The 57,671-nt window shown below is 39.6% G+C and carries 46 protein-coding genes and 2 tRNA genes (1 of these 48 cut by a window edge); 18 read left to right on the forward strand and 30 right to left on the reverse strand.

What is annotated here, in order from left to right:
• The 5 genes from RM539_RS01265 to RM539_RS01285 form a co-directional block, all read right to left on the reverse strand.
• Positions 1-237 carry the 5' portion of a DUF1660 family phage protein gene (locus RM539_RS01265; protein WP_311501662.1) on the reverse strand. Its footprint begins 18 nt before the window's first position, so 237 of the gene's 255 nt are visible here — the first part of the coding sequence; its start codon is at positions 235-237; the stop codon falls past the left edge of the window.
• A gap of 70 nt (positions 238-307) precedes the next feature.
• Positions 308-1,078: an alpha/beta fold hydrolase gene (locus RM539_RS01270; RefSeq protein WP_311501663.1), complete on the reverse strand. Its 771-nt coding sequence runs from the start codon at positions 1,076-1,078 to the stop codon at positions 308-310.
• Between the two features lie 76 nt (positions 1,079-1,154).
• Complete coding sequence (locus RM539_RS01275; RefSeq protein ID WP_311501664.1) at positions 1,155-2,447, reverse strand: aminopeptidase P family protein; 1,293 nt, start codon at positions 2,445-2,447, stop codon at positions 1,155-1,157.
• Between the two features lie 192 nt (positions 2,448-2,639).
• Complete coding sequence (locus tag RM539_RS01280; RefSeq protein WP_311501665.1) at positions 2,640-2,930, reverse strand: chaperone modulator CbpM; 291 nt, start codon at positions 2,928-2,930, stop codon at positions 2,640-2,642.
• A complete protein-coding gene (locus RM539_RS01285) occupies positions 2,927-3,856 on the reverse strand; it encodes a DnaJ C-terminal domain-containing protein (protein ID WP_311501666.1) in 930 nt (309 codons plus the stop codon). Before RM539_RS01285 ends, RM539_RS01280 begins: the two co-directional genes overlap by 4 nt.
• A 265-nt stretch (positions 3,857-4,121) precedes the next feature.
• On the opposite strand from RM539_RS01285, the gene RM539_RS01290 reads away from it, so the two are divergent.
• From RM539_RS01290 to RM539_RS01315, 6 genes are all read left to right on the forward strand, one after another.
• Positions 4,122-4,784 (forward strand): succinate dehydrogenase cytochrome b subunit, encoded by a 663-nt coding sequence (locus RM539_RS01290; RefSeq protein WP_311501667.1) that lies wholly within the window; start codon positions 4,122-4,124, stop codon positions 4,782-4,784.
• A gap of 12 nt (positions 4,785-4,796) precedes the next feature.
• Entirely contained in the window at positions 4,797-6,800 is a 2,004-nt protein-coding gene (locus tag RM539_RS01295; protein ID WP_311501668.1) for a fumarate reductase/succinate dehydrogenase flavoprotein subunit, read from the forward strand.
• Between the two features lie 79 nt (positions 6,801-6,879).
• Positions 6,880-7,626, forward strand: coding sequence for a succinate dehydrogenase/fumarate reductase iron-sulfur subunit (locus RM539_RS01300; RefSeq protein ID WP_311501669.1), 747 nt, complete (start codon positions 6,880-6,882; stop codon positions 7,624-7,626).
• Positions 7,627-7,707: 81 nt separating this feature from the next.
• Complete coding sequence (locus tag RM539_RS01305; RefSeq protein WP_311501670.1) at positions 7,708-8,862, forward strand: methionine aminotransferase; 1,155 nt, start codon at positions 7,708-7,710, stop codon at positions 8,860-8,862.
• 81 nt (positions 8,863-8,943) lie between these two features.
• Complete coding sequence (gene pdeM / locus RM539_RS01310; protein ID WP_311501671.1) at positions 8,944-9,573, forward strand: ligase-associated DNA damage response endonuclease PdeM; 630 nt, start codon at positions 8,944-8,946, stop codon at positions 9,571-9,573.
• A gap of 12 nt (positions 9,574-9,585) precedes the next feature.
• Positions 9,586-10,374, forward strand: a complete 789-nt coding sequence (locus RM539_RS01315; RefSeq protein ID WP_311501672.1) for a TspO-related membrane protein — start codon at positions 9,586-9,588, stop codon at positions 10,372-10,374.
• A gap of 26 nt (positions 10,375-10,400) precedes the next feature.
• Here the strand turns inward: RM539_RS01315 and RM539_RS01320 are convergent, their stop codons facing one another.
• Genes RM539_RS01320 through RM539_RS01330 form a run of 3 tightly spaced genes read right to left on the reverse strand, consistent with a single transcriptional unit; the run spans position 10,401 to position 12,937 of the window.
• The gene (locus RM539_RS01320) at positions 10,401-11,753 is read right to left on the reverse strand and encodes a dihydrolipoyl dehydrogenase family protein (protein ID WP_311501673.1); all 1,353 of its coding nucleotides are present in this window, start codon (positions 11,751-11,753) and stop codon (positions 10,401-10,403) included.
• A 4-nt stretch (positions 11,754-11,757) separates the two neighbouring features.
• The gene (locus RM539_RS01325) at positions 11,758-12,534 is read right to left on the reverse strand and encodes an SDR family NAD(P)-dependent oxidoreductase (RefSeq protein ID WP_311501674.1); all 777 of its coding nucleotides are present in this window, start codon (positions 12,532-12,534) and stop codon (positions 11,758-11,760) included.
• A 7-nt stretch (positions 12,535-12,541) separates the two neighbouring features.
• Complete coding sequence (locus RM539_RS01330) at positions 12,542-12,937, reverse strand: DoxX family membrane protein (protein WP_311501675.1); 396 nt, start codon at positions 12,935-12,937, stop codon at positions 12,542-12,544.
• 139 nt (positions 12,938-13,076) lie between these two features.
• Between RM539_RS01330 and mfd the strand changes: the two genes are divergently transcribed.
• Both mfd and RM539_RS01340 read left to right on the forward strand, forming a co-directional pair.
• On the forward strand, positions 13,077-16,517 hold the full coding sequence (mfd, locus tag RM539_RS01335; protein ID WP_311501676.1) for a transcription-repair coupling factor: 3,441 nt from the start codon (positions 13,077-13,079) through the stop codon (positions 16,515-16,517).
• A gap of 160 nt (positions 16,518-16,677) precedes the next feature.
• Positions 16,678-17,937: a DUF389 domain-containing protein gene (locus RM539_RS01340; protein WP_311501677.1), complete on the forward strand. Its 1,260-nt coding sequence runs from the start codon at positions 16,678-16,680 to the stop codon at positions 17,935-17,937.
• Here RM539_RS01340 and RM539_RS01345 read toward each other — a convergent pair.
• On the reverse strand, positions 17,934-19,325 hold the full coding sequence (locus RM539_RS01345; RefSeq protein WP_311501678.1) for a DUF5689 domain-containing protein: 1,392 nt from the start codon (positions 19,323-19,325) through the stop codon (positions 17,934-17,936). The genes RM539_RS01340 and RM539_RS01345 overlap by 4 nt on opposite strands.
• Before the next feature lie 67 nt (positions 19,326-19,392).
• Complete coding sequence (locus RM539_RS01350) at positions 19,393-22,218, reverse strand: TonB-dependent receptor (protein ID WP_311501679.1); 2,826 nt, start codon at positions 22,216-22,218, stop codon at positions 19,393-19,395.
• An 89-nt stretch (positions 22,219-22,307) separates the two neighbouring features.
• Here RM539_RS01350 and RM539_RS01355 point away from each other — a divergent pair, with 89 nt between their 5' ends.
• Entirely contained in the window at positions 22,308-23,378 is a 1,071-nt protein-coding gene (locus RM539_RS01355) for an endonuclease/exonuclease/phosphatase family protein (RefSeq protein WP_311501680.1), read from the forward strand.
• Positions 23,379-23,472: 94 nt separating this feature from the next.
• On the opposite strand, the gene RM539_RS01360 is transcribed toward RM539_RS01355, so the two are convergent.
• From RM539_RS01360 to uvrC, 10 genes are all read right to left on the reverse strand, one after another.
• Positions 23,473-23,910 (reverse strand): hypothetical protein, encoded by a 438-nt coding sequence (locus RM539_RS01360; protein ID WP_311501681.1) that lies wholly within the window; start codon positions 23,908-23,910, stop codon positions 23,473-23,475.
• 81 nt (positions 23,911-23,991) lie between these two features.
• Complete coding sequence (locus RM539_RS01365; RefSeq protein ID WP_311501682.1) at positions 23,992-26,757, reverse strand: TonB-dependent receptor; 2,766 nt, start codon at positions 26,755-26,757, stop codon at positions 23,992-23,994.
• Between the two features lie 189 nt (positions 26,758-26,946).
• Positions 26,947-28,578, reverse strand: coding sequence for a glucose-6-phosphate isomerase (gene pgi, locus RM539_RS01370; RefSeq protein WP_311501683.1), 1,632 nt, complete (start codon positions 28,576-28,578; stop codon positions 26,947-26,949).
• Positions 28,579-28,653: 75 nt separating this feature from the next.
• Positions 28,654-29,886 carry a M23 family metallopeptidase gene (locus RM539_RS01375; protein WP_311501684.1) on the reverse strand — a complete coding sequence of 411 codons (1,233 nt, stop codon included), beginning with the start codon at positions 29,884-29,886 and terminating at the stop codon, positions 28,654-28,656.
• Positions 29,887-29,888: 2 nt separating this feature from the next.
• On the reverse strand, positions 29,889-30,857 hold the full coding sequence (locus tag RM539_RS01380; protein WP_311501685.1) for a tryptophan 2,3-dioxygenase family protein: 969 nt from the start codon (positions 30,855-30,857) through the stop codon (positions 29,889-29,891).
• Between the two features lie 7 nt (positions 30,858-30,864).
• Positions 30,865-31,641 carry a DUF3108 domain-containing protein gene (locus tag RM539_RS01385; protein WP_311501686.1) on the reverse strand — a complete coding sequence of 259 codons (777 nt, stop codon included), beginning with the start codon at positions 31,639-31,641 and terminating at the stop codon, positions 30,865-30,867.
• A 297-nt stretch (positions 31,642-31,938) separates the two neighbouring features.
• Positions 31,939-33,081 carry a 4-hydroxyphenylpyruvate dioxygenase gene (gene hppD / locus RM539_RS01390; protein ID WP_311501687.1) on the reverse strand — a complete coding sequence of 381 codons (1,143 nt, stop codon included), beginning with the start codon at positions 33,079-33,081 and terminating at the stop codon, positions 31,939-31,941.
• Positions 33,082-33,149: 68 nt separating this feature from the next.
• Positions 33,150-34,316, reverse strand: a complete 1,167-nt coding sequence (locus RM539_RS01395; RefSeq protein ID WP_311501688.1) for a homogentisate 1,2-dioxygenase — start codon at positions 34,314-34,316, stop codon at positions 33,150-33,152.
• A gap of 142 nt (positions 34,317-34,458) precedes the next feature.
• Positions 34,459-36,678 (reverse strand): patatin-like phospholipase family protein, encoded by a 2,220-nt coding sequence (locus tag RM539_RS01400; protein WP_311501689.1) that lies wholly within the window; start codon positions 36,676-36,678, stop codon positions 34,459-34,461.
• Positions 36,675-38,471 carry an excinuclease ABC subunit UvrC gene (gene uvrC / locus RM539_RS01405; protein WP_311501690.1) on the reverse strand — a complete coding sequence of 599 codons (1,797 nt, stop codon included), beginning with the start codon at positions 38,469-38,471 and terminating at the stop codon, positions 36,675-36,677. Before uvrC ends, RM539_RS01400 begins: the two co-directional genes overlap by 4 nt.
• Before the next feature lie 251 nt (positions 38,472-38,722).
• On the opposite strand from uvrC, the gene RM539_RS01410 reads away from it, so the two are divergent.
• From RM539_RS01410 to RM539_RS01435, 6 genes are read left to right on the forward strand one after another with little or no spacing between them, the layout of a single operon-like run.
• The gene (locus RM539_RS01410; protein ID WP_311501691.1) at positions 38,723-39,172 is read left to right on the forward strand and encodes an ATP-dependent zinc protease family protein; all 450 of its coding nucleotides are present in this window, start codon (positions 38,723-38,725) and stop codon (positions 39,170-39,172) included.
• Positions 39,144-40,016, forward strand: a complete 873-nt coding sequence (rimK, locus tag RM539_RS01415) for a 30S ribosomal protein S6--L-glutamate ligase (RefSeq protein ID WP_311501692.1) — start codon at positions 39,144-39,146, stop codon at positions 40,014-40,016. Before RM539_RS01410 ends, rimK begins: the two co-directional genes overlap by 29 nt.
• Positions 40,017-40,019: 3 nt before the next feature.
• On the forward strand, positions 40,020-41,027 hold the full coding sequence (locus RM539_RS01420) for a succinylglutamate desuccinylase/aspartoacylase family protein (protein ID WP_311501693.1): 1,008 nt from the start codon (positions 40,020-40,022) through the stop codon (positions 41,025-41,027).
• On the forward strand, positions 40,996-41,565 hold the full coding sequence (locus RM539_RS01425; protein ID WP_311501694.1) for a 5-formyltetrahydrofolate cyclo-ligase: 570 nt from the start codon (positions 40,996-40,998) through the stop codon (positions 41,563-41,565). The genes RM539_RS01420 and RM539_RS01425 overlap by 32 nt, the downstream gene beginning before the upstream one ends.
• Before the next feature lie 57 nt (positions 41,566-41,622).
• Positions 41,623-43,071, forward strand: a complete 1,449-nt coding sequence (locus RM539_RS01430) for a PAS domain-containing sensor histidine kinase (protein WP_311501695.1) — start codon at positions 41,623-41,625, stop codon at positions 43,069-43,071.
• Positions 43,072-43,073: 2 nt separating this feature from the next.
• On the forward strand, positions 43,074-43,490 hold the full coding sequence (locus RM539_RS01435) for a response regulator (protein ID WP_311501696.1): 417 nt from the start codon (positions 43,074-43,076) through the stop codon (positions 43,488-43,490).
• Here the strand turns inward: RM539_RS01435 and RM539_RS01440 are convergent.
• From RM539_RS01440 to gdhA, 7 genes are all read right to left on the reverse strand, one after another.
• On the reverse strand, positions 43,487-44,095 hold the full coding sequence (locus RM539_RS01440; RefSeq protein ID WP_311501697.1) for a lipoprotein signal peptidase: 609 nt from the start codon (positions 44,093-44,095) through the stop codon (positions 43,487-43,489). The genes RM539_RS01435 and RM539_RS01440 overlap by 4 nt on opposite strands.
• 39 nt (positions 44,096-44,134) lie before the next feature.
• Positions 44,135-44,758, reverse strand: coding sequence for a DUF4097 family beta strand repeat-containing protein (locus RM539_RS01445; protein ID WP_311501698.1), 624 nt, complete (start codon positions 44,756-44,758; stop codon positions 44,135-44,137).
• Positions 44,759-44,827: 69 nt separating this feature from the next.
• The gene (locus RM539_RS01450; RefSeq protein ID WP_311501699.1) at positions 44,828-45,211 is read right to left on the reverse strand and encodes a TraR/DksA family transcriptional regulator; all 384 of its coding nucleotides are present in this window, start codon (positions 45,209-45,211) and stop codon (positions 44,828-44,830) included.
• Positions 45,212-45,214: 3 nt separating this feature from the next.
• Entirely contained in the window at positions 45,215-48,616 is a 3,402-nt protein-coding gene (gene ileS / locus RM539_RS01455) for an isoleucine--tRNA ligase (RefSeq protein ID WP_311501700.1), read from the reverse strand.
• Positions 48,617-48,795: 179 nt separating this feature from the next.
• On the reverse strand, positions 48,796-51,198 hold the full coding sequence (locus RM539_RS01460; RefSeq protein WP_311501701.1) for a TonB-dependent receptor: 2,403 nt from the start codon (positions 51,196-51,198) through the stop codon (positions 48,796-48,798).
• Entirely contained in the window at positions 51,198-51,917 is a 720-nt protein-coding gene (gene recO / locus RM539_RS01465) for a DNA repair protein RecO (RefSeq protein ID WP_311501702.1), read from the reverse strand. The genes RM539_RS01460 and recO overlap by 1 nt, the downstream gene beginning before the upstream one ends.
• A gap of 82 nt (positions 51,918-51,999) precedes the next feature.
• Entirely contained in the window at positions 52,000-53,343 is a 1,344-nt protein-coding gene (gene gdhA, locus RM539_RS01470; RefSeq protein WP_311501703.1) for an NADP-specific glutamate dehydrogenase, read from the reverse strand.
• A 205-nt stretch (positions 53,344-53,548) separates the two neighbouring features.
• On the opposite strand from gdhA, the gene RM539_RS01475 reads away from it, so the two are divergent.
• Positions 53,549-54,319, forward strand: a complete 771-nt coding sequence (locus RM539_RS01475; protein WP_432264603.1) for a THC0290_0291 family protein — start codon at positions 53,549-53,551, stop codon at positions 54,317-54,319.
• On the opposite strand, the gene pncA is transcribed toward RM539_RS01475, so the two are convergent.
• Genes pncA through RM539_RS01490 form a run of 3 tightly spaced genes read right to left on the reverse strand, consistent with a single transcriptional unit; the run spans position 54,316 to position 56,889 of the window.
• Positions 54,316-54,927 carry a bifunctional nicotinamidase/pyrazinamidase gene (pncA, locus tag RM539_RS01480; protein ID WP_311501705.1) on the reverse strand — a complete coding sequence of 204 codons (612 nt, stop codon included), beginning with the start codon at positions 54,925-54,927 and terminating at the stop codon, positions 54,316-54,318. The two genes, RM539_RS01475 and pncA, sit on opposite strands and share 4 nt — an antisense overlap.
• The gene (locus tag RM539_RS01485; RefSeq protein ID WP_311501706.1) at positions 54,924-56,333 is read right to left on the reverse strand and encodes a nicotinate phosphoribosyltransferase; all 1,410 of its coding nucleotides are present in this window, start codon (positions 56,331-56,333) and stop codon (positions 54,924-54,926) included. The genes pncA and RM539_RS01485 overlap by 4 nt, the downstream gene beginning before the upstream one ends.
• A gap of 25 nt (positions 56,334-56,358) precedes the next feature.
• Positions 56,359-56,889 carry a macro domain-containing protein gene (locus RM539_RS01490; protein WP_311501707.1) on the reverse strand — a complete coding sequence of 177 codons (531 nt, stop codon included), beginning with the start codon at positions 56,887-56,889 and terminating at the stop codon, positions 56,359-56,361.
• Between the two features lie 231 nt (positions 56,890-57,120).
• Between RM539_RS01490 and RM539_RS01495 the strand changes: the two genes are divergently transcribed.
• Both RM539_RS01495 and RM539_RS01500 read left to right on the forward strand, forming a co-directional pair.
• Positions 57,121-57,194, forward strand: a tRNA-Asn gene (locus RM539_RS01495).
• Between the two features lie 47 nt (positions 57,195-57,241).
• Positions 57,242-57,315: transfer RNA gene (locus RM539_RS01500), tRNA-Asn, on the forward strand.
• The last annotated feature ends 356 nt before the right edge of the window (positions 57,316-57,671 follow it).

Below are 57,671 nucleotides of genomic sequence, written 5' to 3' on the forward strand. Positions count from 1 at the left end.
AAGCTGTCGGCGATTTCTTCTTCTTTGGTGGATTTTAGCCAAATAATCGTTAGTTTCTTTAAATTTTGGAGTTAGCCGGGCCAGGAAACCATTGGCAGTATCTGTCATTTCCATCCCGCACTTAGTACACTTATATTCATGAACATGTTCGGTAACATTTTTTGATACTCTTAATTTGTGGCCAAAAATGCTACAATACACCTTTGAGAATGAAAATAACTTCGGATTTCTTTTCATAAAGGATTGATTTCTTGTTTCTGAAATTAAAATTATAAAAAAAAGTTAATTAATAGATAAAAAGTATTAATTATTCGATAAAGTGCAATAATTTCAATAAAGCTTTTTCATCTTCGATATAAGATAAATGACCTCCCGAAAATTCTAAAAGCTCTGCTCCCGTTGAATTCGCCACATCTCTTAAGCGATCAAAGGCCAGAACAGAATCATCTTTCCCCGCCACAATATATTTCGGCAGATTCATCCTGGCAAAAGCCTGTACATTATCTGTACGAATTTTCATTCCTCTAATGGCTGCCGTAATTTCCTGTACTTCCATCTTCATAGCTTCAGCTATCAAATCCTGAATCCCTGACCGAAACCTTTCAGAATTTTCCGGCATCATAAGGTTTGAAATTGCCATTTTTACAAATGCTTTTTTGTTCTTCTGCACCAATTTCACAGCTCGTTCCCGGTTAATTTTGCGCTCCCTGCTATCTGCTTCAGGGGTAGAATTTACCAGTACCAAACTTGTTAATAGTGTAGGGAAAATTTTGTACAATTCCAAACAAACATAGCCTCCCATGGAGTGTCCTGCTATAGCCGCATTTCTTATTTCCAGGTGACGTAATACTTCTTTTACTGCCTTAGCCATATCTTCCATGCTATGGATCTCATTGAAGCTCCCCGATTCCCCGTGTCCCGGCAAGTCTATGCATACCACCTGCCTTTGCTCTGAAAGTGTGGGTATAAAATTCCCCCATATTTTAGAAGACTCCATAAAGCCATGCAAAAGGATTATTGGATTCCCCTCCCCGGCAGAGGTAAAATGTATATTTGCCCCTTTATATTTTACATTCATATCTTAATAATAAAAGCCACGAAATCACTCAGCAGTGTTCGTGGCCGTTAAAAAATTTTCCCTCTAGAACCAATAGTTACGCATTCATCAATTCTTCAATCTCTTCGGCTTCAATAGGAATATTCTTCATCAGGTTGAAAGGCTCTCCTTTTTCCCGAATTACCACGTCGTCTTCCAGCCGAATTCCAAAACCTTCATCAGGAACATAAATTCCCGGCTCTACGGTATACACCTGGTTTGCTATCATAGGTTCGGTTAAAATTCCGTAGTCGTGAGTATCCAGGCCTATATTATGCGAAGTGCCATGCATAAAATATTTTTTATAAGCCGGCCAGTCCTTGTTTTCGTTTTGCACGTCGGCTTTATCCAGTAATCCCAAAGCGAGCAATTCTGAAGTCATCAATTTTCCTACTTCTTGATGATATTCCGCCCAAATTGTGCCGGGAACCAACATTTGAGTTGCTTCTTTCTTCACCCTGTTTACCGCATTATAAACTTCTTTTTGTCTTTTTGAATATTTACCTGAAACAGGAATGGTCCTGGATAAATCACTGGAATAATTAGCGTATTCTGCACCGGTATCAAGCAGAATTAACTCCCCTTCCTTACATTGCTGGTTGTTTTCAATATAATGCAGCACAGTGGCATTTTTTCCACTGGCGATAATTGGTGTATAGGCAAAGCCCCTTGATCGGTTCCTGATCATTTCATGATAATATTCCGCCTCAATTTCATATTCCCATACACCCGGCTTAACAAAACCTAAAGTTCTGCGGAAGGCTTTTTCGGTTATGTCACAGGCTTTTTGCATTAAGTCCAGCTCAATTGCATCTTTTACAGACCGTAAACGTTGAAGAATAGGATTACTTTTTGCCACCTGGTGCGCCGGATATTTATCTTTGCACCATTTGATGAAGCGCATGTCCCTGGTTTCGGTTTTATGGGCAGAACGATAATGCTCATTCGTATTAAAATAAACCGTATCACACTGCGTCATCACTTCAAAGAAGATCTTTTCAAAATCTTTCATCCAGTACACTATTTTTATCCCGCTCACTTCAAAAGCCTTTTCTTTAGTGAGCTTTTCTCCCTCCCAAACAGCAATATGCTCATTGGTTTCAGTCAAAAACAGGATCTCACGGTGCTCTTCCTTTGGAGCATCAGGAAAAAGAACTAGAATACTCTCTTCCTGGTCTACTCCACTCAAATAAAAAAGGTCACGATTTTGTTCAAAAGGCAAGGTACTGTCTGCACCAATGGGGTATATATCGTTAGAATTAAAAACCGCAAGACTGCCCGATTTCATTTTTGACATGAAGCTTTTACGGTTTTTTATAAAGAGTTTAGAATCGATTTGATCGTATTTCATGGTTTATTTTTTCAATTTCTTCAAAATTAAAAGTTTTACAGGCAAATGCTGTTAACGGTGCTTAAAATTTGAAATTTAATCTTCCACTACAACCGCAAACGGCTTGTATGTTTTAAAACTAATAAAGTGAAGGAGGAATTGATGAAATCATCAGAAAGAAATTCAGCAAGACAAAATGCCAACATTCAGCATCTATTCATACAAACCTAACCTGTTTTTAAGCTGTATATTTTGTTTCTTTAGTTTGCTTATCTGGTTCAGAAGATGCTCCACCGCCTGCAAACCCTCAACATTAATATGAAGATCCCTATGCAATCGCATCATTTTTTCGAGGTTCCGCAAGTGTTTGCAGTGTACATACTGTTTTTCTTCCACAGAAATTATTTCAATTAAACCATTTTCACCTAGGGAATGAATAAATGTTCTTTCCACCTGGTACTGTAAACAAATTTTATCTGCCGGGATAAGTTCTTCTAAATTCATGAGCGTAATTTTTGCAGCTGTCTGAACAATTCCTTTTCCTTTTCAGTTAAGTTGGCTGGTATCTTTACATTATAGGTAATAAAGAGATCGCCATACTGGCCTTCTTTTTTATATTTAGGAAAGCCTTTTCCTTTTAATTTAACCTTGGTGCCAGTTTGGGTTCCGGGCTTTATCTTTAATTTTACCTTTCCTCCAAAAACATTAACTGTAACCTCCCCTCCTAAAAGGGCGGTATAAAGATCAATTTCTTCAGTACTGTAAAGATTGGCTTTCTCCCTTCTAAACTTCGTATTGTTTATGATATTAAATGTAAGAAACAGGTCACCATTAGGCCCACCTTGAATTCCCGGTGCCCCATGGCCGCTTATTTTGATAGTCTGCCCGTTTTCCACTCCCGCAGGGATGGTTAGCCTGATGTTTTTACCATTTATGGTAAGGGTATGCTTTTGGGAGGTGTAAATGTCACTCAAATTTAGCTGAAGTTCGGCATTGAAGTCCTGGCCTTTAAACTGCGGCCTCCTTCCCGCTCCCCTACTTCTTGCTCCTCCACCAAACATTTGTTCAAAAAAATCTGAAAAGGTATCATCCTCAAAATTTCCGGAATAAGCGTATCCCTCACCTCCGCCAAAGTCGCCAAAGCTACCAAATCCCGTAGCGCCCGAGTTTTGTTGCTGCCTTTTTGCTTCTTCAAATTGATTGGCATGCTCCCAGTCTTTCCCGTATTCATCATACTTTTTACGCTTTTCAGGATCGCTTAGAACCTCATGCGCCTCATTTATTTGCTGAAATCTCACCTGTGCTTCCTTGCTATCAGGATTAAGGTCGGGGTGATATTTTCTGGCAAGTTTCCTGTATGCTTTCTTTATATCGGCCTGAGTTGCCAATCTATCCAGCTCCAAAACTTTGTAGTAGTCTATAAAATCCATCGAATAATCTATTTTATCCTGAATTTACTTCGCAACTATGAAAATACTCATTTTCTAAAATATCGTCCAGTTAAGGTTTTGTAAAAATGTTGAGTTCTGTATTTATGTAGCACAAAAAGCTATAAGTGTAATGCGTTGCACTAAATGTTTGAACTGACAGCAATCTCTTTAAACTGGTTCTAAATAAGGTTTAATATAAGTATTAATATTTGCCCAAAATAAGAATGAGACTTACTTTTGCGGGTAAATTTCTTAAAAATTCAAAATGGGTGGTTTTCTCAATTCTACAATAGCAAGAAAGTTTGCTATGGCCTTATCCGGACTTTTCCTGGTTTTATTTTTAGCTCAACATCTGGTAATTAACTTCACTTCGGTATTTGGCCCGGAAGCATTTAACCAGTTTTCCCATTTTATGGGGACTAATTTTTATGTGCAGTTTCTTCTGCAACCGGTTTTGATAACAGGCGTATTTTTTCATTTTATATTAGGTCTTGTTCTTGAGTACAACAACAGGAGGGCAAGAGATATTAAATATGTAAGTTTCAAGCCCAGTACCAACACTAGCTGGATGTCCAGGAACATGCTGCTTACAGGGCTTGTGGTTTTGGCTTTTCTCGGGCTACACCTTTATGATTTCTGGTTCCCGGAAATAGCTCACAAATATTTTGAAACTCATTCTGACGATCCTACGAGATATTACCCGGAATTAATTGCAAAATTTCATAGCCCGGTGAGAACAGGTTTATACATTCTTTCTTTTGTTTTCCTGGCACTCCACCTATGGCATGGGTTTTCATCCTCTTTTCAATCGGTGGGATGGCATAACAAATATTCTAAAGGCTTAAGAGGTTTTACTGTGGCTTTTTCGATTATCGTTCCATTAGGATTCATTTTCATAGCCCTTTTTCACTATATTAATAACGTTTAATACGTACGATTTATGGCAGTTTTAGATTCAAAAATCCCGGAAGGACCTCTTGAGGAAAAATGGGAGAAACATAAAAATAACATTAATCTTGTTAATCCTGCTAACAAGCGTAATATCGATATTATTGTAGTAGGAACAGGACTGGCCGGGGGTAGTGCCGCGGCTACTTTGGCAGAACTGGGCTATAATGTAAAAACCTTTTGCTACCAGGATTCTCCAAGACGTGCGCATTCTATAGCGGCACAGGGGGGAATAAACGCTTCAAAAAATTATCAGGGAGACGGCGATTCAGATTACCGGCTTTTTTACGATACGGTAAAAGGTGGAGACTATCGTTCGCGAGAAGCAAACGTATATCGTCTTGCCCAGGTTTCAGGTAATATTATTGACCAGTGTGTTGCACAGGGTGTTCCTTTTGCCCGCGAATACGGAGGACTATTAGATAACCGCTCTTTTGGGGGAGTATTGGTTTCCCGTACTTTTTATGCCAAAGGACAGACCGGGCAGCAATTATTGCTGGGAGCATATTCTGCCATGAATCGGCAGATTAACCGTGGAAAAATCCTTTCCTACAACCGTCATGAGATGATGGATCTTGTACTTGTTGATGGCAAGGCAAGAGGGATTATTGCCCGTAACATGCTTACCGGGGAGATTGAAAGACATTCAGCACATGCAGTAGTACTGGCTTCAGGAGGATATGGAAATGTATTTTTCCTATCTACCAATGCAATGGGAAGTAATGTGATGGCGGCATGGAGGGCACACAGAAGAGGTGCTTTTTTCGCCAATCCATGCTATACACAAATTCACCCTACCTGTATTCCGGTTACGGGAGAACATCAGTCTAAATTAACACTGATGTCGGAATCTCTTCGAAATGACGGAAGGATCTGGGTTCCGAAGAAAAAAGAAGACGCACAGGCCATAAGAGAAGGCAAAAAGAAACCTACAGAGCTTTCCGAAGAAGAAAGAGATTATTATTTAGAGCGCCGTTATCCCGCTTTTGGTAACCTTGTGCCGCGTGATGTGGCTTCAAGAGCTGCCAAAGAACGTTGTGATGCGGGCTATGGGGTGAACAAAACCGGTGAGGCAGTTTTTCTTGATTTCGCCAGTGCAATTGAGCGCTACGGAAAAGAAAGAGCTTTTACTATGGGACATAAATCCCCTTCCAAAGAAGAAATTATCACACTGGGAAAAGAGACTGTAGCGGCTAAATACGGAAACCTTTTTGATATGTATCAAAAAATCGTAGATCAAAACCCGTATGAAACTCCTATGATGATTTATCCTGCCGTGCATTATACCATGGGCGGATTATGGGTAGATTACAACCTGCAAACCACAATTCCCGGATGTTATGCCGCGGGAGAAGCTAATTTTTCAGATCACGGAGCAAACAGGCTCGGGGCCTCTGCTTTAATGCAGGGACTTGCCGATGGATATTTTGTACTTCCGTACACTATTGGAGATTATCTTGCCAATGATATTGGGACAGGAAAAATCCCTACTGATTCTTCGGAATTTGATGCCGTGGAAAAAGACGTAACGGCGCGTATAGAAAAACTGATGAATGCCGGGGGCAAAAATTCAGTAGATTCTTACCACAAAAAACTGGGTCAGATTATGTGGAACAAATGCGGAATGGCCCGTAACGAGCAGGGACTAAAAGAAGCCCTGAAAGAAATTGCTGCCCTTAGAGAAGATTTTTGGAAAAATGTTAGAGTACCCGGAACAGCAACCGGAAAGAACTCTGAACTCGAAAAAGCCGGAAGGGTTGCAGATTTTCTTGAATTGGGAGAACTTTTTGCCAAAGATGCCCTGCATAGAAGTGAATCGGCGGGAGGTCATTTCCGCGAGGAATATCAAACTGAAGAAGGCGAAGCTTTACGTGACGATGAGGACTTCAGGTACGTAGCCGCATGGGAATATACCGGTAACATAGGTGAAGCCCAACTTCATAAAGAAGAGCTGGAATTCAATAATATTGAACTAAAAACAAGAAGTTATAAATAATTTGAAAATAGGGAAATTTCATAATTTGAAAAACCGCTCAAAATAAATTTCCAAATCTTCAAATCTTCAAATAGAAACTATGAAGCTTAACTTAAAAATATGGCGCCAGGAAAATGCCAACACTAAGGGCAAAATGGTAGATTATCCAATTGAGGGAATTGAAGGAGATATGTCTTTTCTCGAAATGCTGGATGTGCTGAATGAAGGTTTGGTAGCCAAAGGCGAGGAGCCCGTGGAATTTGATCATGACTGCAGGGAGGGGATCTGTGGATCCTGCTCTCTTCAGATTAATGGAGAACCTCACGGCCCCGACAAGCTTATTGCTACCTGCCAGTTACACATGCGTTCTTTTAAGGATGGCGACACTATTGTAATTGAGCCTTTTCGTGCAAAAGCTTTCCCGGTGATTAAGGATTTAATTGTTGACCGCAGCGCCTTTGACAGGATTCAGCAGGCCTGGGGATATATTTCTGTAAATACTTCAGGAAACACTATCGATGCGAATACCGTTCCAGTAGAAAAATCTAACGCCGATGCCTCTTTTGATGCAGCAACCTGTATTGGATGCGGGGCTTGTGTGGCGGCATGTAAAAATGCCAGTGCCATGCTGTTCACCTCTGCCGTAGTTTCAAAATATGCTTTACTTCCGCAGGGAGAAGTTGAAGCTACCGAGCGTGTAAAAGCCATGGTAAGGCAAATGGATGCGGAAGGATTTGGTAACTGTACCAATACCGGCGCATGTGAAATTGAATGTCCTAAAGGAATTTCTTTAGAGAACATCGCCAGGATGAACCGTGAGTTTATGAGAGCTACTACTAAAGGATAGTGCCATAACTTCTAAAATAAATCAATCCCGGATTCTTTCTGAATCCGGGATTTTTTATGCATCTTATTTAAAAATATTGTTATGCCTGATTTTAATAGTCTCCCTTCAAAACTTCCTAAAGGAAAAACCAGCATTTTTTCAGTAATGAGCAGCCTTGCACGGGAACATGAAGCTATAGATCTCTCACAGGGATTTCCCAATTTTGAAACCGATGCCCGGCTGAAAGATCTCGTCTATAAAGCAATGAAAGATGGATATAATCAATATCCTCCCATGAACGGTATTCCTGAGTTAAGGGAACAAATTTCGGCTAAAATTGAAAAATTATATCATATAAAGTATAAAGCAGATTCGGAAATAACTTTAACAGCAGGAGCCACGGGAGCTATATATGCTGCAATTACGGCTTTTATACACGCCGGAGATGAAGTGATTGTTTTTAAACCGGCGTATGACAGTTATGAACCCACCATAAAATCTAATGGTGGAAAACCCGTACCTGTTCAAATGAAGGGAGAAGATTTTTGTATTGACTGGCAGGAAGTAAAGGAGAAAATTAACTCCAGAACCAAAATGCTTGTTATTACCACTCCGCATAATCCCAGCGGCACAGTTTTCTCCAAAGATGATATGCAGCAACTGGAAGCGCTGTTAAAGGGTACAAACATTATTTTATTAAGTGACGAGGTTTATGAGCATATAATTTTTGATGATATTGAGCATCAAAGTGCATCCCGCTTTCCCGGCTTAGCTGAAAGAGCTATCGTATGTTCCTCTTTTGGAAAAACCTTTCACAATACAGGCTGGAAAATGGGCTATTGTGTAGCGCCGGAAGCACTTATGAAAGAGATTTGGAAGATTCATGAACTAACGGTTTTTTGCGTAAATCATCCCACTCAAAAAGCCTTTGCTGAATATCTGAAGCATCCCGAAAACTACCTAAGCCTTGGCAACTTTTATCAGGAGAAACGAGATAAATTTCTGGAATTGATTAAAGGCACAAAATTCACCGGCACACCTGCCCGGGGTACTTACTATCAGGTGCTCAATTTTGCCAAAATCACCGATGAAAAAGACACCGAATTCGCCAGGCGCTTAACGATTGATCACAAGCTGGCATCCATTCCTCTATCGGTTTTTAATTATGAGCAAAAAGATAACAGCCAGCTTAGATTTTGTTTTGCCAAAACCGATGAAACACTGGAAAGAGCTGCAGAAGTCCTCCATAATATATAGATTACCAGCCAGCATTTATTCCCTATATCCTTAAGCTGTATGAGGCTGTTCCCTACTTCAACAGTAAAGACATTGCCAGAAATGACCATAAAAATTAATGATAATAATTTCGAATTTCATCCCTGTGGCACTGCTTTTTGGCAGGAGCAGGAGATGTTGCTGATTAGTGACGTACACCTTGGCAAAATCTCCCATTTCAGGAAATTTGGCAGCGCGGTTCCGCATAAAGCGATAAGAAAAAATTTTGAAGAGCTCGATGCTGTGGTTGATCATTTCCAACCTCAAAAAATATGTTTTTTGGGAGATCTTTTTCATAGCACAATCAATTCGGAATGGAACTTATTTGAAAACTGGAAGAATTTGATATCCTCAGAAGTAATGCTTATTGCGGGAAATCATGATGTTATTTCGCCATTAAAATATGAGACACTCAAAATTGATATTGTTCAGAAGCTGAAAATTGGAGATTTCCTTCTTACGCATCATCCTGAAGAAAATGAAGGCTTTTTTAATATTTGCGGACATATTCATCCTGGGTTCACGCTAAGGGGAAAAGGCAGGCAGGTTCTTAAACTGCGCTGCTTTTACAAATCTCCGCAGCAGCTTATACTACCGGCTTTTGGAGAATTTACCGGAAATTACATGATGCAACCAGAAAAAGAAGATCAAATTTTCGCAATTACAAAAAATGAAGTTATTTTAATAGAATAAATTCCTTCCAGCATGGCCAAAAAACTTTCTATTCTTAATTTCTGTTCAGTTATAGTTGCTATTATAGCTAATTATTACGCCCAGGCTGTTAAACTCAATGGCAATACCATGAACAGCCTTAGCGAAAAATATTTCAACCTGTTCACTCCTGCAGATTATGCTTTTTCTATTTGGGGCGTAATTTATATTGCTTTGTTCGCTTACTCCGGCTTTCAGATTTACAGCGCCTATAAACCCGAAAAAGAATCTGATTTTGTCTTACAAACCGGCCCGTGGTTTATAATTGCAAATATCGCCAATGCCGGCTGGATCCTGGCCTGGTTTTATGAAGCTACGGGACTTTCTGTAATCCTGATGTTGATTATTCTGTTTTCCCTTGTAAAAATTATTCTTAACACAAATATGGAACGCTGGGATGCACCACTTAAAATTATTGGCCTTGTGTGGTGGCCAATTTGTTTCTACTCCGGCTGGATTGCGGTGGCCACTATCGCTAACATATCGGCTTATCTGGCAAAAATTAATTGGAGTGGCTGGTTTTTAAATGAAGTACAATGGACTATCATAATGATTGTTGCAGCCAGTATTGTTAACCTTGCAATTCTTTACACTCGTAATATGAGAGAATTTGCACTGGTAGGTGTATGGGCCCTGGTAGCAATCTATGTAAGGCATTCCTCAGAAAATGAAACTTTAGCATGGGCCGCAATGATTGCAGCGATAGTAATTTTCTTAAGCATAAGCTACCATGGCTACAAGAACAGGGAAACCAGCCCGATGGCTAAAATGAAGAAATCTTGAATTTTAAAGTGCAATCCAAGTACTTTCTATAGCATTCCCTGGATATCATTTCCCCAGGTAGGATAACCAAAAATCATTTTTTGAACGTCCTCACAATCCAATCCGGCATATATGGCCATGGCAAAAAGATTAATAATTTCCGAAGCTTCCGGGCCAACCAAATGCGCGCCAAGAATTTTTCCGGTTTTGGTATCAACAAGGGTTTTATAAGCATAGATATTTTCATTTATGCGTTTGGCATTAAACCATTCCGGTACCAGCTTATTTTCCACACGCACCTTATAATTCTTTTTTGCTTCTTCTTCTGAAAGTCCTACCGACGCCAGATTTGGCAATGTAAAAACCACCGAAGGCTGTGGCGGATAATGTGAGTCTTTTTTGTAATTTTTATTCAGAAGATTCGCCGAAACCACCTTCCCCTCTTTGGAAGAAAGAGGAGTTAGAGGGAGTCCATCACTCGCGGCAACATCTCCACAGGCATAAACAGATTTGTTGCCGGCGTTTTGTAAATTTTCGTTAACACTGATTCCCTCACTTGAAGAAGTAACCTCTCCTTTTTCAAGATCAAGTTCATCAATAGAAGGAATGCGACCTGCGGTGTTAAAAACCATTTCAGCTTTTATCCGGATATGGCTTCCCTTTTGTTTCGCATTTACACGGTAATTCTTCCGCAGTTTTTCGATTCCTGAAACCTCTGCGTTAAATATAAATTCTATGCCGATTGCTTCTGAAGCGTTTTGCAGGTGCGCCACCATATCTTCATCAAAATTGGAAAGTGCTCTTGGGGAAAAATCAATCATAGTAACTTTTACACCCATCCTGGCAGCAACATGAGCAAATTCCATCCCAATATATCCCGCCCCAATAAAAACCATACTCTGCGGCAGCTCCGGCAACTCCAAAAAATCGTCACTTATTAGCGCATGTTCCCCACCGGGAATTTTTAATGGCATCGGCTTGTTTCCCGTAGCTATTATAATCTTCTTTGCTTTTATTGTTTTTCCTTCTACAGAAAGAGTGTTTTTATCCAGAAATCTGGGAGACTGATGGTACATTTCAATACCCAATTCCTGTAAATCCTTTTCGGTAGCGGCCGGAATGGCATTGGTAAAGGTTTTTTTATAGGCCATCAGGTCCTTCCAGCTAACCTCAGGCATTTTTGTAATCCCTTTAGCCTTCATCTTTCCGGCCCGGTCCAGAATTTCAGTCAAACCCATCAGCACCTTTTTAGGATCGCAACCACGATTGGAACAGGTACCGCCAAATTCTCTGTTATCGGCAATTGCCACTTTCAGGCCTTCAGCCACACAATCTTTAGCCACAATTTTTCCGGCAGTTCCTGTGCCAATAACAAAAACATCAAATTCTTTAATTCCCATTTAATTAAATATATTTCACCACGCCGCCGTCTACCCGTAGAGAAGCTCCGTTTGTGGCTGAAGATAAAGGGCTGGCAACATAAGCCACCATATTGGCAACTTCTTTTGGATTTGCAAAACGCTGAATAATGGAAGTTGGCCTCACATCATTAAAGAATTCCTTCTGAAATTCTTCTTTGGATTTATCTTCCGGAACTGTTTGTTCAAGGCCATCAGAAAATGTGGGGCCCGGCAATACACTGTTAACAGTCACATTACTGCCTTTAGTTGTTTCAGCAAGTCCACGGGAAATGGCTAACTGGGCTGTTTTCGTCATCCCGTAGTGAATCATTTCCACCGGAATATTTAATGCACTTTCACTGGAGATAAAAATAATCCTGCCCCAGTCTCTTTCCAACATTCCCGGCAAAAATGCCCTTGAAAGCCGAACACCGCTCAACACATTTATCTCATAGAAGTTTTTCCAGTCCTCATCGGTAATATCCATAAAATCTTTATTACCAAAAACACCAACGTTGTTTATAAGAATATCAACATCTCCTACTTCAGCAATTAAATTTTCAATTTCTTCAGGTTTTGAAAAATCACATACTACAGCTTCTGTTTCTGCGGAAGAATAAGCATTTTTGATCTCAGCTAAAGCTTTGTCCACAGAATCCTGTGAACGCCCGTTAATAATCACTTTTGCACCTTCTGAAGCCAGTAATTTTGCAACAGCCAGCCCAATACCTTTTGTAGAGCCTGAAATGAATGCTTTTTTATCTTTTAGTTGTAAATCCATTTAATTTCTATTTTGATTTTGTGTCCAGCGCCAGCCGGTTATATTCAAGGTAAACGAGCAGAAAAAAAATAAATAACGCGTAAACCATTTGCGTTCCCACTGCTCCCCAGTCTTCCTTCAACCCACTGCCAAAAATTAGCAGCATTATAAGAATTGCCGCTCCCACTAATACCTGCCTTGTCTTAAAACCTATTAAAATAAGCAGCCCCAGAAGGAATTCGATAAATGGCAAAATGTAGGCGAAACCTTCAGCTATAGCTATTGGCATCCATGTACCTTCAAAGCCCGAAGCAAGTCCTGATGCAAATTTTTCCAGTTTTGGAATACGCACCAGTCCGTGTAAAAGAAAATTCAGGCCCAGGGTAATCCTGGCAAGAACATAAGCAAGCTGTTGACTGGACATAAATAATTTTTCTGAAATTAGCCAAGCTTCCGCAGTTCTTGTGTTATGGAAATGGTAAAACTTGTAAAGGCTGTGAAGCAATAGTTAAAAAATTGTTCAGGTGTTGGAGGGCATTAGAGCACGAATTATATTTGCAGGAATGAGTAAATCTGCTATTGCCCAAAGCTTTGCACAATCCCTGCCTCAGCAGGAATTGCAAAACGCTATTGCCTCTTTAGACTTCACGCCAGATGCCAACAAAGCAAAGATACATTTGAAAGGCCTTATAGGCTCATCACTTTCCTTTGTAATTTTTAATGCATTCAAAGAAGCTGAAAATCCGTTTTTGCTGATTTTTAACGATAAGGAAGAAGCCGCATATTATCTGAATGACCTGGAGCAGCTGATTGGAGAAGAGCACGTGCTTTTTTATCCCGGAAGTTACCGAAGACCATACCAGATTGAAGAAACTGACAATGCCAATGTTTTACTTCGTGCCGAAGTTTTAAACCGCATCAACTCCCGCAAAAAACCTGCGGTAATTGTCACTTATCCCGATGCTCTTTTTGAAAAAGTAGTCACCCGTAAAGAACTGGATAGAAGCACACTCAAGATTGGCCTGGGTGATGAACTTTCTATTGATTTTGTGAATGAGGTGCTTTTTGAATACAAGTTCAAAAGGGTGGATTTTGTTACTGAACCGGGGGAGTTTTCGGTGAGGGGCGGAATTATTGATGTGTTTTCATTTAGCAACGATGAACCTTACCGCATAGAATTTTTTGGAGATGAAGTAGATAGCATCAGGAGTTTTGATGTGGAGACACAGCTTTCTACAGATAAGGTGAAGAAAATCTCTGTTATGCCAAATGTGGAAAACAAACGCCTGGACGAAGTGCGCGAAAGTTTTCTGAAATACATTGCAGAGAATACGCTAATTTTTATTAAAAATCTCGACCTGTTTTCAGCTCAAATTGAGAAACTCTTTAGCAAAGCTGAAGAAGCTTTTAAAGGCCTTTCTGAAGAAGTAAAGCATAGCGAACCCATTGAACTTTTTTGCAATGCCGAAATTATTAAAAAACAGCTGCTGGATTTTGCAGTGGTGGAACTCAGCAACCAATCATATCTCCGTCATTCAGAATCTTCAAACGGAGATGCTCTGAAACAAGTTAAAGGTGACGCTAATGTAATTCAGTTTAACACCAAACCCCAACCCTCTTTTAATAAGCAATTTGATTTGCTGATTGATAACCTTATTGAAAACCAGGAAAGCGGTTATAAAAATTATATTTTTTGCGTTAGCGAACAGCAGGCAAAACGTTTTCACGATATATTTGACGATCACCAACGTGAAGTGAAATATCAAACCCTGGTGCTCTCCATGTTCCAGGGCTTTATAGATGAAGAGGCCAAAAATATTTGCTATACCGATCATCAGATTTTTGAGCGCTACCATAAATTTAACCTGAAAAACGGGTACGCAAAAAAGCAGGCAATTACGCTGAAGGAGCTAACCAATCTGGAAGTGGGCGATTATGTTACCCATATTGACCACGGAATTGGAAAATTTGGCGGACTGCAGAAAATAGATGTGGAAGGCAAAAAGCAGGAAGCTATAAAGCTTATATACGGGGAGCGTGATATTTTGTACCTGAGCATTCATTCCCTGCACAAAATTTCCAAATTTAATGGAAAAGACGGCAAGCCCCCCAAGATCTACAAATTAGGAAGCAGCGCCTGGAAAAACCTCAAAAACAAAACAAAAGCCCGGGTTAAAAATATCGCTTATAATTTAATTGAATTATATGCTAAACGAAGGTTGCAAAAAGGTTTTGCTTACGGTCCGGACTCTTACCTGCAACATGAATTGGAAGCATCTTTTATTTATGAAGATACTCCAGATCAAAGCACGGCAACACAGGCTGTAAAAGAAGATATGGAAAATGAGCGTCCCATGGACCGCCTTGTTTGTGGTGATGTGGGATTCGGAAAAACGGAAGTCGCCATTCGTGCTGCTTTTAAAGCTGTTGATAACGGTAAACAGGTTGCTGTGTTAGTCCCCACAACCATTCTCGCTTTTCAGCATCACCAAACATTTTCAGAAAGATTAAAAGATTTTCCGGTTACTGTAGAGTATCTTAACAGGTTTAGAACTGCAAAAGAACGCCGGGAAACATTAGCCGATCTTGCAAGTGGAAAAGTGGATATTATAATTGGAACACACCAGTTGGTAAACAAATCGGTTAAATTTAAAGATTTGGGGCTGCTAATAGTAGACGAGGAGCAGAAATTCGGGGTTTCAGTAAAGGATAAACTAAAAACCATTAAGGAAAATGTGGATACCTTAACGCTAACGGCAACACCAATTCCACGAACACTTCAGTTCAGTTTAATGGCTGCCCGGGATTTATCCACTATTACCACTCCACCGCCTAATCGCTATCCAATAGAAAGCAGCGTGATAAGGTTTTCTGAAGAAAGCATTCGCGATGCCGTTTCTTATGAAATCCAACGCGGCGGGCAGGTGTTCTTTATCCATAACCGTATAGAAAATATTAAGGAAGTGGCCGGGATGATCCAGCGGCTGGTTCCCGACGCAAGAATAGGAATAGGCCATGGCCAAATGGAAGGTAAAAAACTGGAAAAGCTGATGCTCAGCTTTATAAATGGCGAATTTGATGTTCTGGTTTCGACAACTATTGTGGAAAGCGGCCTTGATGTTACCAATGCTAATACCATTTTTATCAATAACGCCAATAATTTCGGACTTTCAGACCTGCACCAGATGCGCGGCAGGGTTGGCCGAAGCAACAAAAAAGCCTTTTGCTATTTTATCACTCCACCGTATTCTGCAATGACGGAAGAAGCGAGAAAAAGAATGACCGCTTTAGAGCAATTTTCAGAACTGGGAAGTGGTTTTAACATCGCGATGAAAGATCTTGAAATTCGTGGTGCGGGGGATTTACTGGGTGGCGAACAAAGCGGATTTATCAATGAAATTGGCTTTGACACTTATCAAAAAATTCTGAATGAAGCTATTGAGGAGCTGAAAGAAAACGAATTTCAGGATCTGTATAGCGAAACCGAAAGTGTGGAGGACAAGATATTTGTAAAAGACACACAAATTGACACCGATTTTGAAATTCTTTTTCCCGACGATTATATCAATAATATTTCTGAAAGGCTGAACCTCTATACCCAGCTTAATAATATAACTTCAGAAGAAGAATTGCAGAAATTTGAGGCCGAACTTACCGACCGCTTTGGAGAATTGCCCACACAGGCCGTAGACCTTCTAAACAGCGTTCGTATAAAATGGATTGCTTCAAAAATTGGTCTGGAAAAAGTTGTACTGAAACAGGGCAAAATGATAGGCTATTTTATTTCAGATCAGCAATCCAGGTTTTACCAGACCAATGCCTTTACCCGGGTGTTGCAATATGTACAAACACACCGGAACAAATGCACGATGAAGGAGAAAAAAACACGCTCCGGACTGCGACTGCTATTAACATTTGACAAAATCATTTCTATAGAAGCAGCTTTAAAGGTACTGGAACCACTCGACTTCAGAATTAAAAAAGAGGAAGACGTAGAGGCTTAAGCTGTTCTTAATAAATTACACCTCACAGGTATTGGAAACCTGTGAGGCCTTTATCATATTCAAAACCTAAAATTCCCTTAAGGCTGTTCTTATTTTTCAGGTGAATGCTTACCTTTTAGATAAACATTTTATACAATTTCTATCTGAATAAGAATACGCAATGCGCCAACTCATTATAAAAGTTCCTAAAGGAAATAAGGAAAAGATACTGGAAACTATTTCTGAATTTAATGGAAAAAATACAGTTGATTTATCTTCTGAAAAGGAAGATGCTTTTATAGTTTATCTACCCAATGAGAAGGTGAACAATTTTTTAAAGAAGATTGATGAATTTGAAGAACCTGAAATCAGTCTGATTCCGCGAGGTGTAATTACGCTTTATCCCCCAGCCTCAGAATCTCCAGACCAGGTTGCAGATGTAAAACCTAAAAGTTCGCTGGAAATTTATCTTGGCGGAATACAAAGTGTGGGCTCCATGTTTGGGCTCATTGGTTATTCCTTTGTAGCGGGAATAATTGTGTGGATTGGCCTTTTTACCACTACCACTTATTTGCTGGTGGCGGCCATGCTGGTTGCTCCCTTTGCGGGGCCTGCCATGAATGCCGCACTCGCTACTGCTGCTGGGAAGGCTCCCTTACTAAAAAGCAGTTTAATGAGGTATGCAGTGGCTATTACAACCGGTATAATTGCCAGTTTTCTCCTTACACTCATTTTTCCATTAAAAACCCTCACTCCGCTGATGGAAGAGGTAAGCCAGGTATCTAAATTTGCCATTTTTTTGCCCCTGGTCTCAGGTTTTGCAGGAGCAATAAATATTTGCCAATCCCAGAGGGATAGCCTTGTTTCCGGTGCGGCTGTGGGTATCCTGGTGGCAGCTTCCCTGGCTCCCCCGGTAGGTTTGATAGGTGCCGGGCTTTATATGATGGACTGGCCAGTAGTGTTAAGCAGTCTCTACAGGATTTTGCTGCAATTGCTGGGTATTCATTTTGCGGCCACCCTGGTATTTTATTTCTACGGAAAGGTTACTCCCAACGGAGTACGTTTTTTAAAAGGAGCTAAAAAAACCGGCTTAATTACTACCATTGTGGTATTTTTAGGCATTGGGGCAATGATGTACTGGCAATTCCGCCGGCCGCCATTCCTTAGAAAGGCCAGTATGAACACAGAATTGGCCGAAGTACTGGATACCGAACTTAAAAAAATCCCTCACATTAAAGTGCTGAACAAAGACGTAACCTTCACCAATACGAAAATGGGCAATAAGTCTATTGCAAATTTTGAGGCGACCATTTTAAAAACCGATACGGTTATTTCCCATGAGGAGCTGGAAGATGGCATCATCCGGCATTTAAAAAAGAACATGAAATATCCCTATGAGAATATTTACGAGGTGTACCAGATTCATGTTGTAACAGATTAAAACCCTGTCACCCTTACATTATCCACATCATAAGTAGTGGTTTTATCAGGCACCCCGCCCAGATAATGAAATCCGAAATGTACCGTGCCTTCAAGGCAGGAAATATCGATTTTGGTATTAGTATAGGCTGTGGCATTCTGGCTGGACGGGCCCATCGGGATGTTAGCTTCCAGAAGCTGCCATTCAGTAGTTTTTGGATTTCCGGTAAAGTCGGTTGTCACATAAATATCTAATATGGTAGCATTATCAAAAGACGCCATGACATCTGCGGAAAAAACTTCCCCTGTAGTCCCATCAAGATTAACTCCCGGCGTTACCAGCCAGGCTTCAAGAAGATTTTCAGTGGTATTATAAGCAGAAATTCTGAAGTAGCGATTACCGTTACTCGTACCCGGCTTAAATTTTCCACTGCCGCCACTTACATTTAAATTTCGCCAGCCGCGGTTTGCCAATGCCGTAAGGGTAGTAACTTCAGTAAAATCTTCATTAAAAATAACCTCCGGCCCTTCATTCAGGTTATTTCCACATTTAAAAAATTCAGGATCGCACCTTTCTCCTGAAAATTCTAAATCCCGGGGAGTATTTAAAGCCAATACGTAAAAATCATCATAAAAGTCCCGGCCTAAAACAGCTCTGATACTCCCTGATTCCTGCGGAAGCAACAAAGACTTAAAATCGGCAAAAGTACTGGTGGTTAACATCGCGGTTGCTCCGGATTCACAGCTTTCCAATTGGCGGATGCCATCATATTCATCTGTATTTTCTGATGCGAAAGAAAAAATATGTTCGTCTCTCACCAGGTTTCGGTTAAACTGCACATTATCCACCTGCACAAAAAGATTCTTAATACGATCACTAAAATCGGTAATCTTCAGTTTAAGCGGCACAATTTCCGCAGTAATTTCAGAACGTATAAGATGTTCATCTATTAAAGAAGCCGGAATGGCTACCACATTCCCCCTGTTTTGGATTCCCAGTTGAAGCACACCATTGTTGTACCATAAACTCAGGCCGTCCGGTTTTACAAAAACTTTTCTTCCGAAGTTAAAACTGTCATGCAGGGAATTATCATCTACCAAAATCACAATTCCGGAAGTTGGATTTTCCGGCTTATCCTGAAGCACCAGCTCTTTATAGAAATTACCACCTTCATCACTGGAAACCACATAAGCTTCAAAATAAATACCGGTATCCCGGAATGTATAAATCTCTCCCGTTTCAGCATTAAAATTTCCTTTTACCGCAGTAATACTGGTGAGGTTTCCTTCGATTGTTATTTCATTTAGTTCAGCTTCCGGCAGGTCAAAATCATCGGTTTGTACGCAGGAAGTAAAAAGCAGGATTAATGCGGCAGTGCCTCTAAAAAAATTTTTATTAAATGTTATCATAATCAATATATTAAATGCCTAAAACTCAATTAAATACTACAAGGTTTTGCAAACCTTGCAGGATGTGCTAAAATCTTATATAAAAATTGATGTAATACGTACTGCCGTTACCGTACCAGTATCGGGAACCAAAAAGCGGCTGATCCCTTTCAAAATCTTCTTTTAAACTCAGGAAATTAGCGCTACGGGATTGCTCAAAACCACCGGTTTTATACAGTACATCAAAAATGTTATTGAGGCTGCAAAAGAATCCCAGGTAGTAATCCTTAATCCTCCAGGATTTGCCGCCTATGGCATTTACCAGGATATAATCTTCAAACTGTTCCTGCTTTAGCATCTCCCGGGCCAGTTCTTCATCATAAGAAAGAATAGGTAAGCCATCTGAATCTGTTCTGAAATTTGCCGTTCTGCTTAGCGGACTTACATCTGCGAAACCATGAGAGAGAAAATTCACTGTAGTCCCAAACCACCAGTAATCAGGATCACGATATTCAAAACCAATTTGAGCTGCCCGCTGCGGCCCACCGGCAATCCTGTAATTTTTCAAATAGGAAGTTCCGTAATCCACCGCTTCATCAAAACTGCTGGAGGTGAGATATAAATTAGGATTGTTGGCATAAACGTACTGACCGATTGCTGCTGCGGCCTTAAGCTTTATGGTAGAAGTAAGCTGACTTTCAGCGCCAAATTCCACTCCCAAATGTTGTTTATCAATTGCAGTAAGCACTTCCTGTACAAATGCCGTGGTTCCGGTTCTCCCCAAGCCCGAAAGGCCATCTGCATAATAAAAAGAGATTTCGGTGGCATCAAGAATTTCAGCATAATAACCGGTAAACCGCAGGTTGAGTTTGGGTGAACGAAAACGGTAACTTAAATCACCAAATTGTAATTGTTCGCTTTGCAACCCCTCCACAATTTCGTTATTCTGACGGGAATTGGAGAAGGAATTCCGCAGATTTGGTGCTTTTGTGAAATAAGCCGAATTTAGACTAAAAAGATGTTTTCCGGAGAATTTATAAGTGCCGCCGGCTTTGAAGCCGAAATTGGTAAAATTTAAGGCTTCACTTTTACCTAAAGAGTTTTCCGGATATGTACCATTCTGAAAATATCCATTACGCTGGTAGGTGGTTTGAGAAATATTTGAGGCAACAAAGAAGTCGACCCGATTGAATTTAAACTGAATTTGAGCAAAAGCTTCAGCTATTTCTGCATTAAGTTTATAATTGTATTTAAACCGGTCTCCTTCCCCCACAATATTATTCCTATTCTGAAGGTCACTTTGAGCGGCATCAGCTTCAGAATTTTCCGAAGTTCCTTCCGCGAAAAAGTCGATATCCAGATAACCCGTTCCGCCTAAAAGATCTTTAACCGCAGCAAAATTTTCGCTTTTTAAGGACGTATAACTTGCTTTGGCATTTAATTCAATATTTTCCCTAAGCCGTGCCGTAAGAATGGAATTGGCAGTAATGGTTTGGTCATCATTACGATCTTCAGCAATAACATAAATGGCATTCCCTCCAGTAGCAGCAGAACCTATATTTGCTGCGTATAAAGACGGCCAGTCAATTTGCCCGTTTTCAACAAAATCCTCCCGAGCCCGGTAAGCGGACTCGTAACTGGCATTATCTTCAAAACGCAGAAAATAACCCGGCAATTTCTGGTAATAAGCAGGATCTGGATTTGCGCCGCCGCCAACATAACTTTCCTGTCCGTTAAAAATCGACAAATTTGTTCCGCCAAAATCTATCCTGGAATTGCCCACACTACCAAACTGGTAGGAAAGGTTATTGTTCAGCTGAAGTTTATTGGAAACCTGCCAGTAATGGTTCAGCATAAAAACGGGTTCTTTAATTTCCCTAATCCTGGAATTACGGATTTCCCCATCCTGATAGCCCCAGAACGAATTGTACCGGCGACCTTTCAAATTAAAAACCTCTTCAGTATTTGCTGAAGATTTTCCGCGGAAATTGGGCGTATAAAAACTGGTGAAATTTAGAGAATGCTTTGGATTGAGCCTTTTTTCCACCGCAAGGAAAACAGAGTTGGCGTCGTACAAAGTGCCTTCGGTATAGCCTTCTTCAGCAAATCTTCTGGAAATGGAAATAGAATACCACCAGTTGTGTGGCAATTCCCCGGAATTATAGGTCGCCATAATCCTGCCCGTATAACTGCGGTTTGATGCCGCGTAAGAAATCCTGCCGCCTTCCCCATATTCTGAAGCACGCATGATGATATTTGTAGTGCCGGCGAGTCCGCCAAAACTAACTTCGGAAGGAGAGATTCCCATTGAAAAAATTTGTGAACGCTGTACATCATTTAGCCCGCCCCAGTTACTCCACTGCGGCCTTCCGTTAAAAACCTTGTTCATCTCAATGCCATTAATAAGTAATTTGCCATTTTCACTGTCGAAGCCCCTGGGCCGGAAAAAGCTTGCACTGAAGTCAAAGGCAGCGGCATTAAGAAAAACATCACGGGAAGCCTGTAAAAGTCCGGTGAGATTATCATAGCTTCCCTCCTCCTCGTTCAGTTCATTATCGGAAAGGCTGATAGTACTGATTTGTCTCTGTATTTCAGAAAAATCCGGTATAAGTAAGATCATGCCCAGTTCCTTGTGCGTCGCTTCCATTACAACCGGAATACGCAGAATTTCATATCCTGATTTTATGAAAATAAGAATTAGATCACCTTCCGGAATTTCTTCAGAATTCAGAAAAAAATGACCGGCAGCGTCGGTATCTGTCTCCAGAAAAGTACCATCAATTAAAACCCTGACTGAACTGACTGCTTCCAGAGTATGGCTATCTGCCACACTACCTTTAATAGAAGCCGACTGCGAAATGGATTTGTAGGGAAACCAAATTAGCAGCAGAATCAGAAGAAATTTGTTTCCCATCCATACCTAAAAAAGTAATCGAATATAAATAATTAATTCACATAACTTTCATACTTTCAATAACTTAAAAGAACTATTTTTCTTACTAAATGAAAAAGTACAAATGCTTGTCTTTACTGGGAATCTGGATTATCACCATCCTTTTTTCCGCTCAAAGCACCTTGGGACAGGAGGCAAAATCATATGAAATTATCACCGTAGCCTTCTATAACGTCGAAAATTTATTTGATACTGAAAATGATCCGTTCACTTTTGATGATGACCGGACGCCCTCGGGAAAAGATTTCTGGACTGAAGAAAAATACAGGGATAAAATTGCTAATATCAGCAAAGTGCTTTCTGAAATAGGCGCGGAAAAATCTGGAAGCTCCCCGGCAGTTATCGGGCTATGTGAAATTGAAAATCTGGAAGTGCTGGAAGCACTGGTGAGCCACTCTAATCTTTCTTCGGAAGATTACGGGAGTATACATTATGATTCGCCGGACAGTCGTGGTGTTGATGTTGGGCTGCTTTATAAAAAGGCAGTTTTTAGTCCGCTTAATTCTCAATCCAGAAGACTGATGCTTTACGAATCTGACGATCCCTCCAAACGTGTTTATACCCGGGACCAGCTGGTGGTAACCGGATTGCTAAACGGGGAAGAAATACATTTTATTGTAAATCACTGGCCATCCAGAAGCGGTGGTGAAGCGAAAAGTAGCTACAGGCGGGAAAAAGCAGCATATTTAAATAAGCAGATTATTGATTCTCTTTATCAGATAAATCCTTATGCGAAGATTATAAGTATGGGAGATTTTAATGATGATCCTACTAACAAAAGTTTTAAAAAAGTATTGCAGACAAAAGCAACAAAGGAAAACCTTCAATTTCAGCAACTATATAATCCCATGGAGAAAATGCTAAAAGAAGGCCACGGAACACTCGCTTACCGGGATAACTGGAATTTATTTGACCAGATAATCCTGAGCCAGCCATTAACAGGAAATAGCTACAGCAATTACCAGTTTTATAAAGCCGGGATTTTTAATAAGGAATATTTAATCACTGCCAATGGGCAGTACAAGGGCTATCCTTTTAGAAGTTATGGTTATGGAGGTTATACGGGCGGCTACAGCGATCATTTTCCGGTTTATATTTACCTTATTAAATCCCCCCTCTAACTCCCCCTAAGGGGGAGGATAAACCAATCTCTCTGGCAACATTCCACAGAGCTTGATAGCTCCCTTCCTTTTGGGAACGGTCAGTGATGAGAACTTAAAACCAGGCGCTCCAGGGAATTCGTGTGAGCATGACCAATAATCCAAGGGTATAAAAAATAGCCAGTATTTTAAATTTTGGCCTTGAAGTAAGCTTCTTCTTATGTTTGGAGTATCCAATGGTGATTAAAGCAATAGCTATAATCATCATTAGGGGATGCTCCACGTTATACAAACGTAAAGTATCATCTGCCATTATACCTCCCATTCCCACTTCACTGAACATCCTGAAATAGGGAGCAGTAAAATAAAGTAATATTCCTATCAATAACTGAATATGTGAAACAATAAGTGTAAATAAAGCAATCCTGAAATTTGTGGCGCCGTATTCTTTGTTACTGGCAAAACCTATAATGGCATTAAAGCTAGCAATAAGTAATACAATAAGAACCAAAAACGCCCAGTAAGAGTGGATAAATTGAATAGTAGTGTACATAAGTAAATTTTTAGCAAAGATACCTATTTAAATAAAGAACGCCCCGAAATTGGGGCGTTCCATACAAATATATTTCAAATATTAAAATCTAAACGCTACGCTTGCATTCCATGTTCTTCCCCATCCGAAGAATACATTATTCCTAACATTTACGCCATCATAAGTAGTAGCATCCGGGTCAGCTAAAACGTTTGTAAGAGATTCTGATATGTAAATGTTATCTGTAACATTATTTACATTAACTCTAAAATTCAGCCTATTTTGCCCAAGATCTATACCGTAAGAAGCTCCAAGATCTAGTAATCCAAAAGAAGGCAGTTCAAAAACTTCAAAATCAGGATCATTTAGAGCATCAGTGGCATCAAAATCGGCATAAAGGTTATCTGCATACCGATAAGTAGCATCTACACTTAAGTTATCGATTATTTGATAATCCGCACCTAAACTTGCAGTTAACTGAGCTGCATTACCAACTTTTACACCATCTAAATTTAAAACTGCTTCAGGTACACCTTCTATTGGATTCTGATTTTGATCGAAGTAGGTTGCTGTTATATCATCCTTATATTCCCAGTCTCCGAGAGAGAACATACCATTCCATCTGAATTTATTACCAATTCTTCCGTAAAAGTCAAATTCCACACCTTTGTGAACCTGAGTGATACCTAAGAGATTAGCACTTCCTCTAATCTCATCGGGTGTATCCTGATTGAAGACCGCTGAAGTACTTTCAAATCTGTCTGCCCAAGAGGTTCTGTAAAGATTCACATTGGCGTTAAAGAACTGCGAACGGAAACCGTAACCTAGTTCGACACCAAATACCTGTTCATTGTTTAAGTTTGGATTAAGATTGTTACCAAAGTTGATGTAAACTGCATCAAATAGAGGCTGCTTTGAATAATAACCAATATTTCCAAAAACATTATGATTCACATCAATGTTATAGTTCATTCCGGCCTTTATATTTCCTCCGAGGATATTTTCCCAATCAGTTTCCTGATTCCCTGGAGTTTCATTAAAATATTCCACTCTTTTAAACCCCTGATTGGATAAAGACCCCTGAACAAATGCAGATATATCACCTTGTATATATTCTAACTGGCCAAAAACTCCAGCCCATCTTACAAGACCATCATTATAGTAGTCAATTTTTTCTTCATCATCAATACTTTTAAAAACATTCAAAGTATTCCCTGCAGTTGGCTCATAAGTTTCAGTTAAAAACCTGTAAGGATTATTTCTATCCATGCTTGAAACATAAGCATCAGCTCCCATTAGATCTACAAGTCTTCTGTAATGGAAACCTTTATACGAACGCAAATCGGCTCCTACATCTAAAGTTAAACTTTCATTTAATTCGGTCTCGAAATTGGCAATTAAACCAAACCAGTTATGAGAATTAACCGATGAACGCTGTGAAATGCCATTTTCAGATCCATAAATATAATCTTCATTATCTACATAATCAGATTCGGAATTGTGTCCATTCACAAATTCTCCCTGATATTGATTTCCTCCTCCAGTATAACCTTCTCTAGTGCCTCCTAAAGAAGGAACATTTTGTCCTGAGTTATATGCAAAAATATCATCTATAGGAATCAAACCATCTTCGGTTTTAGGTAAAGCAAAAGACTCCATTCCGTTTATTCTACCAATAGCACCAATAGAGCCTCCACGCCCAAAAGAGGCATATGCTGTAGTAGATAATTTAGAAATACTGCTGATATCCCATTCCCAGCTTAATGAGGCAATTGGCTTATGATAAAAGTTACCCGCAAATGTGAATTCTTCACCATTTCTGTATCCGTAATCAGGATTATATTTTTCATTAGGTTCTCCGCCTTCACCATATTCAAGATAACTTGATAATCTGGTGAAGGCACCTCTTTGATTATGTTGTTGAGGCGCACCTGTGAGCATAAAGTTAAAATCATGGTCTTCGCCAGCCTGATATCCAACTCCTATAAAATAATTATAACCTTCAAATTCAGTTCCGTTAACATAGCCATCACCAGATGTCCTGCTTAATAAAAATGAGCCAGACCAGCCATTATCATTTAATCCGGTATTATAAGAAGCAATCGTTTTTGAATAATTATCATTCCCCAAACTAGCTTTTACAAATCCTCCTTCTGACCTCTCCGCCGAACGAGTTACAACATTAATGGTCCCTCCTACAGAAGATACGGCAAGTTTTGAAGAGCCAAGTCCTCTCTGAACCTGAATTGCAGTTGCAACATCACTTAAACCTGCCCAGTTACTCCAGTACACAGAACCATTTTCCATGTCATTAACAGGAATGCCATTAACCATTACAGCCGAGTTTTGAGTATCGAAACCACGGATTGTGATACGCGAATCCCCGAATCCACCACCTTGTTTAGTAGCATAAATAGAAGGGGTAGTACTCAAAATTTCTGGAAATTCCTGGTTTCCCAACTTTTCCTGAATTTCAGTAGATCTAATTGTTGAAACAGCCACCGGTGTTTGACGGTCTTTTGCCAGATCTACAACACCAGTCACCACTACTTCTGAAAGCGCATTTGAATCTGGCTCCAATGAGATTTCACCTAAATTCTGTGTATTTCCACCAGAGACATTAAAATTTACGGTTTTGGTAACATACCCAACAAAACTAATTCTAATTTGTCCAGTAGCGTCTTCCACATCAAGACTAAAATTACCGTCAAAATTGGTCATTTCTCCTTGTTGAGTTCCTACAACTACAACATTGGCCCCGGGAAGGGGTGAATTCATTTCAGAATCTATTACCGTACCTGTAATAGTTCCCTGAGCAAAAATTGTAGCAGATGTTAAAAACAACGCTAATACTAATAATTTCCTCATGTTTTCTTTGTTTGTTTTTGATTAGAAAATTCACGGCAAATGAAGCTAAAAGACCAACGTTTAAGATTATCCGAATGTTAAGATTTTTAACTTTAACATCTGCCGCACCGCAAAACTAGTGTGTTTTTTCAAATACCTGTCTATTTGGTACTTATGTATATCAACAGGTTTTCAACAAACAAATACAAATTATTTAATGAAGAATTTTAAGAGGTTTTTAGTAGAAGAATCATGATTTTGAACCGCATTATTTTCCATTTCCGTAAGGATTTCAGAAGCTAATTGCTTTCCTAATTCCACTCCCCATTGATCGTAACTAAAAATATTCCAGATTACCCCCTGAACGAAGATTTTGTGCTCATACATAGCGATGAGTTTACCGAGACTTTCCGGGGTTAACTTTTCTATCAAAATAGTATTAGTGGGCTTATTTCCTTCAAACACTTTGAACGGCAGAAGTTGATTTATTTCCTCTTCTGAAAGGGACTTTTCCTTAAACTCTGCCCGTACTTCCTCTTCAGTCTTACCCTGCAGCAATGCTTCTGTTTGTGCAAAGAAATTTGCCATTAATTTATTATGATGGTCTTTATCAAGAAAAAGGGAATGTTTAAAGCCGATAAAATCTGCAGGTATGAGTTTAGTTCCCTGGTGAATAAGCTGGAAGAAAGCATGTTGGGAATTTGTTCCCGGCTCCCCCCATATAATAGTTCCGGTCTGGTAATTGACTTTTTCGCCATTCCTGTCTACACTCTTGCCATTACTTTCCATAATAGCCTGCTGCAGGTAGGCAGGCACTCTATGTAAATATTGCGAATATGGAATTACAGCCTCACTCTCGGCTTCAAAAAAGTTATTATACCAAATGCTGAGCAGTGCCAATTGCACCGGAATATTTTCACTAAAATCGGTGTTTTTAAAATGCTCATCCATTTTACGGGCTCCTTCTAATAAGGATTCAAAATTGGAATATCCAACCGCCAGACTTATAGAAAGCCCCACGGCGCTCCATAAAGAAAACCTTCCACCAACCCAATCCCACATCGGGAATATGTTCTCAGGATCTATTCCAAACTCCTTTACTTTTTCCACATTGCTTGAAACTGCTACAAAGTGTTTTGCAACAGCATCCTGTGGCGCATGTCTCAGAAACCAGCTTCTTATAGTTGTAGAATTAGAGAGGGTTTCCTGCGTAGTGAAAGATTTGGAAACTATAATAAAAAGGGTGGTTTCAGGATTAAGATCCTTTAATGTTTCATGTACATGATCGCCATCTACATTCGAAACAAAATGAACATTCAGGTGATTTTGATAAAATTTGAGGGATTCCGTAACCATAACAGGACCAAGATCGGAGCCACCAATGCCAATATTCACAACATCTGTAAACTCACTTCCAGTGAAACCTTTACGACTTCCCGTAACCACCTCATTGGTGAAAGCCTTAATTTTTGCTTTTACCTCTTCTACTTCAGAAAGTACATTTTCGCCTTCTACTGTAATGTTCTTTTCTTTACCGGCTCTAAGGGCAGTGTGCAATACAGCGCGACCTTCAGTCCGGTTAATCTCATCCCCACCAAAATAGGAATCCATCGCGTCTTTCAGCTTACATTCCTCTGCCAGCTTCAGAAGAAGCTGCTTGGTTTCAGCAGTAATTCGGTTTTTACTGTAGTCAAGATAAAAATCTTCCCATTTTACAGTGAATTCAGATCCCCTCTGCTCATCTTCAGCAAAAAGATCTTTCATCTGTAACTGGTTTACTTCATTATAATGCTCTTTCAGTTTCTTCCAGGCTTCAGTTTTGGTTGGATTTATATTTTTCATCTGATGTTTAAATTTTTTAATATTCTATTCCTAAGAAATTACCATATTTTTCTGAACTTAAACAGAAAAAGCTGCTTAAATATGTTTGTAAGGAATTTTGTCTAATTCTTTTCTAAGTGGTTCGATAAATGCATAATATTCATCTTTATGTCCATCTTCAATGTGTTTTGCGGTTGGCAGATTCTGGCGGTAAGGATCTACCTGCCTTCCGTTTACCCAAAACCGGTAACACACATGAGGCCCCGTAGCCAAACCTGTACTACCCACAAAGCCAATTACATCGCCTTGTTTTATTGCCTGCCCATTTCTCACGTTTCTTTTAGACATATGTAGATACTGGGTGGTATATTTGCTGTTATGCCTCACCTTAACATAATTCCCGTTTCCTGATGTATAACTGGAGGCAATTACCACCCCATCTGCAGTACTTACAATAGGTGTTCCGGTTGCAGCAGCATAGTCTGTTCCCAAATGGGCTTTCCAGCGCTTTTGTACAGGATGATATCGCCGTTTACTGTAACGGGAAGATATACGGCTATAATCAAGAGGAGCCTTTAAAAAGAAACTCTGCAATGCTTTTGCTTCTTCATCATAGTAGCTTACCTTCCCTGTAATGCTGTCTGTCTCATATTCAAAAGCATAATAAGGCTTATCTGAATGTCTGAATACCGCGGCTTCCACACTTTCAATTCCGGCAAAAATGGTATCATCAATATATTTTTCATGATACACCATTTTAAACTGGTCCCCCTTCTGAAGCCGAAAAAAATCTATGCTCCACTGATAAATGTTGGACAACTCGTACACCAGTAAATTGCTAAGCCCCTGGTCCTGCATAGCTTCTGAAAGGGAAGAAGTAATTACTCCTGAAACCTCTCTTTTTTTAACGGAAACCGGACGCTTTTTCTTAAAAGCAGCAACTTCATCGCCAATCCCTACTACAGTGTAATCAATCTTATTATCCTCATAGATAAAATACTGCGGGGTGTGAGCTGAATCTTTAGCCTTAAGGATCATGTATTTTTTACCGGCCACTATACGGGCAGGGTTAAAAGTGTCTTTTACTTTTTCAGAGATTTCATAAACTTTCCCCAAACCTACTCCTTCTGAACCCAGCAAATTACCAAAACTATCGCCGGGCCTAATGGTGTCTTCTATCACCTCATAATCATCAAGCACAAAACCGTACTTTTTAACTTCAGGCACAGGTTCCACCTTTGCCACTTTTTCAACGTTTTCTACTGAATTATCATCATTACAGGCTGTAAAAACCAGCATGATAAGGATTAGAAAATTTAGCTTTTTCAATTTTATTCTTTTTGTTTTTCGCTGTTAAACATGTGGTTAACCCATTGTTTGCCCCAGTCGTCAAATTCTTTTTCACTCCATAGATTGGGAAAAAAAGTGATTTTCTGAAATCCCGGCGGTAGAAATTTCTTCCAGTTGGTGCCTCCTGTAGCAGCAATTGACTCCTTACCTTTGTCAAGATAACGATAAGCTGCTCCCATATGCATCAACAACCAGTTTACATTCACATTTACATCAAACTGCCGCAAAGCCTCTATCAATTTTTTATTTGATTTCTCCTCCTGCGGAAGTTCTTTATATTTGTGAAACATGGTCTGATCCTTAACCTCACTGGCAATTCGCATAAAACGGGGCGTATATCTTTGTTCAAACTGCTTTAAGGTAAGGGTCTTTTCTCCGGTTTCCAGATCTATTCCTCCCCTTTTCCAATAAACCTGCTCAAAAAGATCTTCCAAAGTATTTTCTTCAGAATATTTCTCTCTAATTTCATGCAGCACCAGGTTTTCCAGAGGTGTAGCGTAAATTTCAATCATCCTGAACTGGGCAGACTGAAAACCGCTTGCCGGCAATAGCGCCATTCGGAATTTAAGGAACTGCTCCCTTTCCATTCCTTTTATCATAACGTCAAAAGAATCGATTAGTATTCCGAAATACCGATTTAAACGAGCGAGTTTTTCAATAAAAAAAGAAGCCGTAAGGCTTTCGTTTTCTATAATCTGCTTTTGCTCATGGATAATGAGCTTAAAATAAAGTTCGGTTATTTGATGGTAGGTGATAAATATTTTCTCATCAGGAAAATGGGTATTGGTTTTTTGCAGGCTCAGTAAGGTATCCAGGCTAATATAATCCCAATACGATAAATACCTGTCATAAAGTAACCCATCCAGGTAAGATCCCAGATCCTGTCCGGAGTTTTTAAATTTCTCCTCAAGTTTGAGGATACGTTCAGCTATATCTGGCTTTATCTCCATACCGGGTTTAATCCATAATTATAGGAAAAGGATTTTTTAGTCCTTTATACTCTTCGAGATCGGCATCTAAAGATCCAACTGCAAGTTCTGCCTTTATTTTAAGCGGAATCTTATTGGCATCATCACTTACCCAAAAGGTAAGGCTTTCCTTTTCCTTAAATACCCTTCCGGCCATTACGTAAGGTCTGAATTTAAGGCTTGCCACCTTGCCGAATTTTGTTTTGATAATTTCACGGCCCAGGAATTTTATCTTGAAATTCATATTCTCATCATCAATAAAGAGATTCATATGCATCTCCTCTCCGGGTCGCAGTTGGTCTGTCTTTATTTTATTGCGAATATAATAAAATGCCGATAACATATCATGCACATTTTCTCCGGTGGAGTAAACCTCTTTTTTATTGTGCTTTTTATCATGAACGTAAGCCTTGTTAACGTTATGATTAAAGTCTATTTCCAAATCTTTGGTATATCCTCCTTCATCTATTTTCCGGATAAACTTATAAGGCTTTCCTGTCTCACGGTCTATATAGGTTTGGTAGTCATCATCCACTTTAAAGAACCAGTGCAGCATCCCGGTAGATTTCCCCCTACCTTTAACATGATAAACCGGCTGCCCCTGAAGCTGCGTTTCATCTACCTCAAGGGTGGCATAACTGGCATTAAACCATCCGTAATGCACACGAAATTTAAGCCACTCACCAGCATCATAGGCTTTTTGAGCAAAAAGATTACCGGAATAGGAAACAAATACTAAAAACGTAATTGCAATTATTTTTTTCATACCTGTTATTTCTTTCTCCCTGCGGATTTTTTTTATGTTAACGAAATATTTACAATTACTGTTCCAAATGTATTAAAACAGAAAGCCTCATCAAATTAATGATGAGGCTTTTTGATTTATAACCAACTAAAACTTAAATTATGAAAATGTACATTTAATGGTAACCACTCCAAAAATGCGAGCGCAAATTTCCGCTTATTGAATAAATTAAACAACACCAAATCAGGGTTTAACTATTCTCTTTCATTTTTATCACCAAACCTGGATTTAAACTTTAGTCTATATATAATTTTATGTTTAATTTAACGTACCCCGCAAATCCTGTTCCCTTTCTATAGCTTCAAATAGTGCTTTAAAATTTCCTTTCCCGAAGGATTGTGCGCCTTTACGCTGTATAATTTCAAAGAACATAGTAGGGCGATCCAGCACCGGTTTGGTGAAAATTTGAAGTAAATATCCCTCATCATCCCGGTCTATCAATACACCCAGCTTTTTTAAAGGCTCCAGTTCTTCATCTATTTCTCCCACGCGGTCCAGAACATCGTCATAATATGTCTCCGGCACATTGAGAAACTCCACTCCGCGATTACGAAGTTTAGTAACGGTGTCTATAATATTATCGGTAGCCAGAGCGATATGCTGTACGCCGGCTCCATTGTAAAAATCTATGTACTCCTCTATCTGCGATTTCTTCTTTCCTTCGGCCGGTTCATTAATAGGGAATTTGATACGACCATTGCCATTACTCATCACCTTGCTCATCAAAGCAGTATACTCAGTAGAAATATCTTTATCATCAAAAGAAACCATTTGCGCAAATCCCATTACTTTGGCATAAAACTCACACCATTTGTTCATTTCGTTCCAGCCAACATTACCCACCATATGGTCAATATACTTCAGTCCTGTTTCGGTAGAATTTGCCAGAGGGGCATAAGTTTTGTATCCAGGCATAAATGCCCCGGTATAATTGCTTCTTTCCACAAAGAGGTGAATGGTTTCCCCATAGGTATGGATCCCGGAAATTACCACAGATCCATATTCATCTTCCAGGACATAAGGCTCTACATAAGATTTTGCACCTCTCGAGGTGGTCTCCTTATAACTTTTCCTGGCATCGTCTACCCATAAGGCAACGGCTTTTACGCCATCCCCATGTTTATCTATGTGCTCATTTATCTCTCCATTGGGCTGCAAAGGTGAGGTAAGCACCAACCTTATTTTTCCCTGCTGAAGTACATAAGAAACCCTGTCTTTCCTACCGGTTTCCAGCCCCGAATACGCCACCGGCTGGAATCCCCACGCATGCTGATAATAATAAGCAGCCTGCTTGGCATTGCCTACATAAAGTTCAACAAAATCTGTTCCCAGGATAGGCAAAAAATCTTCTGCTCCGGGAACTTCTTTCTCTAGTTTTAATGATGTGTTATCTGTGGTCATAATTTTATCTTTACTTTGATTATTTAGAAAAAATGGCAAATAAGCCATCGCTTAATTATTCATAATAATTAATGATTCTCATCCAGCCACGATTTGTAATAATTTTCATCTGCAATCTTCATAGCCTCTTCAGTAATTTTAAGAGGTTTAAAAGTATCTACCATAACCGCGAGTTCTTCGGTTTCTACCTGGCCAATGCTGCGTTCTACAGCTCCCGGGTGCGGCCCGTGCGGAATACCTGCAGGATGCAGGGAAATATGCCCTGCTTCAATATTATTCCTGCTCATAAAATCACCATCCACATAATATAACACCTCATCACTGTCTATATTGCTATGGCTGTAAGGCGCAGGGATGCTTTCAGGGTGATAATCATATTTTCGCGGGCAAAAGCTGCACACTACAAAAGCATCGGTTTCAAAAGTCTGATGCACCGGCGGCGGTTGGTGAATTCTTCCGGTTATAGGCTCAAAGTCATGTATAGAAAATGCATAAGGATAATTATAACCATCGTAACCCACCACATCAAAAGGATGGGTGGCATAGACCATATCAAAAATTTCGCCCTGCTTTTTAATCTTAATCAAAAAATCGCCTTTTTCATCATTGGTTTCCAACTCATAAGGCTGGCGTAAATCTCTTTCGCAAAATGGAGAATGTTCCAGTAACTGTCCAAACCAGTTCCTGTATTTTTTGGGAGTATAAATGGGACGGCGGGATTCCACAATGAACAAACGGTTATCCTCATCATCAAAATCGAGTTTATAGATGGTTCCCCGCGGAATTAAAAGGTAATCCCCATACTTAAAATCCAGGTTCCCTAAATGTGTTCTTAGTTTTCCGCTTCCTTTATGAATAAATAAGAGTTCGTCGGCATCAGAATTTTTATAAAAATATTTGTTGGTGGATTCCTGCGGGGAAGATAGTGCAATATCAACATCACTGTTGGTGAGCACCACTTTTCTGCTTTCCAGGTAATCCGGCGCCGGCACTATTTGAAACCCTTTAAGCCGGTAAGATTGCAGGTTATTTCCTTTGGCAATTTTAGGCCTCGCATCATAGCTTCCCTTAATTTCTTTTACCTGCGTGGGCCGGTGTTCATGATATAAATTGGAAGACATTCCATCAAAACCTATGGTCCCGAAAAGTTGTTCATAATAAAGGCTTCCGTCAGGTTTTTTAAATATAGTGTGTCTTTTATGTGGTATTTTCCCCAGTTTATGATAAAAAGGCATATGCTGAAAATTTTATGGAAAGATCAGCTTTAGAAGAACATCAGGTATTATTGAATTTTAAAGCTAAAATTCCGATTAAAGCAAATATCGATAATTTTTATTGAAATATTCTTAAAACAAAAATAAAATCAGACCGGATTTCCTAGAACCAGAAACCAAGGCTAAAGAACCAGTAGCTCTCATCAACTTCGGGAGAATAGGTGTATTTTACTTCCATAGGACCAAGAAAAGTTTCCAATCCATACCCAAGGGCATAACCGCTATAATCTGGCATGGAAATCCAGTTCCCGCTGCTGTAAAGCTTATTCTCCACATTAGCTATATTAGTACTTACCGAAAGATGATGTTTTCTAAAAATCTCATAATCTACTTCCAGTAAAGCCTTAATATAGCTATCTCCTGAAAGGCTTATAAAATCATATCCGTAAAAAGGGATAATATTATTTATGGGATTGTTGCCATAACCTCCCAGGAAAAAATCCATGGTGTTTACGTTATCATTTCCAATCTTAAACCCTGTTTCAGTAGAAATTCGGGTGGTGAATTTTGGAAAAGGAGTAGCCGCATAGCCAAGTTTCCCTTTAGCTATAGAGAATTCAGCAAAATCCGGGTTAGAGGAAAATAAATAAATATGGAAATCCCCGTCAAAATAAATACCTTTCTTCGGGAAATATTTGTTGTCATAAGAATCATATTTCAGGTAGCCAAAGGCACTGTAATAATTGTTATCTTCAAAAACACGGTTTACCACATTTCCCTCTTCATCCTGAAATGATTCAGGAGTAACCTTTAAATATTTGTGTTCAGCTCCCATTCCGAAGGAAAAAACCTGCTGGAAAAGTGTTTCCACATAAAACTGATTGGTAACGTCACGATAATCTATATCTAAAAAATTTACACCGATTCCTTCCAAATCACCATTTTCATTGGCAAAATCAAAAGATATATCCTTATTAAAAGTATTATAGCGCGATTTCAATCCAATGCTCCAGTAGTAACCTTTATCTATGTAATAATCAAAATAATACCGAAACTGATCGCCCACCACCACATCCAGCGAAACTACATCGTTGGTAAGCAAAAGGCTCTTTCTGGTAAGATTAAACAGCGCACCGGTTTCATATAGCTCATCATAATGCAGTGCCAGCCGCAAAAAAGTTTTGTTCTGACTTTCCTCAATTTGCATATTCATGGTATAATCTTTACCACCTTTGTTGGGCACCAGGTTATAGCTTATTTTGTCGAAATTACCTGTAGCCGAAAGATTATTAACCCCTACATTAAGATCATCAAAAGTGAACATGCTGTCATATTTCAGTTTTAATTTTCCCATAATATAGGAACGCGGATACGTATTATTTCCTTCCACTTCAAGACTGGTAATCTGCAGACTGTCTTTTCTTTTATTCTGAATATCAACAGGAGGCTCATCCTGCCTTGCGGCCAGTTTCAGCAGTGCTCCATAATTTCTTTGGGCCGCTATTCTTCCTGAATCTATTATAGCTTCCCCCTCACTAAAAGAGAGAACAGAAAACGCGCTAATATCCGGCCTGATGTAAATATCCGTGAGGGGGATTTTATCTTTCATTTCACTAATCGTCCTGAAATTACCAATTTGGGTAAGAATGTCCAGAACACTCTGTAAATTTTCACGATCAATAAGACTATCCTGAACGTCTACCCCAATAATAACATCTGCCCCTCTTCTTTTAAGTTCTTCCACAGGATAGTTATTGGCCACACCGCCATCGGTAAGGAGCCTTCCATCAATTTTCACAGGACTAAAAAGGGAGGGGATGGCACCGCTGGCCGAAATTGCCTTGGCAAGGGAACCTTCCTCAAGAATTACTTCCTCCCCGGTTTCAATATCTGCAGCGGTGCAAAAAAAAGGAATTGGCAAATTGTTGAAGTCATTTATATTGCTCACATGCATGGTTAAACGCGACATGAAATTATAAATATTCTGTCCTTTGGAAAGACCCGAGGGCAGCCCTATTTTAAAATTATTAAACGGAAGGCTAACAGCGTATTTTTCAGTATCCTCTTTCTCATAAAAAGTTTTTGCGCTTCGCGGAAGGTCATCCTGAATAAGGATATTGAAGTTGGTTTCATGGAAAATGGAATCCAGCTCATGGGCAGTATATCCTGAAGCATACAAGCCCCCTATTATTGCACCCATACTGCTCCCGCCAATGTAGTCTATACGCACACCGGCTTCCTCCAGCACTTTTAATGCGCCTATGTGAGCAAGGCCTTTTGCTCCTCCCCCACTTAAAACCAGTCCAACCTTAGGATCATCTTGCTGCTGGGAAAAGCCCGAAAGGTAACATAAGCAGAAAAAGATGACTAAGGCTTTTTTCATGTTTCACTTTTGTAATGATTGTAAATAATACCGGCTTTTGAGGTTCCCACCACTTCACTTAAACTTTCCTTTGAAGCTTCTTTTATCCTCTTAACCGAGCGGAAATGCTTCAAAAGTTCCACCACAGTTTTTTCACCAATCCCGGCAATATCTTCCAGCTCTGTATTTAACGCTGTTTTACTTCTTTTGTTACGATGAAAAGTAATTCCGAACCTGTGCGCTTCATTTCTTAAATGCTGAATAATCTTTAAGGACTCCGATTTTTTGTCCAGATAAAGCGGAATAGAATCCCCGGGGTAAAAAATTTCTTCCAGTCTTTTCGCAATACCAATAATGGCAATTTTACCACGCAGGCCCAGGGTTTCCAAAGCTTGTACTCCTGAAGATAACTGGCCTTTCCCGCCATCTACAATAATTAGCTGCGGGAGTTCCTCGCCTTCATTTAATAGTCTTTTATAACGCCTGAAAACAACTTCTTCCATAGAAGCAAAATCATTGGGACCCTCCACTGTTTTGATGTTGAATTTTCGGTAATCTTTTTTGCTGGGCTTTCCATTTTTAAAGACCACGCAGGCTGCCACCGGATTGCTCCCCTGGATATTGGAATTATCAAAACATTCAATATGCCGGGGCTCTGAACTTAAGCGCAGGTCCTCCTTCATTTGTGCCATTATCCTATTCACATGCCTGTCCGGATCTATAATTTTCATTTGTTTAAAGCGCTCCTGGCGGTAATATTTGGCATTTCTCAGGGATAGGTCTACAATTTTTTTCTTGTCGCCTAATTTTGGAACGCTAACTTTTACATCTTCAGCAAATTGAATATTAAAAGGAAGGTAGATCTCTTTAGAATTTGAGCTGAAGCGCTGGCGGATTTCAGGAATGGCCAATTCCAGCAGTTCCTGATCTGTTTCCTCCAGTTTCTTCTTCATTTCAATAGTGTGTGAGCGTATAATTGCGCCATGTGAAATCTGGAGGAAGTTTACATAGCCATAACCTTCGTCACTGGTTATGGAAAACACATCTACATTATTAATTTTAGGATTCACCACCGTAGATTTGGACTGATAATTTTCCAGGACAGTGATTTTATCCTTAATCCGCTGGGCATCTTCAAATTCCATTTTTTCAGCATGCTCCTTCATCAAATTCCTGAACTGCTGCAGCGAATCTTTAAAATTTCCTTTTACAATCTGCCGTATGGCTTCAATGTTTCGGTTGTAATCTTCTTCAGCCTGCTTCGCCTCACAGGGCCCTTCGCAATTTCCCAGATGGTATTCCAGGCAAACTTTATACTTCCCCTGCCTTATTTTGTCTTCAGCAAGATCATAATTACAGGTCCTGAGTTTATACAACCCCTTAATTAAATCCAGCAGCGTATTCACTGTTTTAAAACTGGTAAATGGTCCGTAATATTCGCTACCGTCTTTTATTAATTTTCTTGTAGGGAAAACTCGGGGAAAACGCTCATTTTTTATACAAATCCAGGGATAGGTTTTATCATCCTTCAGCATCACGTTAAAGCGCGGCTGGTGTTTTTTGATCAGGTTATTTTCCAACAGCAGTGCATCGGTTTCCGAAGCCACCACTATATGCTTTATTTCACGAATTTTTTTTACCATAACGCCAATCCTGTGACTGTCGTGACGTTTGGTAAAATAAGAAGTTACCCTTTTTTTAAGGTTCTTTGCCTTCCCAACATATAAAATCTTTCCGTTCTTATCGTAATACTGATACACCCCGGGACTATTCGGCAGGGTTTGCAGCTGTACTTCCAAAGCAGGCTTTTCCATTACCTCAAAGATAAAATTTCTTGGGCTTATTGCCGCCGGCAGAGCTAAATTTTAAAATTAGAAGAATCTGATATACTCTGCAGCGTCCTCTTTATTCATAATTGAAAAACTTCTTTTATTCTGTTCCTAATTTCATGTGGGTTTAAAGATTATACCGCAATTAGGTAAAAGTCAACATACATGCTGGCAGTAGCATTTTATTTTCAGGCTTCCTTAAAAGGAAAGGGGAGCGATTTTACTATATTGCAGTTATGGAAAAAATTGTTATAGGCAGATTTGACAAAGCAGATTTCCCGGCACTAAAATTAAATGATATTGCAATTAAAATAGACACAGGAGCATACACTTCGTCTATACATTGTGAAAATATAGAAGAAAAAGACAATAAACTGCACTGCACTTTTTTGGATGAAGAACATCCCCTCTACAATGGCAAAGAATTTATTTTTGAAGATTTTGACATTGTTTTTGTGCGTAGCAGTAACGGTATTATCCAAAAGAGATATCAGGTTCAATCAAACATAAAGCTATTCGGAAAAGTTTTTAAAATTTCACTTTCTTTGTCTTCCCGGCAGGAAATGAGATATCCGGTACTTATAGGAAGAAAATTCCTTACTAAAAAATTTGTAGTAGATACCGAACTGATAGACGTCTCTTATAATAGAAAAGAAAATGAAACTAAAAATACTTTCCAGAAATAGCAATCTTTACTCTACCAGAAGGCTTATAGAAGTTGCAAAAAAACGAAATCATGAGGTAGAAATAATAGATCCTATTAAATGTGACCTGGTAATTGAAAAGAGAAAACCATCCATTTTTTATAAAGGCCGCTTTATTGAGGGTGCCGATGCTGTTATCCCGCGTATAGGGGCATCAGTAACTTTTTATGGTACCGCTGTAGTGAGACAGTTTGAAATGATGGGCGTATTCACCACAACAGAATCACAGGCCCTGGTCAGAAGCCGTGATAAACTGCGTAGTCTTCAGGTTCTATCCAGGGCAAGATTGGGGCTTCCAAAAACCGTTTTTACCAATTACTCCAAAGACGTAAGGGAAGTAATTGAACATGTGGGTGGCGCACCGCTTATTATTAAACTTCTGGAAGGGACCCAAGGACTCGGAGTGGTTTTAGCCGAAACCACCAATGCAGCCGAATCTGTAATAGAAGCTTTTAACGGACTTCAGGCCAGGGTAATTGTTCAGGAATTTATTAAAGAAGCCGGCGGGGCCGATATTCGTGCTTTTGTGGTAGACGGCCATGTGGTTGGTGCCATGAAAAGACAGGGAAAAGAAGGAGAATTTCGCTCTAACCTGCACAGAGGTGGTTCTGCAGAAATTATTGAGTTAAGCGATGAAGAAGAAAATGCCGCAATAAAAGCCGCAAAAGCAATGAGCCTTGGTGTAGCCGGGGTAGATATGCTGCAAAGCGCCAGGGGGCCGCTTATTCTTGAGGTTAACTCTTCCCCCGGCCTGGAAGGAATAGAAGCAGCAACAGGAAAAGATATAGCCAAAACTATTATCAGGTACATTGAAAGAAATGTATAATTTATGCCGCAAATAGATAAGCACAACGTTCTGGAAATTTTGGGTAAGAAGGTCTTGCCCGGCAAAAGCGCCACCATCAATTTTAACATGGCAAAGCTTTACACCACCACTTCGGTGGAAGTTCCCGTTATAATAGAGCGCTCTAAAAAGCCGGGGCCGGTGGTACTGCTTACTGCAGGAATTCATGGAGACGAAATTAACGGAGTGGAAATTGTTCGGCAAATTATCTCCAAAGGCATCAATAAGCCACAAAAGGGAACCATTATTTGTATTCCTGTGGTTAATATCTTTGGCTTTCTGAATATGGCCCGTGAATTTCCCGATGGGCGTGACCTTAACCGGGTTTTCCCCGGTACCAAACATGGCTCTCTGGCAAGCCGCTTTGCTTATCAATTTGTAAAGAAAATTCTTCCTATTGCAGATTTTTGCCTGGATTTTCATACCGGCGGGGCAAGCAGATTTAATGCCCCACAGATAAGGGTGAAAAAAGGAGATGAGCAAAGCCTTAAATATGCCAATATTTTCAACGCTCCTTTTACCATTAATTCGAAAACCATAACCAAATCTTTCCGGGAAACCTGCTCCAAACTTGGAATTCCCGTTTTGCTTTTTGAAGGTGGGAAATCATCAAACAGTAACAAGGAAATTGCCCGCCAGGGGGTAGATGGGGCAATGCGTATCCTTAGCCATCTGGATATGCTCTCCCCTAATTTTGAATATCCGGACCCTATTACAAAAACTGTAATTATAGATAATAGTTTCTGGATGAGGGCGAAATACAGCGGACTCCTGCATATAAAAATCCAATGCGGCAAACGTGTGGAAAAAGGAGAATATATTGCCACCATTACCGATCCCTACGGAAAATTTCGCCATAAAATAAAGGCTGCCAATGAAGGCTATGTAATCAATGTAAATGAATCTCCAATTGTATATCAGGGAGATGCCGTTTTTCATATCTCATTACCTCCAAAAACCGATGAAGAAAACAACACTCAGGAAGAAGTATAAAGAATTAAGGCTGGAGCTTTCAGAAGAAAAAATTGAAGAACTAAGCCTCCAAATTGCCAATATGGCCCTGCAATTGCCAATATGGGACTTTAATTTTTACCATCTTTTCCTTAGTATAGCAGAACAAAAGGAAGTAGATACAGAGCCGCTGCTGCATATCCTCCAGGGGAAGGATAAAAACGTGGTGCTTCCAAAAACCGAAATTCAGAATAATCAGCTAAAAAATTTCCTGCTAACCGATACCACTTCCATTAGGAAAAACCGCTGGAATATTCCTGAACCCGAAGGAGGAATTGAAATTGATACTCAAAAAATTGAAGTTGTTTTTATTCCACTACTTGCATTTGATAAAACCGGCCACCGTGTTGGATATGGAAAAGGCTTTTACGACAAATTTCTCTCAGGCTGCAAAAAAGAGGTTGTAAAAGTGGGATTGTCATTTTTTGAAGCCGAGTCACAGATAAAAAACGTCCTTTCATCTGATATTCCACTGGACTATTGTGTTACTCCGGAATTTATCTATACTTTTAAAGCTTAAATAGAAATTGCAGAGCAGGAAACAATAGTTTCACATTCCCAACCAACCCTACATTTAATGCTTAGCGATCTACAGCTTAACAGTATTCTTGAAGATTTTGATATTGTTTACTGGAAGATAAACCTTTTAAAAAAGGAAATCATCTGGTCTGCCCAGTTCAATAAAATGGCAGGTAATCCCAATCCTCCAGCAGAACCTTTTGAATATTTTCTGAAGGAAATTCTGCACCCCGATTACCGTTATGACTTTAGAGTCTACTTTGAAAAACTCATCACCGAAAACGAAAGTTTCTGTTTTGAAGTAAAACTGAAAATTAATAATGGCAAATACTGCTGGTTTGAATGTAAGAACCTTCAGAAGAAAGAAGATTTACCCGAAACGGCAGTCCTGTTATTTGTGAATATTCACCAGAGTAAGCGGGATCAGTGCACCATTGAAGAAAACTTTTTCTACTACAGGGAAATTGCTGAAATGACTTCTACCGGTGGCTGGTACCTGGATACAGTGGAGAAAAAAGTTTACTGGGATAACGTTAGCAGGAAGATTATGGATTGCCCGCAGGACTTCCAACCCAATTATGAGGACAGGATGAGATTTTATGCCCCCGAGCATCATCACATTATGAGCAATGCCTTTAATAAATGCGAACTTTATGGCATTCCCTTTAAAATTGAACTAAAAATGCTCACGCTTTATAACCGGGAGTTTTGGGTGAGGACCACAGGAAAACCGGTTTATAACGAGGAGCAGGAGATTATTGGAATAAGAGGTGTTTTCCAGAATATTGACGATAACAAAACCACTGAAATTAACCTGCAGAATTCCCTGGACATCATTGCGGCCCAAAATTCCAGGCTGTTCAACTTTGCCCATACTGTTTCTCATAACCTACGATCCCACAGCAGTAATCTCTGCCTTATTACAGAGCTGCTGAAAGAAGCAAAAACCGATAAGGATAAGCTGGAATTAATGGACAATGTAGAATATGTATCTGAAAATCTGGATGGAGCTATCGCACATCTTAATGAGGTGGTAAGCGTTCAAACCATTCTTAAAAAAGAAAGGGTCAAGGTGAAATTTGACAATGCGCTGGAATTTGTCCTCGCATCAATTTCTTCATTAATCAATCGGGAAAATGCAAAAATAGTCGCTGAATTTCAGCGCTTAGAAGAAATATTATATATACCTGAATATCTTGAAAGCATTTTACTAAATTTAATAACAAATGCCATAAAATATAAACAGCCGGAAAGAAAGCCGGTAATTTTTATCCAGTCCTATACCAAAAACGGAAAAGAGTTTCTTGAGGTAAGTGACAACGGAATGGGCATAGATCTGGAAAGGTATGCGGATAAGATGTTTGGCATGTATAAAACCTTTCACCACAATCTGGAATCTAAGGGGGTTGGCCTGTTTATTACAAAGAACCAGGTGGAGGCATTGGGAGGCACAATTTCGGTAAACAGTACTGTTGAGGTAGGGACAACTTTTAAAATAATGTTTTAACAATGGGGCAAAAAGTTGAAATGGCGTGTATTATTGATGATGATAAAATATACGTGAATCTGGTAAAAAAGATTATTGAGATAAAAGGGCTTTCAAACAACCTGCTTATCTATAAAAACGGGAAAGAAGCTTTAGATGATTTCAAGCGCATGATGGAAGATACAGCTGAAAATAAACTACCTGAAATTATCTTTGTTGATTTAAATATGCCTGTAATGGGTGGTTGGGAGTTTTTAAATGAATTTATAAAGATTAAAAACAACTTCAATAAGAAAATCGCACTATATGTAGTAAGTTCATCTATTGACCCGCATGACCTGGAACGGGCAAAATCTATAAATCTGGTTACAGATTACCTGATAAAGCCTATTGAATTGAAGAAATTTGAGCAAATTTTCAATAAGAACAATGCCGCCTAAGCAGTTTCTTGCTTTGGAAATGCTTTTTTGTTAAAAATAAGCAACAATATTACTCCTACGCTAATGGAACTATCGGCAATATTAAAAACCGGTTCAAAAAAAGTAAAGTAGTTGCCACCCCATATTGGCAGCCAGCCGGGCAAATAATCTTCATATAAAGGAAAATAAAGCATGTCTACTACTTTCCCGTGGAAAAGACTGCTATAACCACCTCCTTCGGGCAAAAATGTTGCTACATGCCCGTAACTGTCACTAAACAGGATCCCATAAAATACAGAATCTATAATGTTGCCCATGGCACCGGCAAAAATAAGTGCAATGGAAATAATTAAAATTCTCGAACCATTTTTCCTTACCGAATCCCAAAGCCAGTATCCAATACCAAAAATGGCCACCAGGCGAAACAAGGTAAGAATGAGCTTCCCGTAAGCCCCCGGAATTTTAGTACCCCAGGCCATTCCTTCGTTTTCAACAAATAATATATGGAACCAGTCCAAAACCCTCACTTCTTCCCCTAAAGCAAAATTCGTTTTAATGTATAACTTGGAAATTTGATCTATAAGTAAGATCAGAACGATGATTATGCTGGCTTTCTTTAAAGACATGAATTTATGCTGGTTAAAAACGCACCAAAAATACTAATATTATTTAGTTTTCAGCACACTTATATCCCCATTAATAGAAGTGAGATTTAAGAGATTAGTACCATTTGCCAAATCTTCAACATTTAAAGTTCCGCTTCTGCTTTCCGCCCGGATTTTGGCAAAATTTGTCCTTACAGCAATATCTCCTTCATAAGTATTAATGGTGGCATTTCCGTTAAAATCCAGTAACCGGCAATAGCCCTGTTCTAAATTAACCTGAAAATCCTCATAATCTCCTTCCGCAGTTACCGAGGCGATATTGGAGTCCAGATACACCTGCCGGTTTGCGGGAATCATCATATTTACTTCCAGGGAAAATACTTTATGTGCACTAAGTTTATCAAATCCGCCGGTAAAAGCTTCAGGATATTCAGAGGAAATAATTAATTTTCTACCGCTTACTTCCGTTTTTAAATGAATATTATTGTAATATTCCCCTTCAGAGTGGGTGGTAATTTGAATTTCAGCAGTTTCAGAAGCTTTTATATTTATTTTATAAACCTCATCAAAGTTAATTTCTATAATATCAAGATTTGAAGCATCAATAATTTTCGCAACATCTTTCTGGGCCTTTACCGGGAGAAGACTAAAAAAAATAAAAAGAGCGCTTAAAATCCGTTTCATAGTAAACTGAAAACGCTCCATGCTGATTGATAACCAACAGGAGCGTTTTATGATTTTGCTGTAACTTTATTATCGTTGAAGATTTTTCGCTTCTATGCTAAGGGTGGCATGGGGCACTAATAGAAGTCGCTCTTTTGCAATTAGTTTACCGGTCACCCGGCAAATTCCGTAGGTTTTGTTTTCTACTCTAAGCAGCGCATTTTTTAAATCCCTTATAAACTTTTCCTGACGGATAGCAAGCTGGGAGTTGGCTTCTTTGCTCATAGTTTCACTTCCTTCTTCAAAGGCTTTAAAGGTGGGAGAAGTATCATCTGTACCATTATTCCCATCATTTTTATAAGCACTTTGGTAAATTTCCAGCTGTTCCTGCGCCTTCTCAATCTTTTTACGGATTAAGGCCTTGAATTCTGCCAGATCAGCATCGCTGTAACGTTCTTTAACATCTGTTGACATAAGCTACTGTTTTTTAATAAACAATTTTGTGGTAATATCATCAAACTCCACCTGGGTGCCTTCTTCAACCACATCTGCAAATTCGAGACTTGCAGTTAAAGTTTCATTTTTTATATAATTTATGTTTTCATTCACGGCATCCTCGACCATGCCGTCTTTCTGTAGGGTCACCTCTATAGTATCGGTTACTTCAAATCCCGAATCTTTCCGGATATTTTGAATACGGTTTACCAGTTCTCTCGCAACTCCTTCTTTCTTCAATTCCGGGGAAATACTCACATCCAGTGCAACAGTAATATTACCGCTGCTGGCCACCAGCCAGCCTTCAATATCCTGTGAAGTAATTTCCACCTCATCGGCCGCCAAAGTAATCATTTTTTCATTAACCTCTACCTCAATGCTCCCCTGCTGCTCTATTTGCACAATATCTTCGGAAGAAAACTCATTTATTTTATTGACAACCAGCTTCATATCTTTTCCAAATCGTGGACCAAGAACTCTAAAATTAGGCTTTACCTGCTTCACCAATATTCCTGAAGCATCGTCTATAAGTTCAATTTGCTTCACATTCACCTCGCTCTTTATAAGCTCCTGAACAGCAAGAATTTCTTCTCCCTGTTCTTCATTAAGTACCGGAATCATTATGCGCTGCAGGGGCTGGCGTACTTTAATCATCTCCTTTTTCCGAAGGGAAAGCACCAGGGAAGAAATGCGCTGGGCTTTCTCCATTTTGCCTTCCAGCTTTTTATCCACAAATTTATCTTCAAATTTGGGGAATTCAGCTATATGAACAGATTCAATTTTCTCTTTCCCGGTTGCTTTATTTAAATCCCTGTAAAGGCGCTCCATGTAAAATGGAGCCACAGGAGCTCCCAATTTCGCCACTGTTTCCAGGCAGGTGTACAAGGTTTGATAAGCAGAAATTTTATCCTGCTCATAATCACCCTTCCAGAACCTTCTCCTGCTTAAGCGCACAAACCAGTTACTCAGGTTTTCCTGAACAAATTCTGAAATTGCCCGTGTAGCCTTTGTGGGCTCATAATCGGCATAAAATTTATCAACTTTTTCAATCAACGTATGCAATTCTGAAAGGATCCAGCGGTCAATTTCCGGACGCTCTTCCAGGACAATATCCTCTTCAGCATATGTGAAATTATCAATATTGGCATAAAGAGTGAAAAACGAATACGTGTTGTAAAGGGTTCCGAAGAATTTACGCTGCACTTCCCCAATACCTTCAATGTCAAATTTTAGGTTATCCCATGGATTGGCATTTGAAATCATGTACCACCGGGTTGCATCGGGCCCAAAAGCGGCAAGCGTTTCAAAAGGATCTACGGCATTGCCAAGACGTTTAGACATTTTTTGGCCATTCTTGTCCAGAACAAGCCCGTTAGAAACCACATTTTTATAAGCCACATCATTAAAAACCAGAGTGGCAATGGCGTGCATTGTATAGAACCATCCTCTTGTCTGGTCCACCCCCTCAGCAATAAAATCTGCCTGGCGCCAGGTGCCTTCTACTTTTTCCTTATTCTCAAAAGGATAATGCCACTGCGCGTAAGGCATAGAACCGGAATCAAACCACACATCAATAAGATCGGCTTCACGTTTCATTGCCTTTCCACTTTCAGTTACCAGAACAATTTCATCAACAACATTTTTGTGAAGGTCTACTTTCTCGTAGTTTTCATCACTCATGTTGCCAGGTTCAAAACCTTCAAAAATATCTTTATCCATCACCCCTGCTTCAACAGCTTTGGTGATTTCTTCTTTTAACTCTGCAATGGAACCTATAATTTTTTCTTCTTTTCCGTCCTCAGTCCTCCAGATAGGAAGTGGGATGCCCCAATATCTGCTTCGGGAAAGGTTCCAGTCATTAGCATTGGCAAGCCAGTTTCCAAAACGTCCTTCCCCGGTAGCTTTAGGTTTCCAGTTAATGCCAAGGTTTAACTCATGCATCCTGTCTTTTACATCGGTTACCTTTATAAACCATGAATCCAGCGGATAATAAAGAATTGGCCTGTCGGTTCTCCAGCAATTGGGATAACTGTGAACGTACTTTTCTACTTTAAACGCCCGGTTTTCTTCCTTTAGTTTAATGGCAATTTCAACATCTACAGATTTTTCCGGTGCCTGCCCATCCTCATAATATTCATTCTTAACATATTTCCCGGCGAACTCTCCAAGCTCTTTTCTGAATTTTCCCTGCAAATCCACCAGCGGAACAAGATTATCATTCTCGTCTTTTACCAGCAACGGCGGCACCTCTGGAGTAGCCTGCTTTGCCACAAGGGCATCATCTGCACCAAAAGTAGGTGAAGTATGCACTATTCCCGTACCATCTTCAGTAGTAACAAAATCTCCTGAAATTACGCGAAAGGCATTTTCAGGATTGTTGTACGGCTGGGCATAGGGCATTAATTGCTCATATTTAATCCCTACCAAATCTTTTCCGGGATAACTCTTGCCAATAAAATAAGGAATTTTGTCTCCCTCTTTAAAACCTTGCAGATCTTCTTCGCTTTCAACTTTTACAAACTTTTTATCGAACTGTTTTTCAGCAAGATCTTTTGCAACCACGATGGTGATTGGCTTAAATGTGTATTGATTATATGTTTTTATACTAACGTATTCAATTTTTGGCCCAACGGTGAGTGCCGTATTGGAAGGCAACGTCCACGGGGTGGTGGTCCAGGCAATAAAATACAAAGCATCTGCCTCATCTTTTAGTGCTTCCGGTAAAGAATCTTTCTTTGCCTTAAACATGGCCGTTACCGTGGTATCGGTAACATCCTGATAAGTTCCCGGCTGGTTAAGCTCATGGGAACTTAAACCGGTTCCCGCTTTTGGAGAATATGGCTGAATGGTATAGCCTTTATAGATAAGCCCTTTTTTATAAATTTCGGAAAGCAGCCACCAAACAGTTTCCATATATTTGGACTTATAGGTAATATACGGGTCTCCCATATCTACCCAGTAGCCCATTTTTTCGGTCAGGTCATTCCAGATACCTGTATAACGCATTACTGCGTTCTTACAGGCATGATTATATTCTTCAACGCTTATTTTATTCCCAATATCCTCTTTGGTAATATTAAGTTCTTTTTCTACACCAAGTTCTATTGGTAAACCGTGCGTATCCCAACCGGCCTTACGTTTAACCTGAAATCCTTTTTGGGTTTTATAACGGCAAAAAATATCCTTAATCGAACGGGCCATCACGTGGTGAATTCCGGGCAGGCCGTTTGCTGAAGGCGGACCTTCAAAAAACACAAATTGCTCTGCACCTTCCCGCGAGCTAACGCTTTCTTCAAAAATCTTATTCTCCTTCCACCAGGCTAAGGTTTCCTCTGCAACTTTTGGTAAGTCAAGTCCTTTATATTCAGGGAACTTATTGCTCATTTTGTCGAAATTTCTAATGATGTGCAAAATTAATCAATTTTGACAAAAGAGAAGTCTTAAGAAAAAGAAAATAAGCTTTTGCGGTAGACTTAATACTGAAGTAATACCGGAAATATTAATTTAAAACTGAAAATTGTTTATTGCTGAATTTCTTTAAAACCTGTTACTAAAGCTTCAGCTTAAAAACTATAATTCAGCGCAATTATAAAATTTCTTCCCGCTGCTGAAATTCCCGAAGAATAGGTCCTGTAAAGTTGATTGGTGATGTTTTCCAAAGCTGCCGTAGCATTCCAGTGGTTGTTTAATTTGTATTGTGCAGCTAAATTAAGCGTGTACCAGGCTGGGGAATAAGGATTCCCATTCTCATCTACTGCATAAAGATAAGGTTTATCCTGCTCTGAAGGTGCGAGATCCTCAAATTCGAACTCGCCATTATACTCACCGTAAATATCGAGTTTAAGTTTGCCTTTATTCCAGATAAAATGAGTATTTCCGAAGACCGGCGATGCATGCCGCAAAGGCAAATAATCATCTCCTTCCTTTTCTTCCCCTTCCATTATGCTTAGTTGAGAAGTCATTCTTAAAGCAACTGAAAAATCAATCTGCATTCCACCTTCAAACCCATACACATATGCGCTGGCAGCGTTCTGGATAGCCTGCACCCTGCTGGGTTCCCCCTGGTAATCTATTATGGTTTCTCCGTTAAGATCAAAGTCCCGGCGCACCATGGCATTGTCTAAAAATGTATAATATCCCGCGACCTGAAATTCTATATTTTCGGCAGGAGACCATTCCAGTCCCAGTTCTCCGCTATAAGCATATTCCGAATCCAGGTTGGGGTTTGGCACCACCACAGAACCAGGTGCCGAATCAAAAATTTTACCAATATCATCTACGTTAGGCGCCCTGAAAGCGGTAGAAAGATTAACCCGCCACCTCAAATAATCGTTCTGTTTCCAGTTAATCCCGGCACTTCCGGTTAATGCTCCTGTACTAATATTTGCTTCTTCAAACGGGAAATCATAGAACCGGTCATCAAATTCAGCATCAAGCAAAATATGGTTATACCGCAGTCCGGACTGGAAAGATAAATCATCATTTACTTCCCATTGATAACTGCCATACGCGGCCAGCGACTGCCAGGAAGAACCGTCAGGATATCGTGAGGCTGTAGGATTAGCTTCTCCTGAAATAATATTTGTACTCTCCCCTTCAGAATCTACATTATTCAGCACATATTCAAATCCGTAGAATAGTTTACTTTCAGCAAAACCTTTTTCAAAATCGAGATTCAGGGAATAGGCACCTACATTTTCTTCCGTGGTAAATAAGGTTTCCCCGCCAAAATCACGATCGTTTCGGCTTTCTGCAAAATATTGATAGGCAGCGGTAAATTGGGCTTTATCGTAAAATTCCCCGTTTCCTCTTTTATTAATTTTGAAGTCACCAAGGAACCAGGTTTGCGGGCCGTAATACCATTCTGCAGCGCGCAACACCCCATCTCTTTTACGATACAACCTGTCATACCGAGGATAATCTGAAGTAGTAGAAAAAATAAGCCCAATATTAAAATCCCAGTCGCCACCGGGCATATATTTTATTTTTTCAAGCAGATTAATTTGCTCGTAGCCGGTAGGTTTCTGCACTCTCGGATTTTCATTTTCCACCTGAATATCTTCCCCGTTTCGGCGCACGGCATAATCTTCCCGAAGATATTCCCCGGGACCGTGTTTTCCCATTTTTAAGTCATCAAAATCAGAATAAGTTACTGAGGTTTGGGAAGCAAGTTTACTCCCACCAATATTTACATCGGCATGAACGGTCTTTTCTTCATTAGCCGTAGCATACCTCGCATAAGCGTTTCCGGAAATATTAGTCTCTTCTGAGAATGAGAAACCGGGTTCAAGGGTATAAAAATTCATCACCCCGCCAATAGCGTCACTGCCATAAACCACCGATCCGGGACCTATAAGCACCTCAGCCCTTTCCACCGCCAGCGGGTCTACGGAAATCACATTTTGAAGATTTCCGCTTCTGAAAATAGCTGTATTCATTCTAATACCATCTACCGTAATTAAAAGTCGGTTAGTTGCAAATCCTCTTATCATAGGACTTCCACCACCCAGCTGACTCTTCTGTACATAAACCTGACCGGTGTTTTGAAGCAAATCGGCAGAAGTTTGAGGGGTGTAAAGTTTAATATCTTCAGGAGTAACACTTACAATCTTCTGCGGAATATTTTCCCTGTTCATTTCAAATTTAGACACCGAAAGCACCACCTGTTCCAGTTGATTTTCATTAGGTTCCAGGAAAACAATATTATTATTCCTGAGAATTCCTGCCTTTCTTATTCTTTTTTCATCATGAGAAAGATGTTTAAAAATAAGAAGCTCGTTCTCTTCAAATCCTGAAAGATCTGCAAATCCATTTAGATTAGTAAGTAGCGTTTTTGTACTTTCAGCATTGTAGATGTTAACATTAGGCAGCGGCTCATGAGAATCTTCATCCAGCACCTGAATTTGCTGGGCATTTATTGAAAAGAAACTTACAAAAAAGGCAAGTAGAAAGTAGTGCTTTTGCATTAGCTAAATATTTCGTTGAGCACAGCAAGGGATTTGGGCTTCCTAAAGCCTTCAATATGCAATTCATAATAGAAAATAAGCATATTCAAAAAACTATTCCGGCTGTTTTGATTAAGTTTTAAATTGCTGGAGTCGTTAAAGCCAAGGTCCAGGAACTGCCGTAAAATTATAAGATTTTCACCTTCTATGCAGTATTGATTGGTTTTAATTTCCTGAAAAACTCCATCCAGTAAATTAAAATATGGCAAATTGGTTTGGGAATCATCGGGATGAAAACCCAGGTAGCGGCTAAGCTTCAGCAGAAAAAGCAGGTGGAAATTAGCTATGGAGTTGTGAAGATCAAGCCAGTTTAAGCTGATTTTAAGGTACTGGTACAAATGAGGATTTGCTTCCTCCTCTTTTATAGCATTTTTTAAAACTTCAGCTAAAAACATGACCATGGAAGTCTTGATAAAATTGGTGTGCAGGCTTTGGTAAGTATGTAAAACCTTAGCTTCTTTTAAATATTCCAGCGTGCCTTTATCTTTATGGCTGGCTACTATTTCCAGCTGAGTTAAAAGCTGAAAAAGGGAGGCCTTAAATTTGCCTTTTTTCGATTTCAACACTCCGCGAAGCATGTATGTTCTCACTCCGCTTTCCAGGGTATAAGCTTTAACAATAAGATCGGCTTCCCCGTATTTTAAGGCGCTTATAACTATTGCTTCAGTATTTACCAGCATTCCGGAGAAAATTTGAACATCAAAGATATTAAAAAAGCCGCCCGGAAAGGAGCGGCTTCAAATATGTTATAAGTTGAATAATTTATACAACGCCCTGGGCAAGCATAGCATCGGCAACTTTTACGAAACCGGCAATATTTGCTCCCTTCACATAATCTACATATCCATCTTTATCTGTTCCATATTCCACACATTTCGCGTGGATATTATTCATGATTTCATGAAGCTTTTTATCCACTTCTTCTGAAGTCCATGCATAACGCAGGGAGTTTTGCGACATCTCCAAGCCTGAAGTGGCCACACCACCGGCATTGGAAGCTTTACCCGGAGAGAAAAGGATTTTAGCACTGTGGAACACCTCGACAGCCTCGGGAGTACACGGCATATTTGCCCCTTCTCCCACACACATGCATCCATTTTCAACCAGCTTCCTGGCATCATCTTCCAACAATTCGTTTTGAGTGGCACAAGGCAGAGCAATATTACATTTTACACTCCAGGGAGTTTCTCCTTCATGATATCTGGCATTAGGATATTCCTCTACATATTCACTTATTCTGCCACGTTTCTCATTTTTAAGATTCATGATAAAATTAAGTTTCTCCTGGTTAATTCCTTCTTCATCATAAATATAACCTCCGGAATCGGACATGGTAAGTACCTTTGCCCCTAGCTGAATAGCTTTTTCTGCAGCAAATTGCGCCACATTTCCTGCCCCGGAAATTACTATGGTTTTATCTTCAATCTTCTCTCCTTTTCTGGAAAGCATATTTTGCGCAAAATATACGTTACCGTAACCTGTTGCTTCAGGACGAATTAAAGATCCTCCGTAAGAAATACCTTTTCCGGTAAGGATTCCGGTAAATTCATTTTGTAACCTTTTGTACTGCCCGAAAAGATATCCTATCTCACGGCCACCCACACCAATATCACCGGCAGGAACATCGGTATCTGCACCTATATGCTTAGCCAGCTCTGTCATAAAACTCTGGCAAAAACGCATTACTTCATTATCAGATTTTCCTTTAGGATCAAAATCAGATCCACCTTTACCCCCACCCATAGGAAGTGTGGTAAGAGAGTTTTTAAATACCTGCTCAAAGGCAAGGAATTTCAGGATACTAAGATTTACTGTTGGATGAAAACGCAAACCACCTTTGTATGGGCCAATTGCTGAATTCATCTGGATTCTAAACCCGCGATTTACCTGAATATTGCCTTCGTCATCCAGCCATGGCACTCTAAACATAATCATACGCTCAGGTTCCACCATACGCTCAAGCAGCATCATATTCTGATATTTCTTATTTTCCTCTATAAACGGAATTATAGTTTCTGCAACTTCATGAACGGCCTGCATGAATTCAGGTTCATTTTGATTTCTTTTTGATACCTTATCTAAGAACTCTTTTACATTTTGTTCCATATTGTGTGGTGCTAATAAGTTTATTAAAAAAATTGCTGTTATGCAGTGCAAATATAGGGGTTCTCTAAAAGATAGCCGATAATATTTATTTTTTGATATAATATTAACGCCCGATATGTTATGAACTTTTTTCAGGTGGAAAATTATTTGAAGTTGATCTTAAACTTCTTTTTATATATTTGCGACTATCTCATAACCAGTCTACATGCCCCGAACTGTGTTTTTTTTATTTATTTTCACTATACTTTCTGGCGGAAATACTTATGCTCAATTCGGGCTTTCTCATGAGATTGGAGTACTCGCCGGCCCTGCTTCCTTTTATACAGATTACGGGGAACGATGGAACTTAAACACCAATGTTAATAATTCCGGCCTGGGAGTGGGCCTGGTGCATTACCTGAATTTTGCGTTTAATGCAGAGTGCAGCTGTTATACCAGAAACAGGTTCTTTAATAAGCATTTTCGTATTCGTAATGAAATTGATTACTTCAGGACTAACCTAGAACACCGTGGCCCTGTTGCTTCAAAAAACACCATTGGCGGACAACTTTTAAGAGCCATGCATGGTTTTACTGAGACTATAGAAATAGGTACACATCTGGAATACCATTTTTTGAACATTAGAGATTTTACCAATTTTGGTTATCTCTTTTCGCCCTATGTAAGTCTTGGGGTTCATTTTGTAAATTTTAGCCCTTTCGCTTATTCTGATCTTGGACCGCTGGAAGACCCTTCAAATGTTTTTCCAACGTTTGTGGACGGGATAGATCTTGAATCTAAAAGCACTTTTGCAGTTGTTGGCAGTATGGGAGCACGTTATAAAATTCATCGTAGTGGAGACATAATGATTGAAAGCAGGTGGCATTACTATAACAGTGACTGGATTGACGGCTTAAATATTGATGCACCGCAGAATAAAGCTAATGACTGGATCTTCTGGATAAATGTAGGCTACATTTATTATCTTAACTTTTAGAATCCCAATGCCGAGGAATCTAAAATTTTTCCTCCGGCTGCCAGGATTTGCTTCTTTGTATTTTCAAATTCGGCTTTATCTAAAGCCCTGGTAGCATTTTCAACTAATATTGCTGAAAAACCTTCCTCTAATGCATCTTTAATTGAAAAAAATACGCAGATTTCAGCTGCAAGTCCGCCGAAGTAAATTTCCTTCACTCCTTTTTCTTTCAGATAGCCTGAAAGTCCGGTAGATTTTAGGTGAGCATTATCATAGAAGCCACTATAACTATCAATGTCGGTATTTGTTCCTTTTCTGAAGATAGCTTCAATTTTTGATGTCTTGAGATCCTTATGAAATGCCGCTCCCTCTGTATTTTGTACGCAATGCGCCGGCCAAAGAACCTGCTCAATATCATTTAGGCCTATCTTTTCAAATTCCTGCTTTCCCGGGTGACTTACAGCAAAACTGGCATGTCCTTTAGGATGCCAGTCTTGTGTGGCAATAACCAGATCAAATTTTCCCTGAATATCATTAATTACAGGCACCACTTTATCTCCTTCAGGAACAGCCAAAGCTCCACCCGGCATAAAATCATTTTGAACATCTATAATCAATAATGCTTTCATAATTTACTCTTATTCTCTTTGATTAATCTGTCCCTATCTTCTTTTAACCGCTCGCTCAGTCCCACCTTATAGATATGGGGATTATTGAACCGTTTATATTCTATTGGCAGCTCTGCCAGCCTTGACAAACTATAAGCAGTTATCTCTTTTAGGGAGCGGGATTTTAGCAGGCTTTTACCATTTTCCATTACTTTTTCCAGCAAAGGCTCCTGCTCATATTCTTCAATATGAAGAGATTTATAAGGTTCAAAAGGATGAAACATCTCTTTCACATCGGTTTCTTCAACAAGGGCCACAACATCGGCACCAATACATTTTCCCTCCTTATTTTTTATTCTGAAGACCTGTTTTTTATGCGGAAGTGTTATCTTCGACAGGCTTTCAGAAATCTTGATACGGGGCTTACCGGCAGAATAAACCAGCTTATACACTCCATCCAATGCTGCATCAGGATTTCCTGTAACAAGATTAGTACCTACTCCAAAAATGTCTATTGGGGCCTGCTGCTCCAAAAGGCTTTTTATCACATGCTCATCAAGCTGATTGGAGGCCGCGATTTTTACATAATCAAGCCCTGCCTCATTAAGCAGTTTTCTGCTTTCCTTTGCCAGATAGGCCAAATCCCCGCTATCTAACCGAATTGCAAGAAGCTTTTGCCCCCTCTGCTCCATTTCCTTCGCTACTTTAATAGCATTGGGAATTCCGCTTTTAAGGGTATTATAAGTATCCACAAGAAGCACACAATTTTCCGGCCGCCCTTCAGCAAAATCCCTAAATGCCTGCAGTTCATCATCATAACTCTGTACGAATGAATGTGCCATGGTCCCGGAAGCAGAAATATTAAGGTCTCTTGCAGCAATCACATTGCTGGTACCATCAAAACCACCGGTAATTGCAGCCCTGGTTGCATAATACCCGCCCGGGCCCTGCGATCTTCTAAGGCCAAAATCCAGGAGTGTGGCATCCCCGGCTACCAACCTCATCCTACTTGCTTTTGTTGCTATGAGAGTTTGAAAATTAAGAAGGTTTAGAAGAATGGTCTCTATAAGCTGTGCTTCAATAATGTTCGCCTCTACCTGTAATACAGGACGTGTAGGAAATACAATATCACCTTCTTTAGCAGAAATTATATTTCCGGAAAAGCTAAAAGTCTCCAAATAGGCAAGAAAATCCTCCTCAAAACCCCTGTTTCTCAAATACTCAATTTCAGACTTATTAAACCTGAAATTTTCAATTATTTGAAGCAAATCTTCCAGACCGGAAAAAACGGCATAGCCCCCTTCAAAAGGAATTTTTCTAAAAAAATATTCGAAGACAGCCTGATGATCGTGATGGCCTTTTTTAAAATAAACCTGCGCCATGGCCAACTGGTACTGGTCTGTATAAGTTGCAGTAAAATTAAACATATTAAATTTTGTCTTGGTGGTGAACTTATTGAAGTTCTTCAAGCTTATTCTGGTAAATTTCCAGATCTGCCTGTGTGAACAAGACAAATTTAATCTTTTCCACATGCTTTAACTGTGGAATTTGTTTTAAAATAGTTTTCACCGCCACCTCTGCTGCCGCTTCCATGGGATAACCGAAGACCCCGGTAGAAATAGCCGGAAATGCAATAGATTTTATGTTTTTCTCCTCCGCAAGCTGAAGAGCATTTATGTAACATTTTTCCAGTAATTCTTCATAATTTTTCCTTCTTTCATAGACCGGGCCCAGGCAATGGATAACATACTCATTCGGTAATTTATAACCACTGGTAATAACCGCTTCCCCCGGACGTATAGGAGCAAACTGCTGACATTCCTTGTACAACTCTGTCCCGGCCGCATGGTGAATAGCTCCTGCAACACCACCACCGGTGGTGAGCTCTGCATTTGCCGCGTTAACAATAGCCTGAACATCGGCTTGCTGGGTAATTCCACCTTTTACGGCTTCAATGTGGACATTACTAGGAGTGACTTGCATATCAAATAAATTTTTTATGAATCTAATATTTTTTCCTATTATAAAAAATGAAAATCTCATATTCCGCGTAGAATATCACGATAATCTTCTAATAAAACATAAAACCCACTGTTATTGAGCACATAGCAGAATTAAAAAAGAACTATAAAAAGATGCAATTTTTTATAGCTAAATTTAGCAGGGATCTAAAAATTCCTTTATATTTGCATCCGCAAAAAAGAATTGCAACATTCCTCCTTAGCTCAGTTGGTTAGAGCATCTGACTGTTAATCAGAGGGTCCTTGGTTCGAGCCCAAGAGGAGGAGCAAAAAGCAACAGAAAGCTTTTTTAAAAATTCTGGACATACTGAAATTCCTCCTTAGCTCAGTTGGTTAGAGCATTTGACTGTTAATCAAAGGGTCCTTGGTTCGAGCCCAAGAGGGGGAGCCTGATAAATGCCATTCTCTTAGGATGGCATTTTTTTATGAAATTATTCCTGGGATAGAACGTGTCCCGAGTAAGTGAACAAAGCCGAAGAAATCTCGAGAGAAGGAGCAATGAATTAGCCTTATAAAGGCAAATATCTCCGGCTTTTAATTTGAAATGATGTAGTAATATTTTAAACAACTGTTGCTCTTAAACTAATAATGGCATTTTCATATAAATAATCTGGCGCTATAATTATAGTTTAAAACTATCCAGATTTGCTAATTCTTTTATAAATCTATTTTTCAAGAGTAATTATTGCGAATAATTCAAATTTTACCCGCTGTATTGAAAATTTGGAAATAACATATTTTTTA

Origin of the sequence: Autumnicola musiva (genome assembly GCF_031846585.1) — a bacterium.
GTDB lineage: Bacteria > Bacteroidota > Bacteroidia > Flavobacteriales > Flavobacteriaceae > Autumnicola > Autumnicola musiva.

What these genes read in the sequence shown, in the direction of transcription:
- rimK (WP_311501692.1), top strand. Translation starts at nt 39,144, where the DNA reads ATGAAACTAAAAATACTTTCCAGAAATAGCAATCTTTACTCTACCAGA.
- mfd (WP_311501676.1), top strand. Translation starts at nt 13,077, where the DNA reads ATGAGTAAATCTGCTATTGCCCAAAGCTTTGCACAATCCCTGCCTCAG.
- RM539_RS01295 (WP_311501668.1), top strand. Translation starts at nt 4,797, where the DNA reads ATGGCAGTTTTAGATTCAAAAATCCCGGAAGGACCTCTTGAGGAAAAA.
- RM539_RS01285 (WP_311501666.1), bottom strand. Translation starts at nt 3,856, where the DNA reads ATGGATTTTATAGACTACTACAAAGTTTTGGAGCTGGATAGATTGGCA.
- RM539_RS01380 (WP_311501685.1), bottom strand. Translation starts at nt 30,857, where the DNA reads ATGGAGATAAAGCCAGATATAGCTGAACGTATCCTCAAACTTGAGGAG.
- RM539_RS01400 (WP_311501689.1), bottom strand. Translation starts at nt 36,678, where the DNA reads ATGAAAAAAGCCTTAGTCATCTTTTTCTGCTTATGTTACCTTTCGGGC.
- RM539_RS01460 (WP_311501701.1), bottom strand. Translation starts at nt 51,198, where the DNA reads ATGCAAAAGCACTACTTTCTACTTGCCTTTTTTGTAAGTTTCTTTTCA.
- RM539_RS01320 (WP_311501673.1), bottom strand. Translation starts at nt 11,753, where the DNA reads ATGGGAATTAAAGAATTTGATGTTTTTGTTATTGGCACAGGAACTGCC.
- RM539_RS01440 (WP_311501697.1), bottom strand. Translation starts at nt 44,095, where the DNA reads ATGTCTTTAAAGAAAGCCAGCATAATCATCGTTCTGATCTTACTTATA.
- RM539_RS01395 (WP_311501688.1), bottom strand. Translation starts at nt 34,316, where the DNA reads ATGCCTTTTTATCATAAACTGGGGAAAATACCACATAAAAGACACACT.
- RM539_RS01280 (WP_311501665.1), bottom strand. Translation starts at nt 2,930, where the DNA reads ATGAATTTAGAAGAACTTATCCCGGCAGATAAAATTTGTTTACAGTAC.
- RM539_RS01290 (WP_311501667.1), top strand. Translation starts at nt 4,122, where the DNA reads ATGGGTGGTTTTCTCAATTCTACAATAGCAAGAAAGTTTGCTATGGCC.
- RM539_RS01435 (WP_311501696.1), top strand. Translation starts at nt 43,074, where the DNA reads ATGGGGCAAAAAGTTGAAATGGCGTGTATTATTGATGATGATAAAATA.
- RM539_RS01475 (WP_432264603.1), top strand. Translation starts at nt 53,549, where the DNA reads ATGCCCCGAACTGTGTTTTTTTTATTTATTTTCACTATACTTTCTGGC.
- RM539_RS01490 (WP_311501707.1), bottom strand. Translation starts at nt 56,889, where the DNA reads ATGCAAGTCACTCCTAGTAATGTCCACATTGAAGCCGTAAAAGGTGGA.
- RM539_RS01385 (WP_311501686.1), bottom strand. Translation starts at nt 31,641, where the DNA reads ATGAAAAAAATAATTGCAATTACGTTTTTAGTATTTGTTTCCTATTCC.
- RM539_RS01275 (WP_311501664.1), bottom strand. Translation starts at nt 2,447, where the DNA reads ATGAAATACGATCAAATCGATTCTAAACTCTTTATAAAAAACCGTAAA.
- RM539_RS01485 (WP_311501706.1), bottom strand. Translation starts at nt 56,333, where the DNA reads ATGTTTAATTTTACTGCAACTTATACAGACCAGTACCAGTTGGCCATG.
- RM539_RS01315 (WP_311501672.1), top strand. Translation starts at nt 9,586, where the DNA reads ATGGCCAAAAAACTTTCTATTCTTAATTTCTGTTCAGTTATAGTTGCT.
- RM539_RS01305 (WP_311501670.1), top strand. Translation starts at nt 7,708, where the DNA reads ATGCCTGATTTTAATAGTCTCCCTTCAAAACTTCCTAAAGGAAAAACC.
- gdhA (WP_311501703.1), bottom strand. Translation starts at nt 53,343, where the DNA reads ATGGAACAAAATGTAAAAGAGTTCTTAGATAAGGTATCAAAAAGAAAT.
- RM539_RS01365 (WP_311501682.1), bottom strand. Translation starts at nt 26,757, where the DNA reads ATGAGGAAATTATTAGTATTAGCGTTGTTTTTAACATCTGCTACAATT.
- RM539_RS01340 (WP_311501677.1), top strand. Translation starts at nt 16,678, where the DNA reads ATGCGCCAACTCATTATAAAAGTTCCTAAAGGAAATAAGGAAAAGATA.
- RM539_RS01350 (WP_311501679.1), bottom strand. Translation starts at nt 22,218, where the DNA reads ATGGGAAACAAATTTCTTCTGATTCTGCTGCTAATTTGGTTTCCCTAC.
- uvrC (WP_311501690.1), bottom strand. Translation starts at nt 38,471, where the DNA reads ATGGAAAAGCCTGCTTTGGAAGTACAGCTGCAAACCCTGCCGAATAGT.
- RM539_RS01300 (WP_311501669.1), top strand. Translation starts at nt 6,880, where the DNA reads ATGAAGCTTAACTTAAAAATATGGCGCCAGGAAAATGCCAACACTAAG.
- hppD (WP_311501687.1), bottom strand. Translation starts at nt 33,081, where the DNA reads ATGACCACAGATAACACATCATTAAAACTAGAGAAAGAAGTTCCCGGA.
- recO (WP_311501702.1), bottom strand. Translation starts at nt 51,917, where the DNA reads ATGCTGGTAAATACTGAAGCAATAGTTATAAGCGCCTTAAAATACGGG.
- pdeM (WP_311501671.1), top strand. Translation starts at nt 8,944, where the DNA reads ATGACCATAAAAATTAATGATAATAATTTCGAATTTCATCCCTGTGGC.
- ileS (WP_311501700.1), bottom strand. Translation starts at nt 48,616, where the DNA reads ATGAGCAATAAGTTCCCTGAATATAAAGGACTTGACTTACCAAAAGTT.
- RM539_RS01425 (WP_311501694.1), top strand. Translation starts at nt 40,996, where the DNA reads ATGAAGAAAACAACACTCAGGAAGAAGTATAAAGAATTAAGGCTGGAG.
- RM539_RS01345 (WP_311501678.1), bottom strand. Translation starts at nt 19,325, where the DNA reads ATGATAACATTTAATAAAAATTTTTTTAGAGGCACTGCCGCATTAATC.
- RM539_RS01430 (WP_311501695.1), top strand. Translation starts at nt 41,623, where the DNA reads ATGCTTAGCGATCTACAGCTTAACAGTATTCTTGAAGATTTTGATATT.
- RM539_RS01360 (WP_311501681.1), bottom strand. Translation starts at nt 23,910, where the DNA reads ATGTACACTACTATTCAATTTATCCACTCTTACTGGGCGTTTTTGGTT.
- RM539_RS01270 (WP_311501663.1), bottom strand. Translation starts at nt 1,078, where the DNA reads ATGAATGTAAAATATAAAGGGGCAAATATACATTTTACCTCTGCCGGG.
- RM539_RS01420 (WP_311501693.1), top strand. Translation starts at nt 40,020, where the DNA reads ATGCCGCAAATAGATAAGCACAACGTTCTGGAAATTTTGGGTAAGAAG.
- RM539_RS01445 (WP_311501698.1), bottom strand. Translation starts at nt 44,758, where the DNA reads ATGAAACGGATTTTAAGCGCTCTTTTTATTTTTTTTAGTCTTCTCCCG.
- RM539_RS01355 (WP_311501680.1), top strand. Translation starts at nt 22,308, where the DNA reads ATGAAAAAGTACAAATGCTTGTCTTTACTGGGAATCTGGATTATCACC.
- pncA (WP_311501705.1), bottom strand. Translation starts at nt 54,927, where the DNA reads ATGAAAGCATTATTGATTATAGATGTTCAAAATGATTTTATGCCGGGT.
- RM539_RS01325 (WP_311501674.1), bottom strand. Translation starts at nt 12,534, where the DNA reads ATGGATTTACAACTAAAAGATAAAAAAGCATTCATTTCAGGCTCTACA.
- RM539_RS01410 (WP_311501691.1), top strand. Translation starts at nt 38,723, where the DNA reads ATGGAAAAAATTGTTATAGGCAGATTTGACAAAGCAGATTTCCCGGCA.
- pgi (WP_311501683.1), bottom strand. Translation starts at nt 28,578, where the DNA reads ATGAAAAATATAAATCCAACCAAAACTGAAGCCTGGAAGAAACTGAAA.
- RM539_RS01330 (WP_311501675.1), bottom strand. Translation starts at nt 12,937, where the DNA reads ATGTCCAGTCAACAGCTTGCTTATGTTCTTGCCAGGATTACCCTGGGC.
- RM539_RS01450 (WP_311501699.1), bottom strand. Translation starts at nt 45,211, where the DNA reads ATGTCAACAGATGTTAAAGAACGTTACAGCGATGCTGATCTGGCAGAA.